Consider the following 41,813-nt stretch of genomic DNA (forward strand, 5'->3'; position numbering starts at 1 on the left):
GCAGGGAGGCCACGCCGGTCACCGTCACGGTGCTCGTGCCCAGGCCCTCGATCCGGGCGCCCATGCCCTGCAGCATCCGGCCGATGTCGACGATCTCCGGCTCCCGCGCCGCGTTGTCGATCACGGTGGTGCCCTCGGCCAGCGTCGCGGCCATCATGAGGTTCTCGGTGGCCCCCACGGACGGGTAGTCCAGCCGGAACGGCGTCCCGCGCAGGGCCTGCGGGACGGAGGCCACCAGGTAGCCGCGCTCGATCTGCAGCACCGCCCCCATCGCCTCCAGCCCCGCCCGGTGCATGTCCAGGCCGCGGGCGCCGATCGCGTCCCCGCCGGGCAGGGCCACCTCGGCCACCCGGCAGCGGGCGACCAGCGGGCCCAGCACGGAGATGGACGCGCGCATGGCCCGGACCAGGTCGTAGTCCGCCTGGTGGTGCAGCACGGCCGGGACGTCGATCCGCACGGCCTTCTCCACCCGGTCGTAGGCCACCGCGCAGCCCAGGCGGCGCAGCAGCTCCGCCATGATGGTCACGTCGTGGATCTCGGGCACGTTGGTGATCGTGGACTCGCCCTCGGCCAGCAGCGCCGCGGCCATCAGCTTCAGGACGCTGTTCTTCGCCCCGGAGACGCGCAGCGTCCCCTCGACCGCGGTCGGTCCGTGCACGACGATCTTCTCTTCCATCCACTCTCCTGGGGCGGTCTCGGCCCGGCGCCCGCCGGGCCCCGGGTAGGGCCGGGGCCTCCGCACCGGTGGTACGGAGGCCGCGACTGTGCGTGCTGGTGGGCGGGGCGGCGGCCCCGCGCCCGGGCGGATCAGGCGGCGCCGAGCTCCACGTTGTCCGCCACGATCGTGACGCGGTCGTTGTCGACGAACACGAACCCGGAGTCGATGGTGCCCTCGACGCGCGCGCCGTCGACCGGGTCGAGCGCGAAGTCACCGGGCCGGAGCAGGCCGGCCACGGCCTCGTGCCCGGGCAGGATGCCGATGTCGCCCTCGGAGGTGCGCACGCGCACCATCCGGGCCGTCCCGGTCCACTCGGAGCGCTCGAGGGAGACGATTTCGACGATCATCTCGGCCATGGCTACTTGCCGCCGGTCCGGGTCTTGATCTCGTCCCACCGCTGCATGACGTCGTCCAGACCGCCGACGTTGTAGAACGCCTGCTCCGGGACGTGGTCGAACTCGCCCTCGGTGATCTTCCCGAACGCCTCGATGGTCTCCGCGAGCGGGACCGTGGAGCCCTCCACGCCGGTGAACTGCTTGGCGGTGTAGGTGTTCTGGGAGAGGAACTGCTCGATCCGGCGGGCGCGGGCGACGACGACCTTCTGCTCCTCGGAGAGCTCCTCGACGCCGAGGATCGCGATGATGTCCTGCAGCTCCTTGTTCTCCTGCAGGATCGACCGGACGCGGATCGCGACGTCGTAGTGCTCCTGGCCCACGATCTGCGGGTCGAGGATGCGGGAGGTCGAGGTCAGCGGGTCGATCGCCGGGTACAGACCGCGGGAGGCGATGTCGCGGGAGAGCTCCGTGGTCGCGTCCAGGTGGGCGAACGTCGTGGCCGGGGCCGGGTCGGTGTAGTCGTCGGCGGGCACGTAGATCGCCTGCATCGAGGTGATCGAGTGGCCGCGGGTGGAGGTGATGCGCTCCTGCAGCACGCCCATCTCGTCCGCCAGCGTCGGCTGGTAGCCCACGGCGGAGGGGATGCGGCCCAGCAGGGTGGACACCTCCGAACCGGCCTGGGTGAAGCGGAAGATGTTGTCCACGAACAGCAGCACGTCCTGGTTCTGCACGTCGCGGAAGTACTCCGCCATCGTGAGCCCGGTCAGGGCCACGCGCAGACGCGTTCCCGGCGGCTCGTCCATCTGGCCGAACACGAGCGCGGTGTCCTTGAGGACGCCCGCCTCCTCCATCTCGACCCAGAGGTCGTTGCCCTCACGGGTGCGCTCGCCCACGCCGGCGAAGACCGAGGTGCCGCCGAAGTTGCGGGCCACACGGGTGATCATCTCCTGGATGAGCACGGTCTTGCCCACGCCGGCGCCGCCGAACAGGCCGATCTTCCCGCCCTTGATGTAGGGGGTGAGGAGGTCGATGGACTTGATGCCGGTCTCCATCATCTCCGTGGAGCCCTCGAGCTCCGCGAAGGACGGGGCCTTGCGGTGGATCGGCCAGCGCTCGGTGATCTCCAGGGAGGAGGTCTCGACGTCGAGGGCGTCGCCCAGCACGTTGAAGATGTGGCCCTTGACCACGTCGCCCACGGGCACGGAGATCGGCCCGCCGGAGTCCCGGACCTGGGTGCCGCGCACCAGGCCGTCGGTCTGCTGCAGGGAGATCGCCCGGACCATGTTCTCACCCAGGTGCTGGGCGGTCTCGAACGTGATCGTGCGCGTCTCGCCGTTGAGCTCGTACTGGGCGGTCAGCGCGTTGTAGATCTCCGGAACGGCGTGCTCCGGGAACTCGACGTCGACGACCGGCCCGATGACCCGGGCGATGCGGCCCGTGGCGCCGCCCGAGACCGGCTGCCCGGCCTGTTCGCTGATGGTGGCAGTCATTTCTCTCACTTCACTTGTTCGTGGTGGTCAGTTGCTGGATCGCCGGTCGGCCCGTCACAGGGCTTCGGCGCCGCTCACGATCTCGGTGAGCTCGGTGGTGATCTCGGCCTGGCGGGCGTTGTTCATCAGGCGCGTGTACTTCTTGATCAGCTCGTCGGCGTTGTCGCCGGCGGCCTTCATGGCCTTCTGCCGGGCCGCGAGCTCGCTCGTGGCCGCGTGCGAGAGGCTCGCGTACAGGCGGGCGTCGATGTAGCGCGGCAGCACCGCGTCGAGGAACTCCTCCGGGTTCGGCTCGAACTCGAAGGTGCTGTCCGGCTCCTCCAGCTCGTCGAACTCCCGGGCGACCTCGTCGGTCAGGGCGTTGGCGTCCACGACCTCCAGCGGCAGCAGGCGCAGCACCCGGGGCTCCTGGGTGACCATCGACTGGAACGACGTGTAGACCAGGTGGATCTCGTCCACCCCGCCGTCCTCGTACGCGGTCTGCAGGTCCTCGACGAGCACCTCGCGCAGCTCCCGGGCCCGCTCCGGGCGGGCGTTGTCGGTGTCGCCCGTCCAGTTGCGCTCGTACGGGCGGCTGCGGAAGTCGAAGTAGGCCTGGGCCTTGCGGCCGATCAGGTAGACCTTGGTCTCCGTGCCCTCCCCGTGCAGCAGCTCGAGCAGGCCCTCGGCCTCCTTGAGCACGTTGGACGAGTAGGACCCGGCCAGGCCGCGGTCCGAGGTCATGATCACCACGGCGGCCCGGCGCACCTCGTCCGGCCGCGTGGTGAGGACATGGGAGACGTTGTGCTGGGTGGCGACCTGTGAGACCGCCCGGGTCAGCGCGTTCGCGTACGGACGCGCCGCGAGCAGACCCTGTCGGGACTTGTTGATGCGCGAGGTCGCGATCATCTCCATGGCCTTGAAGATCTTCTTCATGGACTTGGTCGACGCGATCTTGTTCCGGTAGACCCGAATCTGCGCTCCCATGTGACTTCCTTTCGTCACCGTGTCCGGTGCGCGGCCGCGGCGGCGCACCGGACCGACCGGTTACTTCCTGACGATCCGTTCCTGGTCGACCTTGGAGGCGTCGATGGCCTGGTGCTCCTCGTGGCCCGGCTCGATGCCGTGCTTGGTGCCCCGGAAGTCCCGCTTGACCTCGGCCACGGCGGTCTCGAGGGCGGCGACCGCGTCGTCCTCGAGCTTGCCGGTCCCCACGATGGAGTCCATGACGTTGGTGGTGCGGCGGACGTGGTCCAGCAGCGCCTGCTCGAAGTCCAGCACGTCGGCGACCTCGACCTCGTCGAGGTGGCCGTTGGTGCCGGCCCAGATCGACACGACCTGGTCCTCGACCGGGTACGGGGTGTACTGCTTCTGCTTCAGCAGCTCCATCAGGCGGGCGCCGCGGGTCAGCTGCTGGCGCGAGGCCGGGTCGAGGTCGGACGCGAACATCGCGAAGGCCTGCATCGACCGGTAGGAGGCCAGCTCCAGCTTCAGCGTGCCGGAGACCTTCTTCATCGCCTTCACCTGCGCGGCGCCGCCGACGCGGGACACCGAGATGCCCACGTCCACGGCCGGGCGCTGGTTGGCGTTGAACAGGTCCGACTGCAGGAAGATCTGGCCGTCGGTGATGGAGATGACGTTGGTCGGGATGAAGGCCGAGACGTCGTTGGCCTTCGTCTCGATCATCGGCAGACCGGTCATCGAGCCGGCGCCCAGCTCGTCGGAGAGCTTGGCGCAGCGCTCGAGCAGGCGGGAGTGCAGGTAGAACACGTCGCCGGGGTAGGCCTCGCGTCCCGGCGGGCGGCGCAGCAGCAGCGACACCGCACGGTAGGCCTCGGCCTGCTTGGACAGGTCGTCGAAGACGATGAGGACGTGCTTGCCGCCGTACATCCAGTGCTGGCCGATGGCCGAGCCGGAGTAGGGGGCGAGGTACTTGATGCCCGCCGCCTCGGAGGCCGGGGCGGCGACGATCGTGGTGTACTCCAGGGCCCCGTTGTCCTCCAGGGTCTGGCGCACGCCGGCGATGGTCGAGGCCTTCTGCCCGACCGCCACGTAGATGCAGCGCACCTGCCGGTTGACGTCCCCGGACTCCCAGTTGGCGCGCTGGTTGAGGATGGCGTCCACGGCGATCGCGGTCTTGCCGGTCTGGCGGTCGCCGATGAGCAGCTGGCGCTGGCCGCGCCCGATCGGGATCATGGCGTCGATGGCCTTGATGCCGGTCTGCAGCGGCTCGTGCACCGACTTGCGCATGGTCACGCCGGGGGCCTGCAGCTCCAGGGCGCGGCGGCCCTCGGCCTCGATGGGGCCGAGGTCGTCGATGGGCATGCCCAGCGGGTCGACCACGCGGCCGAGGTAGGCGTCACCCACGGGCACGGAGAGGACCTCCCCGGTGCGCTGGACCTCCTGGCCCTCCTCGATGCCGCGGAAGTCGCCGAGGATCACGACGCCGATGTCGCGGGTGTCGAGGTTCTGCGCGAGGCCGAGCACGCCGTTCTCGAAGCGCAGCAGCTCGTTGGCCATGACCGAGGGCAGGCCCTCGACGCGGGCGATGCCGTCGGAGGCGCTGCTGACGCGGCCGACCTCGGTTCGTTCTGCGGTGCCGGGCTCGTAGGACGCGGCGAATTCGCTCAGCGCGCTACGGACGTCGTCGGCATTGATGGTGACTTCGGACATGTCCTGTCCCTGCTCTCCTAGTTCGTGATCACTGCGTCGGCGGTGACCGTGAGTCCATTGTCGTGGCGGAAGACTGCGCCGGTCCACCGGCCGGTGCCGTCCGGCCGGCGGGGCGGTGCCCCCGCCACGGCGGCGCGCGAGCCTCGGCTCAGGCGCCGATCCGCTGGCGCAGCGCGTCGAGGCGGGCCGCGACGGAACCGTCGATGACCTCCTCGCCCACCTGCACCTTGAGCCCGCCGATCAGCGCCGGATCGACGTCGACCGTGAGCTTGAGGTCCTTGCCGTACAGCGTGTTGAGCTGGTGCTGCAGGCGGGCCCGCTGCTCGTCCGTCAGCGGGCGGGAGGAGCTCACGTGGGCGATCCAGCGCTGGCGGCGCGCCGCGACCTCTTCCGCGAAGCGCTCGACGAGCCGGCCCACCAGGGCGCCGCGCGGCGAGAGCACGGCCTGCTCCAGGAGCAGCAGCGCCTCCTCGGAGGCGCCCGGGCTGAGCCGGCGGGTGAGCTGGGTCTTCGACGCCACGTCCGCGCGCGGGTCGCTGAGCGCCCGCTGCAGCTCGTGGGAGCCGTCGAGCACGGTCTTGAAGGCGATGAGCTGGTCCACGACCTGCTCGATGCCCTCCAGCCCGCCGCGGTTCTCCGCGGACGCCGCGGTGAGGACCACCCCGGCGTGCTCCAGGCCGTCGGCGAACTCGCGGTCGTCGCCCCAGCGCCTGCCGGTCATCGTGGCGACGATCTCCACGGCGTCCGGGGAGACCTTGCCGGTGAACAGCCGGCGGACCACATGGGCGCGCTGCTCCCCCGAGTACGAGGGGTCGACCAGGGCCCGGCGGACCGGGCCGTTCTCGTCGAGAACGGCCAGCAGGGCGAACAGCTCGCGCGCGAGCGCGGGGCTGGCGGAGCCGGCCCAGCGCTCGGCGTCGTCGGTGGCCTGCTGGCGGTACTCGTTGGCTGCGTCCGTCATGACCGCGCCGCACCCGCGTTCCGCTGCTGCTCCGACTCGAGGTCGGCGAGGAAGCGGTCGACGACCCGGCCGGCGCGGGCGTCGTCGTCGAGGGTCTCGCCCACGATCTTCGACGCCAGCGTGGTGGCCAGCGCGCCCACCTCGTTGCGCAGCGAGACCACGGCGGCCGAGCGCTCCGCCTCAATGGTCCGGTGCGCGTTCTCGGTGATGCGCGCGGACTCGGCGTTGGCCCGGTCCTTGAAGTCGGCCAGGATCTTCTCGCCCTCCAGGCGGGCCTCCTCGCGGATCTTCTGCGCCTCCAGGCGCGCGCTCTCGAGCTGCTGGTTGTACTCGTCACGCGCGGCGGCGGCCTCGGCCTGCGCCGCCTTCGCCTTCGCGAGACCACCCTCGATGGCCTCGGTGCGCTCCTGGTAGACGCGCTCGAAGGCCGGCACGACGAACTTGATCACGAGGGCGAGCAGGATCAGGAACCCGATCAGGGTGATCGCCATCTCCCAGACATTGGGGAAGAGGGGGTTCGCCCCTTCCTCGGCTGCCAGCAACAGTGTCATGTTCGCGATTCCTGTTCTCTAGGGACTTGTACTTGGTCAGGCACTCAGCTGATGAACGCGAGCACGAAGCCCAGAATCGCGAGCGCCTCGACCACGGCGAAGCCGAAGAACAGCATCGGCTGCAGCACGCGCTGCGACTCCGGCTGGCGGGCGACGGACTGCATGTACGCGGCGAAGATCAGACCCACGCCGATGCCGCCGCCGATGGCAGCCAGACCGTAACCAATAGCGCTGAGCGAACCAGTCATGAGGGGTGTTTCCTTTCTAGGTGCCCGGGGGCCGGGCGTCGTAGCCGTGTTCGGCTCTGAACAGTTGAGGGTGGACCTGGGGCGTCCGGCCGGGACCGGACGGTTGCTCCGCCGGGATCAGTGGCCCTCTTGGAGGGCGCCCTGGACGTAGACGGCGAAGAGGAGGGTGAAGATGTAGGCCTGGAGGACCTGGATGAGGATCTCCAGGAAGTAGATGAAGATGCCCAGCACGGTGGAGCCCACGGAGACGATGCCCAGCAGCCCGCCCTGGGTGAGCAGGTACGCGGTCATCGAGGCGGCGACCATGAGCGCCAGGTGGCCGGCGAACATCGTGGCGAACACACGCAGGGCGTGGGTGACCGGGCGGATGATCAGGTTCGAGAGGAACTCGATCGGGATGAGGAAGACGTACAGGGCCTTCGGGACGTCCGGCGGCATGGTCATCTTGCCCATGAACCCGCCGAGGCCGTGGCGCTTGATCCCCATGAACACCCAGGTGACGTAGGCGATGCCGGCCAGCACGTAGGCGGAGCCCGCGTGGGAGAGCGTCGGCAGCTGGAGCACCGGGATGGAGCCGAAGAGGTTGTTCACGAGGATGAAGAAGAAGAACGTGAACAGCAGCGGGACGTAGGGGCGGAACTCCTTCTCGCCGATGATGTCCCGGCCGAGGTGGTTGCGCACGAAGCCGTAGCCGCTCTCCCCGAGGTACTGGGCCTTCGAGGGGACGAGCGCGCGGCGGCGGATGGCCCACATGAAGAATCCGGCGATCAGGACGACCGACAGGAGGACCAGCAGCATCTGCTTGCCGAACTCGAAGGTGCCCAGCTCGAAGAACGGAGGCAGGTGCATCTCATCGACGGTCGGGGCGGTGAATCCTCCGGTGGCGGGAAGCCTGAGGGCGGCGTTCAATGCGGGTCCTTTCTGCAGTGCTCTGGCCGGTGGTCACGGTCGGGGCGCCGAGTCCGGGCCGGACTGGTGCGGGTTGGGCGGATCAGCTCCGTCGGAGGCCTGGCTGCGACGCAGCCCCTCCTGCATGTGGAGGTATACGACGTAGATCCCGGAGGCGGCGCCGATGCACGCTCCCAGGACCACGATCCACCGGGTTCCCAGCACGCGATCCGCACCCCACCCTACCAAACTCCAGAACCCCATCCCGATCACCACGTAGAGGAGTGTCGTCAGGCCTCCGGACAGCCCGCCGCCCTCCACGAGCTCCCCCGCGGTGCGCAGTCCGCGGCCGCGGGCCGGCTTCTCCCGGCCGGTCCCCGCCCCGCCCGCGGGGCCGTCTTCCGGGACCGGGCCGGGCGGGTCCTCGGGGCCGCCCGCCGTGCCGTCGCGGTCATCCGTGCTCATGGCGCCCGGGTCTCCTGTCGTCGTGGGCCGGGGCCCCCGCGGGCCCCGGCGGGTCGTCGTGCCGGTCCCCGTGCGGGTCCGGCTCCCGGTCCGCGCTGGGGGCCTCCGGCCGGGCGTCCTCCTGGGCGTCCTCCCGGGCCTGCTCGCGGGCCCGCAGCACCGGCCCGAGGGCCGCACGCGTCCGCCGGGCGCTCGTGCGCCCCGCCAGGACCAGGGAGACGGCCAGCGCCCCCAGCAGGCCCCCGGCGAGCCAGCCCGGGGACAGCCAGGGCGGGGCGGGCACGGTGAGCAGCACCCAGCCGAGCACGAACACCTTCACCACGTAGCTCAGGGCGAGGGCGGGGGCCGCGACGGGCCCGGAGGCCCCCGCGGTCGCCCGGGCCACGAGCAGGGTGACCAGGTGGCTCGCGGCGATCAGCCCGGCCCCGGTCAGGGCGCTGAGCACGGCCCCGCTCACCGCGGGGCCCCGGACCGGCGGCGCGCCCTGCGGCGGGCGAGCAGCTCCGGCAGCACGAGGTAGAGGCCCAGCACCGCCAGGACGAACGCGCCCGCGAGCACCGTGGCCGTGGGCCCGGTGCGCAGGCCCAGGACGGAGACCACGCTCACGAGGACGGTGACGCCCGTGACCACGAGCGCGGAGCCCACGTGGGAGAGCCCGGCGTCGGTGAGCCGCTGGTAGACGTGCGAGCGGTGCGGCCGGTACCAGTCCTCCCCCGCCCGGACGCGGCGGAGCAGGGTCACGCCGGTGTCCGCGACGTAGACGGCCAGCGGCGGCAGGAGGTACTCCACGTAGACGCCGGAGAGGAAGGCGGCCACCGCGATGCCGGCCAGCGACCCGCCCAGCAGGTAGGAGCCGACGTCGCCGAGGAAGACCGTGCCGCGGCCCAGGTTCCACGGCAGGAAGCCGGCGAAGCCGCCGGCCACGGCCAGGCCCGCGGCGATCATCCAGGTCAGGTCGTTGGAGGCGCCGGCCCAGGCGTAGAGCAGCCCGGCGGCCAGCCCGTGCAGCCCGGAGATGCCGTTGATCCCGTCCATGAAGTTGGCCATGTTGACGTAGGCGGCGATCGCGAGGGTGCCCACGGGCAGCCACCACACGGAGGTGCCGAGCACGGCCACGAGCACACCGGTGGCGGCCAGCCCGATGCCCAGCTGCGCGGCCAGGCGCCCCCGCACGGAGACCCCCCGGTAGTCCTCGGCCCACCCGAGGGCGGCGCACAGCGCGGCCACCGCGAGCACGACCAGCGCCACGGAGCGGTCGACCTCCACCGTCCCGGCCAGCAGCGCGCCCCCGTAGGCCAGGAGCACCGCCCCGGCCACCGCCAGGCCCATGCCGCGCACCACCGTGCGCTGGTGGGAGGAGCGCTCGTTGGGCACGTCCAGCACGCCCCAGCGCGCGAGCAGCGGCTTGACCGCCAGGGGCAGCAGCAGGCCGAGCACGAGGGCGGGGACGCCGACCGTCAGGGCGAGCTCGCCCAGCCGGCGCAGCTCCTCCGGGTCCGGGGCGGCGCCCGGATCGGTGAGGTCCAGCCCGGCCGGGCGCAGCACGGGCGGCGGCGCGGCGCTCACGACGCCCGCCCCGAGGGGCTGCGCGGGCGCTGCACGGAGGTGGGCGGCGGCTGGGTGGCGGGCCGCACCACGGGGATCGTGCCGGTGTAGACCATCCCGCCGCGCACCTTCCAGGTGTGCCGGTCCAGCTGGGCCGGGTCGAGGCGGTCGGCGCGGGCGTGGGAGATCTTGGGGTGGAACGGCCGCTCGTCCGTCTCGCCCAGGCCGATGAGGTCCTCGTGCAGCTTCTCCCCCGGGCGCAGACCGGTGATCTCGATCTCGACGTCCTCCCGCCCGCTCATCACGCGCAGCCGCTCGGCGATGTCCATGATCCGCACGGGTTCGCCCATGTCCAGGATCAGCACCTCCCCGCCCCGGGCGATCGCCCCGGCCTGGATGACGAGCTGGCAGGCCTCCGGGATGGTCATGAAGTACCGGGTGGCCGCCGGGTCGGTCACCGTGATGGGGCCGCCCTGCCGGATCTGCTCGGTGAACAGGGGCAGCATCGACCCGCGGGAGCCGAAGACGTTGCCGAAGCGCACGGACGCGTACCGGCGCCCGGTCCGGTCCGCCATCCAGGCGGTGAGCTTCTCGGCCACGCGCTTGGAGTGGCCCAGTGCCGTGGTGGGGTTGGCGGCCTTGTCCGTGGAGATGTTCACGAACACCTCGACCTCCACCTCCTCCGCGGCCTGCAGCACGTTGAGGGTGCCCAGGACGTTGGTCTTCCACGCCTCGTCCGGGTACTGCTCCAGGAGCGACACGTGCTTGAGGGCCGCCGCGTGGAAGACCACCTCGGGGCGCCGGTCGCGGAAGATCGCCCCGACGGACTCGGGGTCGCGGATGTCGGCCAGGACGGTGTCGCGCCCGTCCAGCAGGCCGCGGCCGGTGATGGAGATCTGCGTGCCCTGCAGCGCCGACTCGTCGCGGTCCACCATGATCAGCTCCGCGGGCTCGAAGCCCACCAGCTGGCGGCACAGCTCCGAGCCGATGGAGCCGCCCGCGCCCGTGACGAGCACGCGCCGGCCCGTGACGTAGCCGGCGATCTCCTCGAGGTCGATGTCCACCGGGCGGCGGCCGATGAGGTCCTCCATGCTGATGTCGCGGAAGTCCACGGCCTTGTGCTTGGCGGTGAGCACCTCCCCCAGCGGCGGCATGGTCATGACCCGGATCCCGGTGCCGGCCACGGCGTCGGCGACCCGGTGCATGAGCCGGGGCTCGGGGCTGGACATCGCCACGATGAGCACGGAGGCCCGCGTGCGGGCCATGACCTCCCGGACGTCGTGCAGGGTGCCGAGCACCGGCACCGAGGAGATCCGCAGGTGCTTCTTGGCCGGGTCGTCGTCGAGCAGGGCCACGGGCAGGAAGTCGGAGTTCGGGTCCTGCATCATCCGGTGCACCAGGAACGTCCCGAGGTAGCCGCCCCCGTAGATCACCACGCGCTGGGCGGCGGCGCCCGGCCGGGCCGAGGCCTCCTGGTACATCCGCTTCAGGTACCGGAACGCGGCCATGAACAGGCAGGCGAACGGGAAGGCGATCAGCGCGGTGGAGCGGGGGATGCCGATGCTCGTGCCCACCACCAGCAGGAGCACCTGGAGCACCGCCGTGACGATGAGCGTGACGACCACGAGCAGCTTGGCCTCGTCGAAGCTGCCGAAGGAGTAGCGCCCCTTGTACAGGGCGAAGGAGAAGCCCACGACCAGCTGGGCGGCCACCGCCACCGCGGACACCACCAGCAGCCCCGGCACGGAGATGAACTGCAGGGCCATCTCGTAGCGCAGCACCAGGGCCAGCACGAGCGCCACGATCCAGGCGGCGGAGTCCAGGAGCATCTGGATCCACAGCCACGCCACCGGCTTCTCCGGGGTCCCCGGCGGGGCGGGGAGCACGGACGCCCCGGCGCGGGGGGTGCGCTCGGGCTCACCACTCATCGAGTCGTTCCTTTCGTGGTCGGGGCCGCTCGCGGCCGGCGCGCGCGGGCGGGGCGCAGGGCCCGCGGTCACCGGCGGCCGGTCCCGGCCATGGCCCGGTAGGCGAGCTCCCGGAGCCGGGTGGGGACGAAGCGGTAGCCCGCGCGCATCCCGACGTTCACGGCCCATTGTAGGAAGCCGACGTGCCCGGCCCGCAGCAGGCGGGCCTGCAGGGCCAGGTCGGCCCGGAACATCCGCACCCCGCCGCGGCGCTCGTAGGCCCCCGCGGAGACGCGGTAGCCCACCAGCGGCTCGGCCACGTTGCGCACGTCGGCCCCGGCGCGCAGCATCCGGACCCACAGCCAGTAGTCCTCCGCCAGCGGCACGTCCTCGTAGCCGCCCACCGCCGTCACGGCGCCGCGGCGGAACACCACGGTCGGGTGGCTGAGCGGGTTGCGCCGCCGGGAGACCGCCAGGATCTGCCGCTCCCCCACCGGGGCGCGGCGCAGGGCGAGCGGGCGGGTCTCGTCGTCGCCGATCTCGTGCATCGAGGAGCCGACCACGTCGGCGCCCCCCTCGATCTCCGGCAGCTGCACGGCGAAGCGGCGGGCATAGGAGACGTCGTCCGCGTCCATCCGCGCCACGACGTCGTAGCGGCACCGGGCCAGGCCCGCGCGCAGGGCGGCGGTGAGCCCCTCGTTGCGCTCGAGGTCGACCCGCACCACGGGCACGGGCAGCTCCCGGGCGAGCCGGCCCAGCTCCGCCTCCAGGGGCGCGGGGACCGGCCCGTCGCGCACGACGACGAGCTCCGCCGGCCGGCGCTGCTGCTCCACCGTGGTGGACTCCGCGGCCCGGCGCAGCCGCTGGGGGGTGTCGCCGCGGTAGACGGGCATCAGGACCGAGAACCCCGGCACCGCCGCGGGGGCCGCCGTCACCGCGGTCCGCCGAAGCCGCGGCCGCGCATCCCGCCGACGTAGCGCCCGGCCCAGGACGCCAGGCCGCGCGCGTCCCGCCGGCCCAGGTAGTACAGGGGGTAGCCGACGAGGTCGGCCGCGAGCTGCACCGGCCGCTTGTAGCGCCAGGTGGTCCAGCCGCGGTTGCGGAAGAAGTGCGCCCGCTTGAACTCGGTCTCCGGCACCACGACCTTGAGCCGGCCCGGGATCACCACGTGCTCCTCGGCCCAGCCCGGCGGGTGCGCCACGGCGGCGCGGGTGGTGGTGCCGAACGGCAGGCCGGAGCGGCGCAGCCGCACCAGGAAGTCGACCTCGTCCCCGCGCAGGAACAGCTTCAGGTCCGGCAGCCCCACCCGGAAGAACACGTCCTCGGCCACGAGGGCGCCGTTGAAGAACGTGGCGTAGCCGGGCAGGAAGCCCAGCGGCTCGAGGTCGGCCCGGGCGTGGGTGAGCCGCCCGTCCAGCCGGTAGGAGAACGCCAGGGCGGCGTGGTCCTGCGGGGCGACGATGAGCGGGGAGACCACGGCGAGCTCCCGCCGCGCGGCCTCCTCCAGCAGGATCTCGAGGCAGTCGGGCTGCTCCGGGTGGGCGTCGTCGTCCATGAGCCACACCCGGTCCGCGCCGGTGGCCAGCGCGGTGAGGATCGCGAGGGAGAACCCGCCGGCGCCGCCCAGGTTGGCCAGGGACCGCACGTGGTGCAGCTCGAACCGGCCGCCGACCGCCGCCTCGAGCGCGTCCCGGGGCACCGCCTCGCGGCCGGCGTCGACGAGGCACAGCGACGCGACCGGCACCGTCTGCGCCCGCAGCGCGGCCACCAGGGTCAGCACGTCCTCGTGCCGGTCCTGGGTCACGCAGGCCACCGCCACCGTGGGCGTGGGGTCGGACGGCATGCGGATCCTCCAGGTGCGGTAGCGGGCTCCGGCGCGGCGGGGTGCCGGGGTGGGCGCCGGATCGTGCCGAGTCTAGCAAGCGGGCGCGGCCGGGACCGGTCTGTACGATGAGCCCAGGGGCTCCGGCCCGGACGACGGCGACCGGCGCAGACCGGAGGGAAGGAAGCACCGTGACATCGACGACGTGGGCAGTCCTGGGAGCGACGGGGTTCGTGGGCTCCGCGACCGTGGCCCGGCTGCAGGCGGACGGCCAGACGGTGGTCCCGGTCTCCGCACCCCGCCTGGCGTCCGGCGCGCACACCGTCCACCACCTGCTGGAGCAGGCCGGGCGGCTCGAGTCGGTGATCGACTACCTCGCCGAGTCCTTCGCGGGGGCCCACGTGGTGGTCAACGCCGCCGGGCTCGCCGCACCGGACCAGACCCACGAGGAGTCGCTGCTCGGCGCCAACGCGCTGCTGCCGGTGCTGGTGGCCCTCGCCGCCCGCCGCACGAGCGTGCGCCGGGTCGTGCACCTCAGCAGCGCCGCCGTCCAGGGCGACATCGACGTCCTCGACGAGACGCCCGCGGTGCGGCCCTTCTCCCCCTACTCGTTCTCCAAGGCGCTCGGGGAGAGCGCCCTGCTGAAGCTGCGCCGGGACTGGGCCGCCGAGCCGGGGGGCCCGGAGCTCACGGCGCTGCGCGCCACCTCGGTGCAGGGGTCGGGCCGGCGCACCACCGCGCGGCTGGCCCGCTTCGCGTCCTCGCGGCTGAGCTCCGTGGCCGGCGACGGCTCCGCGCCCACGCCGGTCACCTCCGTGCACGCCCTGGCGGAGTTCGTCTCCCGCGCCGGGCGCCACCCCGCGCAGCTGCCCCCGGTCCTGCTGCAGCCGTGGGAGGGGGCCACCACCGGCTCCATCCTGCGCGACGCCGGCCGCCGGGAGCCGCTGCACCTCCCGGCGCTGCTGTGCCGGGCCGCGGTGGACACCGGCTTCGGCCTGTCGGGTCTCGCCGGCAACCGCTGGCACGGGCTCGTGCGCCGGCTGGAGGTCACCTGGTTCGGGCAGCCCCAGGTGCGCGGCTGGGCCGAGGAGCACGGCGAGCTGCCGGAGCCGCGGATCACCGAGGTGCTGCGCCAGGCCCACCTGGCGGTCGGCCGCGGCTGAGCCCGCCCGGGGCCCGGCCGGGCCCCCTGCGTGCCGCCGCGCGGTGCGCCGCTGCCGGATGCGCCGCTGCTGGGTGCGCCGGGGGCCGGCCTCAGGCGCCGTCGAGGCCCCGGGCCACGAGCCGGGCGGCCTCGTCCACGGGCAGGGGCCGCGGCCGCCCGGGCGTGGCCGGGCGCTGCGCGCGGGTGCGGTCCTGGTCCACCGCCGGGCGCGCCGCCGGTCCGGGGACGGAGCGGGCCACGAGCGAGGCGGCGAGGCCCTGCGCGGCGGCCGCCTGCGCCGGGGCGGGCGGGGCCGGGGCGTCCTCGGGGGCGGGAGCCGGCTCCGGCAGCGGCGCCGCCTCCGGGTCGATCTCGCTCACCGCGTGGGAGCCGGTGCCCTCCGGCCGGTCCGCGGGCTCGCCGGGGGCCGCCGCGGGCCCGTCCGCGAGTTCCTCGTCCCCGTCCGCCGGGGTCACCGCGGGCACCACGGCACGCAGCCGGGCCAGGCTCACGGCGCCGTGGCGCACGAGCACGGGGGTCTCCCCGGTGCAGTCGACGATCGTGGACGACACCGGGTCGCCCTCCGGGGCGCCGGGCCGCCCGACGGGCCGCGGGCCGTCGTCGAGGTAGACCTCCACGGCGTCGCCGAGCATCCCGACCGCGGCCTCGGCGCCCAGGGCGGCGGGGTGGCCGGTGCGGTTCGCCGAGGAGACGGCCAGCGGACCGCTCTCGATGAGCAGCGCCTGCGCCAGCTCGTCGTCGGGCACCCGCAGGGCCACGGTGCCGTGGGTCTCGCCGAGGTCCCAGCCCAGGGACGGGTGGGCGTGCAGGATCAGGGTCAGCCCGCCCGGCCAGAACGCCGCGGCGAACGCGCGGGCGTCGTCGGACACCTCGTCCGCGAGCCCGTCCAGCACCCCGGCGTGGGCGATGAGCACGGGCGGGGGCATCGCCCGCGAGCGGCCCTTGGCCGCGAGCAGCGTCGCGACACCGCGCGCGGAGAAGGCGTCGGCGCCGATGCCGTAGACGGTGTCGGTGGGCAGCACCACGCAGGCGTCCGCGGCCAGGGCGCGGGCGGCGTGCTTGAGCCCAGCGGTGCGCTGGGCGATGCTGCGGCAGTCGTAGACGGTGTGGCTCACGGTGTCATTCTCCCATCTCGTCCCGGGCCGGTGCGGCGGCGTCCGGGATCCGCCCGGCCGTGGCGCGGTCCCGTCCCGTGAGGTCCTGGTGCCCCACGACCTCCACCAGGCCGGCCGCCCGGAAGGCGCGGGCGACGGGCTCCGCCTGGACCTCGGCGTGCTCCATGACGAAGAACCCGCCGGGGCGCAGCAGCCGCACGGCCGAGGCCAGGGCGGCCCGGGGCAGCTCGAGCCCGTCCTCGCCGCCGCCGTACAGGGCGAGCTCCGGGTCGTGCTCGCGGGCCTCGGGGTCGCGCGGGAGCGCCCCGGGCGGGATGTACGGGGGGTTGGAGACCACCACGTCGCAGCGGCCCTCGAGCTCGGGGAAGGCGGTGCGCAGGTCTCCCCGGACGAGTTCGGCGCCGGTGCCGCGCAGGTTGCGCGCGGCCCAGGCGTGGGCGGCCTCGGACAGCTCCACGGCGTGCACCCGGGCCTGGGGCACCTCGTGGGCGACCGAGGCGGCGATCGCCCCGGAGCCCGTGCCCAGGTCGACCACCCGGGGCCGGTGCACCCCCGCGGCCAGCTGCCCGCGCAGCTCGTCCACGACGGTCTGCACCACGGTCTCCGTCTCGGGCCGGGGCACGAACACCCCGGGCCCCACGGACAGCGTCAGGTAGCGGAAGTGTGCGACACCGGTGAGGTGCTGCAGCGGGACGCGGCGGGCCCGCTCGGCGACCAGGTCCGCGTAGCCCGCCGGCTCGTCCCCGCCGATGATGGCGCGCGCCTCGACCTCCCCGCGGGACAGGCCCAGCAGGTGGCCCGCCAGCAGCAGCGCGTCCGTGCGGGCGGAGTCGATCCCCGCCGAGGCGAGGACCTGCTCCGCCCAGCGCACCGCCTGGCCCAGCGACCTGTGCATGACCGCTCCCCCGCCCTCAGCCGTCCTGCCGGCCGATGGCCTCGAGCCGGGCCTTCTCGTCCATCTCGATCGCGGACTGCACGACCGGTTCGAGGTCGCCGGCCATCACGTGGTCGAGGTTGTAGGCCTTGTACCCGGTGCGGTGGTCGTTGATCCGGTTCTCCGGGAAGTTGTAGGTGCGGATCCGCTCGGAGCGGTCCATGGTGCGCACCTGGGAGCGGCGCTGCGCGGCGTTCTCCGCGTCGACCTGCTCCTGCTGGTGGGCGAGGATGCGGGCGCGCAGCACCCGCATCGCGGCCTCGCGGTTCTGCAGCTGCGACTTCTCGTTCTGCATGGCCACCACGATGCCCGTGGGCAGGTGGGTGATGCGCACCGCGGAGTCCGTGGTGTTCACGGACTGCCCGCCGGGGCCCGAGGACCGGTAGACGTCGATCTTCAGGTCGTTCTGGCTGATCTCCACCTCCTCCGGCTCGTCGACCTCCGGGAAGACCAGCACCCCGGCCGCCGAGGTGTGGATCCGCCCCTGGGACTCGGTGACGGGCACCCGCTGGACGCGGTGCACCCCGCCCTCGTACTTCAGGCGGGCCCACACGCCCTCGGCGGGGTCCGTGGCGGAGGACTTGACGGCCACCTGGACGTCCTTGTACCCGCCGAGGTCGGACTCGTTGGCGGAGATGAACTCGGTCTTCCAGCCGCGGGTCTCCGCGTACTTGAGGTACATCCGCAGCAGGTCCCCGGCGAAGAGCGCGGACTCGTCCCCGCCCTCCCCCGCCTTGACCTCCAGGATGACGTTGCGCCCGTCGTCCGGGTCGCGCGGGATGAGCAGCCGGCGCAGCTTCTCGCGGGCCTCGTCCAGCTGGCCCTCCAGGGAGGGGATCTCCTCGGCGAACTCCGGCTCCTCGTCGGCGAGCTCCCGGGCCGCCCCGAGGTCCTCCTCGAGACGCCGCACCCGGTGGTGGGCCTCGGCGATCCCGTTGAGCTCGGCGTAGCGGCGTCCCAGCTTCCGGGCCCGGCCCGGCTCGGCGTGCACCGCGGGGTCGGCGAGCTGGCGCTGCAGCTCGGCGTGCTCGTCGAGCAGGGACTGGATCGGGTCCGGCATGGGACGCTCCTTCTTTCGGGCGGCGGGGACGGCGGGCGGGGACGACGGGCGCGGGCCCCGGACACGACGACGCCGCCGCGACCCGACCGGGTGTCCGGTGCGGGCCGCGGCGGCAGCGGGTGCGCTAGCGGTCGCTCTCGGAGCGGGCCGACAGCGTGGTCTTCTGCACCTGGAGCAGGAACTCGGTGTTGGACTGGGTGTCCCGCAGCTTGTTCGTGAGCAGCTCGAGCGCCTGCTGCTGGTCCAGGCCGGAGAGCACCCGGCGCAGCTTCCACATGATCTTGATCTCGTCGGGCGAGAGCAGGTTCTCCTCGCGGCGGGTGCCCGAGGAGTTGACGTCCACGGCCGGGTAGATCCGCTTGTCCGCGAGCGAGCGGGACAGGCGCAGCTCCATGTTGCCGGTGCCCTTGAACTCCTCGAAGATGACCTCGTCCATCTTGGACCCGGTCTCCACCAGGGCGGTCGCCAGGATGGTCAGCGAGCCGCCGTTCTCGATGTTGCGGGCCGCGCCGAAGAACTTCTTCGGCGGGTACAGCGCCGCGGAGTCCACGCCGCCGGACAGGATGCGCCCGGAGGCGGGGGCCGAGAGGTTGTAGGCACGGCCCAGGCGGGTCATGGAGTCCAGCAGGACCACCACGTCCATGCCCATCTCCACCAGGCGCTTGGCCCGCTCGATCGCCAGCTCGGCGACCGTGGTGTGGTCGTCGGCCGGGCGGTCGAACGTCGAGGCGATGACCTCGCCCTTCACGGTGCGCTGCATGTCCGTGACCTCCTCGGGGCGCTCGTCGACGAGCACCATCATGAGGTGGACCTCGGGGTTGTTGGTGGTGATCGCGTTGGCGATCGCCTGCAGCATCAGCGTCTTGCCGGCCTTGGGCGGGGAGACGATCAGACCGCGCTGGCCCTTGCCGATGGGCGCGACGAGGTCGACGACGCGGGGCCCGATCTTCTTGGGCTCCGTCTCCAGGCGCAGCCGCTCCTGCGGGTAGAGCGGGATCAGCTTGCCGAAGTCGACGCGGTCCTTGTTGTCCTCGGCCTTCTTGCCGTTGACCGTGGTCAGCTGGACGAGGGCGTTGAACTTCTGCCGGGTGTTGTTCTGCTGCTCGCCGTCGCGCGGGGCCCGGATCGCGCCGACCACCGCGTCGCCCTTGCGCAGGTTGTGCTTCTTGACCTGGGCGAGGCTGACGTACACGTCGTTGGGGCCCGGCAGGTAGCCGGACGTGCGCACGAACGCATAGTTGTCCAGCACGTCCAGGATGCCCGCGACGGGCAGCAGCACGTCGTCCTCGGTGAACTCCGTGTCGTCCACCTCGGGGCCGGTGCTGCGCCCGCGCCGGTTGCGGCGCTCGTTGCGCTCGGCGCGGTCGGCGCGGTCGTTGCGCTCGGCGCGGTCGTTGCGCTCGTTGCGGTTGCGGTTGCGGCGGCTGCGGCGGCTGCCGCCCTCCCCGTCCTGGCCGCGGTTGTCCTGACGGCTGTCCTGGCCGCGGCTGTCCTGGCCCTTCGACTCCTGGGGCTTGCCGCCCTTGCCGCGCCCGTCGTTCTTGTCCTGGCCGTTCCGGTCCTGGCCGCTCTTCTCCTGGCCCCGGTTGTCCTGGCCGTTGCGGTCCTGGCGGTTGTCCTGGCCGTTCCTGCCCTGACCCCGGTCCTGGGTGCGGTTGCGGTCCTGCTTCGGCTGGTCCTCGTCGCGGCCGTCGGCCGAGGGGCGGGTCTCCTCGGCGCGCAGCGGGCTCTCCTGGCCGCTGCCGCCGTTCTCCTCCCGGCCGCGGTTGCGCCGGTTGCGGTTGCGGCCGCGGCCGCCCTCGCCCTCCGGCCCGGAGGCGTCCTCGCCGGAGGTCGCCGGCGCGGACTGCTCGGGGACGGTCCGGTCGGCGGCGGCCCGGTCGGCGGCGGACGGGGTCCCCGCCTCGCCGGCCTCGGCCGGACGCGCGGAGCCGTCCTGCTCCGCGGGGGCGACCACACCGGTGCTGGTGGCCCGGCGGGAGCGGGTGCGCCGCTGCGGCGCGGCCTCCTGGCCGCCCTGCTCGGCGGCGGGCTGAGCCGCCGCGGCGGGCCGGCCCGCGTCCTCCGCGGGGCGCTCGGCGGCGGCCTGCTGGTCGGCGGTCTTCTCCACCGTCTGGGCGATCTTCTGCTCGACGGCGCGGTCGCGGTCGGCCACGGCGCCGCCGCGCTGGTGGGCGGCGATCGCGTCGACCAGCAGGCTCTTGCGCATCCGGCGGGCGCCGGTGATGCCGAGCTGGGAGGCGAGCGCCTGGAGCTGGGCCAGCTTGAGCGCGGACAGGCCCGCGTTCCTGGTGTCGGTGGTGGTCTCTTCCGTACCCGTGGAAAGGTCGGTGGTCTCGGTCACGAAGTGTCCTTCTCCCTCGGTGGGGGGTCCGTGGATCTCAGAGTCCAGGACCGTGATGGGTTCCCGGCGGGCCGCGCACGCGGGCCTCCGGCGGCGGGGCGCACTTGAGGGCGCGGCAGCCTGGGCGAACAGGGTGTCACCCGTCAGATGGTGGTGCGCCCCGGTCCGCAGACTGCGGGCCGGTGCGCCGTCGGCATCGTGGAAGCCGGTGCCGGCGGGGGATCACCGGAGGATCGGAAGCGGTGGAGGCGAGAGTTCGAGGGCATCCGCCCGGGGCCACGCCCCTCATGATGCCCGCTGTCCTCACCGCGCCGGGCGCGGTCTCCTACCCCTGGATCTTCTGCGGGTGCTTCTTCAGCTTAGCACCCTGCCCGTCGACCCGCAGACGGAGGACACGCCAGGAGACCTCGGAGGCGCCGGCGGGCACGAGCTCCGCGAGCGCGCGCTCGGTCGCCTCCGCCTGCGCCGGGCCCGCGGCCAGCACCAGGACGGTCGGTCCGGCGCCCGAGATCATGGCGGGCAGGCCCCGGTCCCGCAACGCCGCCATGAGCCGGGCGCTCGGGGGCATCGCCGAGGCCCGGTACGGCTGGTGCAGCCGGTCCTCGGTGGCCGGCAGCAGCAGCTCGGGGCGGCGCGTCATGGCCTCCACGAGCAGCGCCGTCCGCCCGGCGTTGACCGCGGCGTCGTGGTGCGGGACGGTCGCGGGCAGCAGGGACCGCGCGAGCCGGGTGGGCACCTCGTAGTCGGGGATCGCGACCACCGGCACCACGTCCTCGTGGACGGTGACGGGGACGCTGCGGTAGCCGTCGGACCCGCTCCAGGAGATGACGAGGCCCCCGTAGAGGGACGGGGCCACGTTGTCCGGGTGGCCCTCCATCGCGGCGGCGACCTGCAGCAGCTGCCGGTCGTCGAGGGCGCGCCCGGCGGGCAGCAGCGCGTTCGCGGCCAGCACGCCCGCCACCACGGCGGAGGCGCTCGAGCCCATGCCCCGGCCGTGCGGGATGCGGTTGGTCGCCTCGAGCCGCAGCCCGGGCGGCTGCTCGACGCCCGCGGCGCGGAAGGCGGCGCGCATGGCGCGCACCACCAGGTGCTCCGCGGTGCGGGGCACGGCCTGCGAGCCCTCCCCGTGCAGCTCGAAGTCCAGCCCGGCCCTGGTCACCGTCACGGCGAGGTCGTCGTAGTGGCCGAGCGCCAGGCCCAGGCTGTCGTACCCGGGGCCCACGTTGCCCGTGGACCCGGGCACGCTGAGCTCGACCCGCTGCCCGATCTCAAACATCCGGGCCTACTCCAGGCCCAGCGCCGCGGCCACGGCCACGACGTCGAAGGGCACCCGCTTCGGCTCGGTCAGCGAGGGGTCCTCCAACTCGGCGGCCTTCACGGCCCACTGCGGGTCCTTCAGCCCGTGGCCGGTCACGGTGATCACGATCGTGGCCCCGGTGGGCGCCTCGCCGGCGGCGTGCTTCTGGAGCAGCCCGGCCACGCCCGCGGCGGAGCCGGGCTCCACGAACACGCCCTCCCGCGCGGAGAGCCAGCGGTGGGCGGCGAGGATCTCGTCGTCGGAGACGGAGCCGATCAGCCCGCCGGACTCGTCCCGGGCGGCGATCGCGGTGTCCCACGAGGCCGGGTTGCCGATCCGGATGGCGGTGGCGATGGTCTCGGGCTCGGTGACCGGGTGGCCGAGCACCAGCGGGGCGGCGCCCTCGGCCTGGAAGCCCCACATCACGGGCAGCTTCGTCGACGCGGCCGGCAGCTGCCCGGCGGTCGCGGAGTCGTAGGGCCGGGCGTACTCCTGGTACCCCTTCCAGTACGCGGTGATGTTGCCCGCGTTGCCCACCGGCAGCAGGTGGTAGTCCGGGGCGTCGCCGAGGGTGTCGACCACCTCGAACGCACCGGTCTTCTGCCCCTCGATCCGGTAGGGGTTCACGGAGTTCACCAGGAACACGGGGTAGGACTCGGAGAGCTTGCGCGCGACCTCGAGGCAGTTGTCGAAGTTGCCGTCCACCTGCAGGATGTCCGCCCCGTGCGCCACCGCCTGGGAGAGCTTGCCCATGGCGATCCGCCCCTCGGGCACGAGCACCGCGCAGGTGAGCCCGGCCTGCTGGGCGTAGGCCGCCGCGGACGCCGAGGTGTTGCCGGTCGAGGCGCACACGACGGCCTCGGCGCCCTCCTCCTTGGCCTTGGTGATCGCCATGGTCATGCCCCGGTCCTTGAACGAGCCGGTGGGGTTCATCCCCTCGAACTTCAGCCAGACCGTGTTGCCGGTGAGCTCCGACAGGGCGCGGGCCCGGATGAGCGGCGTGCCGCCCTCCCCCATGGTGATGACCTCGGTGGAGTCGGTGACCGGCAGCCGGTCCCGGTACTCGTTGATGACGCCCTGCCAGACGTGTGCCATGTGCTGGATCTCTTCCTGTGGACTGCGAACGGTGCGGTGGGGGGCTGGTGCCCGGGGGCGGGGCGGCGCCGCGCGAGAGGACGCCGCCGAGGGGTCAGTCGGCGTGCTCCACGCGGATCACGCCGGTGACGTCCTCGACGAAGGGCAGCTCGCGCAGGGCCTCCACGGTGGCCACGAGGTCCTTGTTGGTGCCGCGGTGGGTCACCAGGCGGATCTCGGAGCGCTGCACGGACCCGTGCGGGTCGTCCTTCTGCTGCATCGTGTAGATGGACACGCCGTGGTCGGCGAAGACCTGGGCGATCCGCGCCAGGACGCCGAGCCGGTCCTGCACGGTGAGGGTGATGGAGAAGCTGGTGCGCACGTCGTCCATGGCCACCGCGGGCAGCTGGGCGTGCGGCTCCGCGCCCTGGGCCGGGGCCCCGAGCACCAGGCGCCGGGCCGCCGAGACGAAGTCGCCCAGCACGGCCGAGGCGGTGGGGGTGCCCCCGGCGCCGGCGCCGTAGAACATCAGGGACCCGGCGTTGGCGGCCTCGACGAACACGGCGTTGTAGGCGCCGTGCACGCCGGCCAGTGGGTGCTCGCGCGGGATCATGGTGGGGGTGACCCGCAGGTTCACCCCGTCCGCGCAGCGCTCGCACACGGCGAGGAGCTTGATGACGTAGCCGGCCTCCGCGGCGGCGGCGACGTCCGCGGCGGTGACGCCGGTGATGCCCCGGCAGTAGACGTCGTCGATGGTGAAGGTGGAGTGGAAGGCCAGGGACGCCAGGATCGCGGCCTTGGCCGCGGCGTCGTGGCCCTCGACGTCGGCGGTCGGGTCCGCCTCGGCGTAGCCCAGCCGCTGGGCCTCGGCGAGCGCGTCGTCGAACTGCGCGCCGGTGGTGTCCATCTGGTCGAGGATGTAGTTGGTGGTGCCGTTCATGATGCCCAGCACGCGGTCCACCCGGTCCCCCGCCAGCGAGTCGGCCATGGGCCGCACGATCGGGATCGCCCCGGCCACGGCGGCCTCGTAGGACAGGGGCACCCCGGCGGCGTCCGCCGCGTCCTGCAGCTGGCGGCCGTGCCGGGCGATGAGGGCCTTGTTGCCGGAGATCACCGGCTTGCCCGCGTGCAGGGCCCGCAGGATGCGGCTGCGGGCGGGCTCGATGCCCCCGGTGAGCTCGATGACCACATCCGCGGCGTCGATGAGGGCCTCGGCGTCGGTGGTGAGCAGCTCCTCGGGCAGCTCCACGGTGCGCCGCGCGGCGAGGTCCCGGACGGCGATGCCGGACAGCTCGATGGGGGCGCCCACGCGGGCGGCCATCTCGGCGCCGTGGTCCAGCAGGATGCGGGCCACCTCGGCGCCGACGTTTCCTGCCCCGAGCAGGGCGACCTTCACGGTCGTGGTCGGGCGGGGGGTCGCAGGGGTCGAGTCGCTCAATCAGGCTCCCAGGTCGCGGGCGAACAGGTCTTCTTCGGTCTCGCCCCGCACGATGAGCCGGGCCTCGGGCCCGTCCGCGGCGGTGCGCACGGCGACGACCGGCGGGCGGGCGATCCAGTTGTAGTTGCTGGCCAGGGCCCAGCAGTAGGCGCCTGTGGCCGGCACCGCCAGGACGTCGCCGGGGGCGAGGTCCTCCGGCAGGTAGACGTCCCGGACCACGACGTCCCCGGACTCGCAGTGCTTGCCGACCACGCGGGAGAGCACGGGGGCGCCCTCGGCGCGGCGGTTGGCGAGCACGGCGGTGTAGTCCGCACCGTAGAGCACGGGACGGGCGTTGTCGCTCATCCCGCCGTCCACCGACACGTAGCGCCGCCGGGCACCGTCCTCGACGGTCACGGTCTTGAGCGTGCCCACGGTGTAGAGGGTGCACGCGGAGGGGCCCGAGATCGCCCGGCCGGGCTCGATCGACAGGTGCGGGACGGCCATGTGCAGGGACCGGGCCGTGGCCGCCACCTGGTCCGCGAGGGACTCGGCGATCTCGCGCGCCGGGCGCGGGGTGTCCGCCTCGGTGTAGGCGATGCCGTAGCCGCCGCCGAGGTCCAGCTCCGGCAGGGTCAGCCCGAAGCGCTCGTCGGCCCGCGCCATGAAGGTCAGCACCCGCTCGGCCGCCTTCCCGAAGCCGTCGGCGTCGAAGATCTGGGAGCCGATGTGGCAGTGCAGGCCGCGCAGGTCGAGGTCGGGGTCCACCACGCAGGCGGCGACGGCCTGCATGGCGGGGCTGTCCCCGCCGTCCTCGGGCGCCGCCAGGGACAGGCCGAACTTCTGGTCCTCGTGGGCGGTGGCGATGAACTCGTGCGTGGAGGCGTGCACCCCCGGGGTCACCCGGATCATCACCGGCGCCACGACGCCCAGGGTGCGCGCCAGGTGCGCGACGAGCTCGATCTCGGCCAGGGAGTCCACCACGATCCGCCCGAGCCCGTTGTCGAGGGCCCGGGTGATCTCGGCGGCGGACTTGTTGTTGCCGTGCAGCGCGATCCGGGCCGGCTCCATGCCGCCGCGCAGGGCCACGGCCAGCTCCCCGCCGGAGGAGGTGTCGACGTTGAGCCCCTCCTCCCGGATCCAGCGCACCACCTCGGTGGTCAGGAAGGACTTCCCGGCGTAGTAGACGGAGACCTCCGCCCCGATCCGCGCGAACGCCTCGGTGAAGGCGGTGCGGAACTCGCGGGCGCGGGCCCGGAAGGTGTCCTCGGAGTAGACGTAGGAGGGGGTGCCGTAGCGCTCGGCGAGCTCCGTGGCGGGGATCCCCGCCACGGTCAGCACTCCCTCGGCGTCGCGCCGGAACGCCTCGGGCCAGATGGCCGGGTCGAGCGCGTCGAGGTCCTCGGGCACGCTGAGCCACGCGGGGGCCAGCGGTGAGCCCCCGGTGCGGGTCGTGGGGTCGGCGGTCATGCGATCACATCCTCTCGGGGGCCGACACGCCGAGCAGGTCCAGGCCGTTGGCCAGGACCTGGCGTGCGGCGTCGTTGAGCCACAGCCGGGTGCGGTGCAGGTCGGTGACGTCGTCGTCGCCCTGCGGGGCCACGCGGCAGACGTCGTACCAGCGGTGGTAGGTGCCGGCGAGGACCTCCAGGTGGCGCGCCACCCGGTGCGGCTCCCGGAACTCGGCGGCCTGCGCGAGCACCGAGGGGTACTGGCCCAGGGCCGCGAGCAGCTCCCCCTCCATCGGGTGGTCGAGCAGGGCGGCGTCGAACACGGCCCCGCCGTCCGCCCCGGTGCGGGAGACCCCGGCGGCCTCGGCGTTGCGGCCCACGGCGCAGGTGCGGGCGTGGGCGTACTGCACGTAGAAGACCGGGTTCTCGTTGGACCGGCGGGTCAGCAGGTCCAGGTCGATGTCGATGTTGGAGTCCACGGAGAAGCGGGTCAGCGAGTAGCGGGCGGCGTCCACGCCGACGGCCTCGACGAGGTCCTCCATGGTCACCACCGTGCCGTTGCGCTTGGACATCCGCACGGGCACCCCGTCCTTGACCAGGTTGACCATCTGGCCGATGAGGACCTCGACCCGCTCCGGGGCGTCGCCCAGGGCGGCCGCGGCGGCCTTGAGCCGGGCCACGTACCCGTGGTGGTCGGCGCCGAGCATGTAGATGCACAGGTCCGCGCCGCGGTCCCGCTTGTTCTTGAAGTAGGCGATGTCCCCGGCGATGTAGGCGGCCTGGCCGTCGGACTTGATCACCACCCGGTCCTTGTCGTCGCCGTAGGCGCTGGAGCGCAGCCACCACGCCCCGTCCGCGAAGTAGAGGGCGCCGGAGGTCTTGAGCTGCTCGAGCAGCCCCTCCACCGCGCCGTTGCCGAACAGGGACTGCTCGTGGAAGTACACGTCGAAGTCCACGCCGAACTCGTGCAGCGAGGACTTGATCTCCGCGAACATCAGCTCCACGCCGGCGGCCCGGAAGCCCTCCTGGGGATCCCCGGACTCGAGCACGCCGGGGTTCTCGGCCACGATCCGCTCGGCGATCTCGGTGATGTACTCCCCGCCGTAGCCGTCCTCCGGGGCGGGCTCGCCCTGGGCGCGGGCCAGCAGCGAGCGGGCGAAGCGGTCGATCTGAGCGCCGGCGTCGTTGAAGTAGTACTCCCGGACCACGTCGGCGCCCTGCGCCTCGAGCACCCGCGCGAGGGAGTCGCCGACGGCCGCCCAGCGCGTGCCGCCCAGGTGCACCGGTCCGGTGGGGTTCGCCGAGACGAACTCCAGGTTGATGGACGTCCCGGCCAGCGCGTCCCCCCGGCCGAAGGCCCGCCCCTGCTCCACCACGGTGCGGGCGATCCCGCCGGCGGCGGCGGCGTCGAGGGTGATGTTGAGGAAGCCCGGCCCGGCCACGTCGACGGCGGCCACGCCCGGGGCGGCCCGCAGCCGGTCCTGCACCACGGCGGCGACGTCGCGGGGGGCGCGGCCGACCTTCTTGGCCAGCTGCATGGCGACGTTGGTCGCCCAGTCCCCGTGCTCCCGGTTCTTCGGTCGCTCGATGCGCACCTCCGGCAGCGCGGCGCCGTCGGCGAGGGCGAGATCACCCTGGGCCACGGCGTCCTGCAGGCATGCGGATACGGCGAGAGAAAGTTGTTCTGGAGTCACCGAACCAGTGTAACCGGGCGCCCCGGAGGCCCCGCGCCGGACGGGGAACGACAGCCGCGCAAAACCTGCTAGTATCGTCGAGGTTCATCGCTGAGGCGGTGAAAGGCCCGCGTAGCTCAGGGGATAGAGCGTCTGCCTCCGGAGCAGAAGGCCGTAGGTTCGAATCCTACCGCGGGCACCCCACACCACACAGGGCCCCGGACCGATCGGTCCGGGGCCCTGTGTCGTACCCGCCGCCGCACCGGCCGCCCTCGCCCCGTGTTCCTGGCGCGCGGGGGCGCATAGAGTGCCCCCATGACTCAACAGCACACTGCCGGTCCCGGCCTGAAGCGGGACATCACGGGACCGCTCCTGTTCCTGTTCATCCTGGGCGACGTCCTCGGCGCCGGCGTCTACGCCCTGGTGGGCGCCATCGCGGGCCGGGTCGGGGGCGTCACCTGGGCGCCCATGGTGCTGGCCCTGGTGCTGGCGCTGCTGACCGCGGCCTCCTACGCCGAGCTGGTCACCAAGTACCCGCGCGCCGGGGGCGCGGCGGTGTTCGCCGAGCGGGCGTTCCGCCTGCCCATCGTGTCCTACCTCGTCGGCTTCTGCATGCTCGCCGCCGGCGTGGTCAGCGCCGCCGCCCTGGCCCTGGCCTTCAGCGGCGACTACCTCTCGGTCTTCCTCGACGTCCCCCCGGTGGCCGGCGCCGCGGTGTTCCTGGTCCTGGTGGCCCTGCTCAACGCGCGCGGGATCAAAGAGTCCCTGCGGGCCAACGTCGTGATGACCGCGGTGGAGCTGACCGGCCTGCTGATCGTCGTCGTGGCCGCGGCCGTCCTGCTCGGCCGGGGCGAGGGCGACCCCGGCCGGGCGCTGAGCTTCGGGGAGGGCGTGGACCCGCTGCCCGCGGTCCTCGGCGGGGCGCTGCTCGCCTACTACTCCTTCGTGGGCTTCGAGACCTCCGCGAACGTCGTGGAGGAGCTCCGGGAGCCCTCCCGCACCTATCCCCGGGCGCTGTTCGGCGCGCTCGCCGCGGCCGGCGTGATGTACGTGCTGGTCGGCACGGCGGCGTCCGTGGTGCTGCCGGCGGAGGAGCTCGCGGCCTCGAGCGCCCCGCTGCTCGACGTCGTCGGCGCCTCCGGCATCGCCGTCCCGGGCTGGCTGTTCAGCCTCATCGCGCTCGTCGCGGTGGCCAACGGCGCGCTGCTGACCATGATCATGGCCAGCCGGCTGGCCTACGGGATGGGGGTGCAGGGGCTGCTGCCCGGCGTCTTCACCCGGGTGCTGCCGCGCCGCGGCACCCCCTGGGCGGCGATCGCCGCCACCACCGCCGTGGCCGTGGTGCTGACCACCACCGGCGGGGTCGTGGTCCTCGCCGAGACCCTGGTGCTGCTGCTGCTGTTCGTCTTCCTCAGCTCCAACATCGCCGTGCTCGTGCTGCGGCGCGAGCGGGTGGCGCACGAGCACTTCCGCGCCTGGACGCCGCTGCCCGTGCTGGCCGTCCTGTCCTGCCTCGTCCTGCTGTCCCAGCAGAGCGCCGAGGTGTGGTGGCGCGGCGGGATCCTCATCGGGGCCGGAGCGGTCCTCTACGCCGTCGCCCGGCTGACCGGCCGGCGCCGCGGGGCCCCGGGCCGCGGGGACGCCGCCGCGGTGGAGGCCGCCCCGGCGGCCGCGGAGGACGGCCCGGGCCGGACGGGGTCGCGCGGCTGAGGCCGGGGCTCAGGCCCGGTCGTCCCGCCGCCCGTCCTCGGGGGCGGGGCGCCCCGGCCGGCGCAGCTGGTCGGGGTCGTACGGGCGCACGGGCGCGTCGCCGTACTGCTCGTCGAGCAGCAGGTCCTCCGGGTGGGGGCCCTCCCCCACCGACCGGCGCCAGTTGAAGCCGAGGACCGCCAGGGCCCCGCCGCCGAGCAGGGTCACCGCACCCACGACGGTGACCACCACCCCCCGCGTCGTCAGCCCGGCCTCCTGCCCGGCCGAGACGCGGGCCAGGTCGTGGAGCGCCTCGGGCACCGTGAACGTGGAGGCGAACAGCGCCACCACCCCCACGGCCAGCATCCACCCCCCGGCGCGTCGGCGGCGGGCGCGCTGCTGCTCGGTGGGCTCGGGCACGGTGGGGGCCTCCTGGGCTGGTGGGGTCCGGCGGGGGACGGCGGACGGGGCGGGCCGTTCCCGGCCCGCCCCGTCCGCCCCGCCGGTCACGGACGTGCGGTCAGTGGCCGTCCTCGGTCTTGACGCTCTCGAACAGCGTAGCGTCGTCGAAGGCGCCCTGCTCCGCCCCCGGCTGGAGCCGGCGGAACTGCTCGAGCAGCCCCGGCACGGTCATGGTCTGCTTCTGGGCGGCGTCGAGCTCGAAGAGCACCCGCCCCTCGTGCATCATGATCAGCCGGTTGCCCAGGCGCAGCGCCTGCTCCATGTTGTGCGTGACCATCACCGTGGTCAGGTGCTGCTCGGCCACGATGTCCGCCGTGAGCCGGGAGACGAGGTCCGCCCGCTGCGGGTCCAGCGCCGCGGTGTGCTCGTCGAGGAGCAGGATGCGCGGCTCGGAGAACGTGGCCATGAGCAGGGACAGGGCCTGGCGCTGCCCGCCCGAGAGCAGCCCCACCTTTGCGCCCAGCCGGTTCTCCAGCCCGAGCTCGAGGGTGGCGAGCTTGTCCCGGAACAGCTGCCGGCGCGCGCCGGTGAGCCCCGGGACGAGGCCGCGCTTCTTCCCCCGCTGGAGGGCGATGGCCATGTTCTGCTCCACCGTCATGGTCGGCGAGGAGCCCTTCATGGGGTCCTGGAAGACCCGGGAGAGGTACCGGGCGCGCCGGTGCTCGGGCAGCCGGGTGACGTCGGTGTCGTCGACGCGCACGGTGCCGGTGTCCGGGATCAGGGTCCCGGAGATCGTGTTGAGGATCGTGGACTTCCCGGCGCCGTTGGAGCCGATGACGGTGAGGAAGTCGCCCTCCTGGAGGGTCAGCGAGACGCCGGCGAGGGCCCGGCGCTCGTTGACGGTCCCGGCGAAGAACGTCTTGTGGACGTTGTCGATGGTGAGCACGGCTCAGGCACCTGCCTTCGTGGTCGCGGGCGTGTCGGTCAGGTCGTCCACGAGCTGCGCCGCCTGGCTCGCCAGGTGCCGCTCCCGGCGCCGCCGGAAGAACTGCATCTGCGGGACCACCAGGGCGAGGACCACGAGGACCGCGGAGATCAGCTTCATGTCGGAGGGGTTGAGCCCGGCCTGCAGGGCGACGGTGATCACCAGGCGGTAGACGATCGAGCCGAGGATCACGGCGAGGGTGGCCACGACCACGGTGCGCGAGCCGAACAGGCCCTGGCCCAGGATCACGGAGGCGAGCCCGACGACGATCAGGCCGATGCCCATGCCGATGTCGGCGAAGCCCTGGTACTGGGCCACGAGGGACCCGGCCAGGCCCACGAGCCCGTTGGACAGGCACAGCCCCAGCATCTTCTGGTGGTCCGTGTTCACCCCGAAGGAGCGGATCATGTCCGGGTTGTCGCCGGTGGCCTGCATGGCCAGGCCGGCGTCCGTGTAGAGGAACCAGTCGAGGAGCACCTTCACCACGGCCACGCCCAGCAGGAACAGGGCGATGCCGATCCACGTCCCCTGCACGCCCAGCTCGGCGAGCGGGGTGAAGATCGTGTCCTCGCGCAGCAGGGACAGGTTCGCCCGCCCGTCCATCACGCGCAAGTTGATGGAGTACAGGGCGGTCATGGTGAGGATGCCCGCGAGCAGCCCGTTGATGTGGGCCTTGGTGTGGAGCAGGCCCGTGATCAGCCCGGCGAGCGCGCCGGTCACGAAACCGGCGGCGGTGGCGAGCCAGGGGCTGCCGCCGCCGAGGATGATCATCGCCGTGGTGGCGGCGCCCGTGGTGAAGGACTGGTCGACCGTCAGGTCGGGGAAGTCGAGCACCCGGAACGTGAGGTAGACGCCCAGCGCCATGACCGCGTACAGCAGTCCGAGTTCGATACCGGCTATCACTTTCGGTGGATCCGTTCTGGTTGGTGGGGCCCGGGGCGCCGCCGCCGATCGGGCGGGGCGCCCCGGGTGTGGTGGGGTGGGCCCGGGTGGACCGGCGCCGGGGGTCGCCCGGCGCCGGGGGTCGCCCGGTGCCGGGGCGCGGCCCGGGCGCTGCCTACTCGATGACCTGCGCGGCGGAGTCCTGCAGCTCCTGGGGGACCTCCACGCCCATCCGCTCGGCGGCCTGCAGGTTGATGACCAGCTCGGTCTCCTCCTGGGACTCCACCGGCATGGTGGCCGGGTCGGCCCCCTCGGCGAGGATGCGCACGGCCATCTCCCCGGTCTGGCGGCCGAGCTGCTCGTAGTCGATGCCCTTGGTGATGAGGGCGCCGCGCTCCACGGAGTCGCCCTCGCCCGCGATCAGCGGGATCTGCTTGGCCTCGGCGGCGGAGATGACGGCCTCCAGGCCGGAGACCACCTTGTTGTCGGTGGGCACGTAGATCGCGTCCGTGTCGAAGGACTCGGCGGCCTGGGCCACCTCGGAGGTGTTGGTCACGGACTTCTCGACGACCTCCAGGCCCTCCTCGGCGGCGGCCTCCTTGGCCATGTCCACCTGGACCTGCGAGTTGGTCTCGCCCGAGCTGTAGATGATGCCCACGGACGTCGCCTCGGGGTCGAGCTGCTTGATCAGCGCGATCTGCTCGGCGACGGGGTTCATGTCGGTGGTGCCCGTGACGTTGCCCCCGGGGTTCTCCAGGGACTCCACGAGCCCCGCCTCGACCGGGTCGGTCACGGCGGTGAAGAGCACGGGCCGGTCGGTGACGGCCTGGGCCACGCCCTGGGCCGAGGGGGTCGCGATGGCCAGGACGAGGTCGGCGTCGGAGCCGGCGAAGTTGGAGGCGATGCTGGTGGAGGTGCCCTGGTCACCGGAGGCGTTCTGGAGGTCGAGGGTGAGGTTCTCCCCCTCCGTGTAGCCGCCCTCCTCCAGCGCGGCGACGAAGCCCTCGCGCGCGGCTTCGAGGGAGGGGTGCTCCACGAACTGGCTGATCCCGACGGTGGCCTCCTCGACGGCCGCGCCCGACTCCCCGGAGCCGGCGGCGCCCGAGCTGTCGGAGCCGCCGCAGCCCGTGAGGAGGAGGGCGGAGGAGGCGAGGGCCGCCGTCAACGGGAACAGTCGCTGCATGGTGTGTCCTTTCTGGAACGGGTGATGTCAGGAATATTACCTGCCGTTCGGTCGAGAAATGAGAGGCAGCTCACAAATGATGACAGAACGGCGTCGCCGGCGGACCGAGGAGCCCGGATCGTCCACCGCGGCCGGGCTCTGCCGGGGGCCCGTCGCCGGTAGGATCGGGGGGTCATGCCAGCATCGCTCAGCCGCCCCCGCACCGTCGTCTACCCCGAGAACCTCCCGGTCTCCGCGCGCCGGGAGGACATCATGCGCGCGATCTCCGAGCACCAGGTGGTCGTGATCGCCGGCGAGACCGGCTCCGGCAAGACCACGCAGATCCCGAAGATGTGCCTCGAGCTCGGCCTGGGCGAGCAGGGGCTGATCGGGCACACCCAGCCGCGGCGGATCGCCGCGCGCTCCGTGGCCGAGCGGATCGCCTCGGAGCTGGGCGAGAAGATCGGCGGGACCGTCGGCTACCAGGTGCGCTTCACCTCCGAGGTGGGCACGGACTCCCGGATCAAGCTGATGACCGACGGCATCCTGCTCGCCGAGATCCAGCACGACCGGCTGCTGCGCCGGTACTCCACGATCATCATCGACGAGGCGCACGAGCGCTCCCTGAACATCGACTTCCTGCTGGGCTACCTGCGGCGGATCCTGCCCCGGCGCCCGGACCTCAAGGTCATCATCACCTCGGCCACGATCGACCCGGAGCGCTTCGCCCGGCACTTCGCCCCGGAGCCCGACGGCGCGGCCGGGCCGGACGCCGGCGGGGAGCCCGAGCCGGCGCCGGTCATCGAGGTCTCCGGGCGCACCTACCCCGTGGAGATCCGCTGGCGCCCGCTGTCCGAGCCGCGGTCCGGGGACGGCGGGCCGGACGGCGAGGACGCCGGCGACGGCCTGGAGGACGAGGACCGCGACCCGATCGACGCGGTCTGCGACGCGGTCGAGGAGCTCTCCCACGAGCCGCCCGGGGACATCCTGATCTTCTTCGCCGGCGAGCGCGAGATCCGCGACGCCCAGGAGGCGCTGGAGGCCGCGCTCAAGCGGATCCGCGGGATGGCCGACGCCGAGGTCCTCCCCCTGTTCGGCCGGCTCTCCATGGCGGAGCAGCACCGGGTGTTCGCCCCGTCCGGGCGGCGGCGGATCGTGCTGGCCACCAACGTGGCCGAGACGTCCCTGACCGTCCCGGGCATCAAGTACGTCATCGACCCCGGCACCGCCCGCATCTCCCGGTACTCGGCGCGCACCAAGGTGCAGCGGCTGCCCATCGAGCGCATCTCCCAGGCCTCCGCGAACCAGCGGGCGGGCCGGTGCGGGCGCGTCTCGGACGGCATCTGCATCCGGCTCTACGCGGAGGAGGACTACCTCTCCCGCCCGGAGTTCACCGACCCCGAGATCCTGCGCACCAGCCTCGCGTCCGTGATCCTGCAGATGACCTCCGTGGGCGTCGTCAAGGAGCCCGGGGACATCGAGCGCTTCCCCTTCGTGGAGCCGCCGGAGTCGCGGGCCGTCAAGGACGGCGTGGCGCTGCTGCGGGAGCTCGGCGCGCTCAAGGAGCCGCGGGGCGGCACCCCGGGCGCCGCCCCGCGGGAGCGCCGGGACGAGGACGGCGGCGGCCCGCTGACCGCGGTGGGGCGCCAGCTGGCGCAGCTGCCGGTGGACCCCCGGCTGGGCCGGATGATCGTGGAGGCCGACCGGCGGGGCTGCGCCCGGGAGGTCATGGTGCTCGCCGCGGCGCTGACCGTGCAGGACCCCCGGGAGCGGCCCCTGGAGAAGCGGCAGCAGGCCGACGAGCTGCACAAGCGCTTCTTCGACGAGACCTCCGACTTCACCAGCTGGCTGCTGCTGTGGCGCTACGTCCAGGAGCAGCAGGAGGAGCTCTCCTCGACCCGGTTCCGCAAGCTGTGCCAGCGGGAGTTCCTGAACTTCCTGCGGATCCGCGAGTGGCAGGACCTCTACGCCCAGCTGCGCCAGATGGGCCAGCAGGTCGGCATCCGGGTCGGCAAGGGCCGGGAGGTGGACCCCTCCGGCAAGGAGCGGGAGATCCACGTGTCCCTGCTCGCCGGCCTGCTCAGCCACATCGGGCTCAAGGACGAGCGCAAGCGCGAGTACCAGGGCGCGCGGGGCTCCCGGTTCGCGGTCTTCCCCGGCTCCAACCTGTTCAAGAAGTCCCCGGACTGGATCATGTCCGCGGAGCTGGTGGAGACCTCCCGGCTGTGGGCGCGCGTCAACGCCGCGATCGATCCCCTGTGGGCCGAGGAGCTGGCCCCGCACCTGGTCAAGCGCAGCGTGTCGGAGCCGCACTGGTCCCGCGCCCAGGGCTCCGTGATGGCCTACGAGAAGGTCACGCTCTACGGCGTGCCCGTGGTGGCCCAGCGCCGGATCAACTTCTGGCGGGTGGACCCGGCGCTGGCGCGGGAGCTGTTCATCCGCCACGCGCTCGTCGAGGGCGACTGGCAGACCCGGCACCGGTTCTGGGCCCGCAACCGCAAGCGCCTGGCCGAGGTCGAGGAGCTCGAGAACCGGCTGCGCCGCAAGGACCTGCGCGTCGAGGACGAGGCCCTGTTCGCGTTCTACGACGCCCGGATCCCGGCCTCGGTGGTCTCGTCCCGGCACTTCGACGCCTGGTGGAAGAAGGCCCGGCACCAGGACGAGCACCTGCTCGACCTCGACCCCGAAGACCTGATCGCCGAGGACGCCCGCGACTACGACGAGTCCCTGTACCCGCGGCAGTGGGTGCGCCGGACCCCCGACGGGGAGCTCGTGCTGGACCTCGTCTACGAGTTCGCCCCCGGCGCGGACCAGGCCGACGGCGTGACCGTGCGGGTGCCCGTGCTCTTCCTCAACCAGCTCGACCCCGCGCCGTTCGAGTGGCAGATCCCCGGTCTGCGCACGGAGCTGGTGACCGCGCTCATCCGGTCCCTGCCCAAGGCCGTGCGGCGCAACTTCGTGCCCGCCCCGGACGTCGCCCGCCAGGCCGTGCGGATGCTGCAGGAGGACTTCGACCCCGCCGTCGACGCCCTCGAGCCGTCCCTGGAGCTCGTGCTGCGCCGGCTCAGGGGCCACGTGGTGCCCCCCGGGTCGTGGAACTGGGACGCGGTCCCGGCGCACCTGCGGATGCGCTTCGAGGTGCGGGACCGCCGCAACCGGGTGCTCGGGGAGGGCCAGGACCTGGAGCAGCTCAAGGCGGAGCTGCACGGCGAGATCCGGGCGGCCCTGGCCGAGTCCCTGGGCGCGGTGCCCGCGGCCGGCCCCGGCCGGTCGGGGCCCGGGCGGTCCGGGTCCCCCGACGGGGCGGGCCGGCCCTCCCCCGCCCCGCCCCGGGCGGACGCCCCGGCGGCGCCGGCCCTCGAGCGCACGGGCCTGACCGCGTGGCCGGAGCCGGACCTGCCGCGCAGCGTGGAGACGACCGTGGCGGGCCAGCGGATCACCGGCTGGCCGGCGCTCGTGCCCGAGCGACCCCGGGAGGGCGCGGCCCGTCCGCCGGGCCGGCGGGCCCCGGGCCGGGACACCACCGTGGCGGTGCGCATCCTGTCCTCGGCGGCGGAGCAGCGGGCCGCCCAGCGCCGCGGGGTCGTCGCCCTGCTGCTGCTGCGCGTCCCCTCCCCCGAGCGGTACGTGCTCGAGCACCTCAACAACAAGGAGAAGCTCGTCTTCACGCAGAACCCGCACGGGTCCGTGACCGAGCTCATCGCCGACTGCACGATCGCGGCGATCGACAAGCTCACCCCGCCCGAGCCGCCGTTCACGCGCGCGGAGTACGACGCCCTGCACGAGCACGTGCGGGCCGAGCTCATCGACACGGTCTTCCAGGTCACCGCGCTGGTGGAGCAGGTGCTCTCCGGGGCCGCCCGGATCCGCAAGCAGCTGAAGCGGGCGCCCTCCCTCGCCGCGGTGAACTCCCTCAACGACGTCAAGGCCCAGCTGGAGCACCTGGTGCACCCCGGCTTCGTGGCCGCCACCGGCTACGACCAGCTCCAGCACCTGCCCCGCTACGTGCGGGCCATGGAGGTGCGCCTGGAGAAGCTCGCGGGGCACCTGCAGCGGGACACGGTGCACCTGCTCGCGGTGCAGAAGCTCGAGGACGACTACGACGCCGCGCTGGACGCCCTGCCGCCCTCGGCGCCGGTGCCCGAGGAGCTGCGCCGGGTCGCCTGGATGATCGAGGAGCTGCGGGTCTCCCTCTTCGCCCAGGAGCTGGGCACCGCCCACTCGGTGTCGGAGAAGCGGATCCGCAAGGCCCTCAAGGACGCCCTGGAGGCCGCCCGGGCCTGACCCGTGCCCGCCCGCCGGGCCGCGGCGGGGCGGGCAGGGCCCGGTCGGGCCGCGGTCAGGGCTGCGGGACCGAGCTGCCGTGCCCGGCGTCGACCAGCGCCGCCCGGATCCGCGCGGCGGCCTCGTCCATCGCGGCCGGATCGGGGTGCCGGTCCGCGTTGGCGAACTGGAACTGCTCGACGGAGTTCGCGGGCCACACGTGCACGTGGGTGTGCGGGACCTCGAAGCCCTGGATCATCTGGCCCACCCGCGCGGGCCGCCACACGGCGTCGAGCGCGCGGCCGATCCTCCGGGAGACCACCATCAGGTGGGCGGCCAGGTCCTCGGGCAGGTCGATCCAGTGGTCGTACTCCTCCCGCGGGACCACCAGGGTGTGTCCCGGCCCGAGCGGCTCGATGGACAGGAACGCCACGCAGCGCTCGTCCTGCCACACGAAGCGGCCGGGGATCTCCCCCTCGATGATCTTGGTGAAGACGGTGCTCACAGGTGCTCCTTCGCTCCTCGTGCGGACGGTGTCCGCGGTCAGGTCCGTGTTAGGTGCCGGCCGCGGCGGCGGCCCCGGGGCGGCTACAGGCGCACGCGCTGCCCGGCGTCCAGGTGACGGTACTCGGCGCCGTACTTCGCGGCGAACGCCGTCAGCTGGCTCTCGATGATGCGGAAGCCGTGGGCCGAGAGCAGCCCGTCGTGGATCGGGAAGACCCGCCGCGGGCGCACGGCCACGACGAAGTCGACGACCTCCGAGAGCTTGTTCCAGGGCGCGTGGATCGGGGCCAGCAGCACCGGGACCTCCAGCCCGTGCGGGACCACGAAGGAGTCGCCGGGGTGGTAGACGGTGTCGTTGACCAGGTAGCCCACGTTGTCGACGGTGTGGATCAGCGGGTGGATCAGGGCGTGCTGACCGCCGAAGGTGCGCACCGTGAAGCCGTCCAGCTCCAGCACGGTCTCCGGCGCGGCGTCGTGCACGGAGGCCCCCTCCCCGAGCGCCTCCCGCAGCCCGGCGGCCACGGCCGCCGGGGCGTGCACCTGGATCTCCGGGTGCGCCCGCAGGTGCTCCTGCACGGGCTCGGCGTCCAGGTGGTCCGGGTGCACGTGCGTCACGAGCAGCACGTGCGCCCCGTCGAGGGCCCGGGCCAGCTCCTCCGGCCCGGCGAGGTTGCCCGGGTCGATGACCAGGACCCGGCCCTCGTGCTCGAGCCGCACGCACGAGTGGGTGTACTTGATGAGCTCCATGGGCCCAGCCTAGCCCGGCCCCGATGGCGGCCCCGGGAGCGTGCCGGCACCCGCCTTGTTAAGCTGGTGGCTCGCCCGGGCGCGTCCGGGCGCCGGCGGCCGGACCCGGCCGCCGGCGGAGCAGACCGACGAGAGGACGAGGCGTGAGCGTGCGAACCGGCGGGGGCGGTGAGGTCCGCAACACCCGGCAGCGCCGTGCCGTCGGCCAGGCCCTGGCCTCCCTGGAGGACTTCATCTCCACGCAGGACCTGCACGCCCTGCTGCGGGCGCGCGGCGAGTCCGTGTCCCTGGCCACGACCTACCGGATCCTGCAGTCGATGTCCGAGCTCGGGGAGGTGGACGTCCTGCGCGGCGGCGACGGCGAGGCGATCTACCGCCGCTGCGCGGCCGAGCACCACCACCACCATCTGGTCTGCCGCCGCTGCGGCGCCGCCGTGGAGCTCGAGGCCCCCGCGGTCGAGGAGTGGGCCGGGCGCACCGCCGCCGCCCACGGCTTCACCGAGGTGGACCACACGGTCGAGATCACCGGCCTGTGCGCCGCCTGCAGCGCGGGCCGCACCGATGGCTGAGCCGGCGTCCCCCCGCCGCGGCACCTTCCTCCTCGCCGTCAACCCCCGGGCCGGCCGCGGCCGGGCCCTGGCGGAGGCCCACCGGGCCGCGGACCTGCTGCGCACCGGCGGCGACGACGCCGTGGTGCTCTCCGCCGGGGACCTCGACACCCTGGTGACGCTGGTCCGCGACCGGCTCCGCGCCGCCGCGCGCTCCGTCCGCGCCCTGGTGGTCGTGGGCGGGGACGGCATGGTCCAGGCCGGCCTGGACGTGCTCGTGGAGCTCGCCGAGCAGGGCGTCGACATCCCGCTGGGCGTGGTGCCCTGCGGCACCGGCAACGACCTGGCCCGTCATCTCGCCGTCCCCCTGCGGGACCCTGTGGGCGCGGCGGGACGGATCCTGCGCCGGCTCGACGACCCGGCCCCGCGCCGGCTCGACGTCGGGCGCGTCCGCTTCCCGGACGGGCGCACCCGATGCTTCGGGACCGCCCTGTGCGCGGGCTTCGACGCCGTGGTCAACGAGCGGGCCAACCGCTGGCCGCGGCTGACCGGGCCCCGCAGCTACCTGCTGGCCGTCCTGGTGGAGATCGTGCGCCTGCGCACCGTCGCCTACCGGCTGGAGGTCGAGGACGCCGCGGGACGGTGCCGCACGGAGGACCGGGCGGGGGTGCTCCTGAACGTGGCCAACACCTCCTCGGTCGGCGGCGGGCTGCCCATCGTGCCCGGCGCCCGTGAGGACGACGGGCTGCTGGAGCTGTTCACCGTGGCGCCCCTGGGGCGGGCGCGGTTCCTGGTGCTGTTCCCGCGGCTGTTCTCGGGCCGCCACGTCGCCCTGCCCAGCGTGCGGGTCGAGCGGGTGCGCTCGGTGCGCGTGGCGGCCCCGGGCGTCACCGCCTACGCCGACGGGGAGCGCCTCGGCCCGCTGCCCGTGCGGGTGGACGTGCTCCCCGCGGCGGTGCGGGTCCTGGCCTGAGCCCCCGGCGCGCGGCGGGCCGGCGCAGCGGCTCAGTCCGCCGGTTCAGCCCGCCGGCTCAGCGCGGCGGCTCCGAGGTGTCGACCCGGTCCCCGCGGCGCTGGCGCCGGTCCTGCGTGGTGTCGCGGATCTCGCCCACGAGCTCCTCGAGGACGTCCTCGAGGAAGAGCACGCCCAGCGTCCGCCCGCCCGCGTCGACCACCCGGGCCAGGTGCGAGCCGGTGCGCTGCATCGCCGCGAGGGCGTCGTCGATCTCGATCTCGGGCCGCAGGTTGGCCAGGGACCGGACCCGGGTCACCGGCACGGGCTCGGTGTACCGGCTGCCCGGGATGGAGAGCACGTCCTTGATGTGCAGGTAGCCGTTGAGCACGCCGTCGTCCTCGGTCAGGGCGAAGCGCGAGAACCCGGTGCGGGCCACCGCCTTCTCCACCTCCGCCGGGGACACGTCCTCCGGCAGGGTGACGAGCTCGTGCAGGGGCACCATGACGTCGGCGGTGCGCTTGGCGGAGAACTCCAGGGCCCCGGAGAGCAGGCCGGTCTGGTCGGCCACGGTGCCCTCCTTCGTGGACTCCGCGACGATGGACTGCAGCTCGTCGAGGGTGAAGGTCGAGGACACCTCGTCCTTCGGCTCGATGCCCAGCAGCTTCAGCACGTGGTTGGCCGACCAGTTCAGCGTTGCGATGACGGGCTTGACCACCCGCGAGACGAACACCAGCGGCGGGGCCAGCAGCAGCACCGCGCGGTCGGCGGCCGAGACGGACATGTTCTTGGGCACCATCTCCCCGAAGACCACGTGCAGGAAGGTCACCACGACCAGCGCGGTGAGGAACCCGCTGACGTCGGCCACCTCGGCGGGCACGCCCAGGTGCTCCAGCGGCCCCGAGACGATGTGGTGCAGGGCGGGCTCGGAGATGTTGAGGATCAGCAGCGAGCACACCGTGATGCCCAGCTGGCAGCAGGCCAGCATGAGGGAGACCCGCTCCATCGCGTACAGAGCGGTGCGCGCACGCTTGTTCCCGGCCTCGGCGAGCGGCTCGATCTGGCTGCGCCGCGCGGACATGACGGCGAACTCGCCGCCCACGAAGAAGGCGTTGCCGGCCAGGAGGACCACCAGCCACGCCAGGCCTGCCCCGTCGCTCATCGTGCCTCCTCCCCGGCCGCGGCCGCTCCGGCGTCCTGCCCCTGGTCGGCGGCCGGGACGAAGCGGATGCGGTCCACGCGGCGGCCGTCCATCCGGGCGACCTCCAGCGTGCCGCCCTGGACGGGCACCGCGTCCCCGGGCCTCGGGATCTGCCCGAGCCGGTCCATCATGAACCCGCCCATGGTCTCGTAGGCGGGGCCGTCCTCGATGTCGAGCTCGGTGATCTGCTCGGAGACCTCGTCGGGGCGCATCAGGCCGGGGAAGTACCATTCGCCGGTGGCCGACTGCAGGGCCCCGAGGGTGAGCCGGTCGTGCTCGTCGGAGACCTCCCCGACCACCTCCTCCACGAGGTCCTCGAGGGTGACGACGCCGGCGGTGCCGCCCCACTCGTCGACGACCACGGCCATCTGCAGCCCGCCGGAGCGCAGCTGCACGAGCAGGGAGTCCAGGTGCACCGTCTCGGGCACGCGCAGGACCTCCTCCATGATCGCCCCGCACTCCAGGGCGGACCGGCGCTCCGACGGCACGGCCACGGCCTTCTTCACGTGCACCACGCCGCGGACGTCGTCCGGGGAGTCGTCCATGACGGGGAAGCGGGAGTGCCCGGTGCGGGAGGCCAGGGCCACGACGTCGGCCACGGACTCGTGGGAGTCGAGCATCTGCACGCGGATGCGCGGGGTCATCACGTCCGCGGCGGTGCGCTCGGCGAAGGTCAGCGTCTTGGCCACGAAGGTGGCGGTGCCGACGTCGAGGGTGCCCATCTTCGCGGAGCGGCGCACCATCGAGGACAGCTCCTCGGGCGAGCGCGCCCCGGAGAGCTCCTCCTTGGCCTCCATCCCGAACAGGTGCAGGACCCGGTTGGCGACGCCGTTGAGCGCGAGCACGAAGGGCTTGAACACGGCGGTGAACAGCAGCTGCGGGCGGGCGACGACCCGCCCCACCCGGAAGGCCTCCGCGATGGCCCAGTTCTTCGGGACCAGCTCCCCCAGCAGCATCGACAGCAGCGTGGAGATGAGCATGGACAGGGCCAGGGTGGCCCCGCCGGCGGCGGTCACGGACAGCCCGGTCAGCTCGGCGATCGGCTCGCGCAGGAAGGACTGCAGCGCCAGGTCCAGGGTGTAGCCGGTGAGCAGGGTGGTGAGGGTGATGCCCAGCTGGCAGCTGGAGAGCTGCGTGGAGAGGGACTTCAGGCACTTCAGCAGGGGCTCGGCCGCCCGGTCGCCCTCGGCGATCGCGCGGCGGACCGTGGTCTGGTCCAGGGCCACGAGGGAGAACTCCACGGCCACGAAGAAGCCCGTGCCCAGGATCAGGAGCAGGCCCGCGGCCAGCAGCAACCACTCCATCAGGCGCCGCCTCCCCGGGGGGACCGCCGGGCCGGGCGGTCGGGGGCTGGTGGGGGTTCGGG

The 41,813-nt window shown here is 73.4% G+C and carries 37 protein-coding genes and 1 tRNA gene (1 of these 38 only partly in view); 6 read left to right on the forward strand and 32 right to left on the reverse strand.

Translation table 11 applies throughout. From position 1 onward, the window contains the following. The 15 genes from murA to ACWCOM_RS05265 all read right to left on the reverse strand — a co-directional run. Positions 1-676, reverse strand: the 5' portion of a protein-coding gene (gene murA / locus ACWCOM_RS05195) for a UDP-N-acetylglucosamine 1-carboxyvinyltransferase (protein WP_454547669.1). The gene continues 602 nt to the left of window position 1, outside the view; the window shows 676 of its 1,278 coding nt (coding positions 1-676); it begins with the start codon at positions 674-676; the stop codon falls past the left edge of the window. A gap of 131 nt (positions 677-807) precedes the next feature. Beyond that, positions 808-1,074 (reverse strand): F0F1 ATP synthase subunit epsilon, encoded by a 267-nt coding sequence (locus tag ACWCOM_RS05200; protein WP_454547670.1) that lies wholly within the window; start codon positions 1,072-1,074, stop codon positions 808-810. 2 nt (positions 1,075-1,076) lie between these two features. After that, positions 1,077-2,543, reverse strand: a complete 1,467-nt coding sequence (atpD, locus tag ACWCOM_RS05205; protein ID WP_454547671.1) for a F0F1 ATP synthase subunit beta — start codon at positions 2,541-2,543, stop codon at positions 1,077-1,079. A gap of 54 nt (positions 2,544-2,597) precedes the next feature. After that, entirely contained in the window at positions 2,598-3,509 is a 912-nt protein-coding gene (locus ACWCOM_RS05210; RefSeq protein WP_454547672.1) for a F0F1 ATP synthase subunit gamma, read from the reverse strand. 60 nt (positions 3,510-3,569) lie between these two features. Continuing rightward, the gene (gene atpA, locus ACWCOM_RS05215) at positions 3,570-5,195 is read right to left on the reverse strand and encodes a F0F1 ATP synthase subunit alpha (protein WP_454547673.1); all 1,626 of its coding nucleotides are present in this window, start codon (positions 5,193-5,195) and stop codon (positions 3,570-3,572) included. Positions 5,196-5,343: 148 nt separating this feature from the next. Further along, entirely contained in the window at positions 5,344-6,156 is an 813-nt protein-coding gene (locus ACWCOM_RS05220) for a F0F1 ATP synthase subunit delta (RefSeq protein ID WP_454547674.1), read from the reverse strand. Next, positions 6,153-6,707: a F0F1 ATP synthase subunit B gene (locus ACWCOM_RS05225; protein WP_454547675.1), complete on the reverse strand. Its 555-nt coding sequence runs from the start codon at positions 6,705-6,707 to the stop codon at positions 6,153-6,155. Before ACWCOM_RS05225 ends, ACWCOM_RS05220 begins: the two co-directional genes overlap by 4 nt. Before the next feature lie 44 nt (positions 6,708-6,751). Next, on the reverse strand, positions 6,752-6,955 hold the full coding sequence (gene atpE / locus ACWCOM_RS05230; protein WP_062734762.1) for an ATP synthase F0 subunit C: 204 nt from the start codon (positions 6,953-6,955) through the stop codon (positions 6,752-6,754). A 117-nt stretch (positions 6,956-7,072) separates the two neighbouring features. Then, positions 7,073-7,864, reverse strand: coding sequence for a F0F1 ATP synthase subunit A (atpB, locus tag ACWCOM_RS05235; protein WP_454547676.1), 792 nt, complete (start codon positions 7,862-7,864; stop codon positions 7,073-7,075). A gap of 33 nt (positions 7,865-7,897) precedes the next feature. Then, positions 7,898-8,308, reverse strand: a complete 411-nt coding sequence (locus ACWCOM_RS05240) for an AtpZ/AtpI family protein (protein WP_454547677.1) — start codon at positions 8,306-8,308, stop codon at positions 7,898-7,900. Further along, positions 8,295-8,753, reverse strand: a complete 459-nt coding sequence (locus tag ACWCOM_RS05245; RefSeq protein ID WP_454547678.1) for a hypothetical protein — start codon at positions 8,751-8,753, stop codon at positions 8,295-8,297. The genes ACWCOM_RS05240 and ACWCOM_RS05245 overlap by 14 nt, the downstream gene beginning before the upstream one ends. Before the next feature lie 8 nt (positions 8,754-8,761). Further along, complete coding sequence (locus tag ACWCOM_RS05250) at positions 8,762-9,874, reverse strand: MraY family glycosyltransferase (RefSeq protein ID WP_454547679.1); 1,113 nt, start codon at positions 9,872-9,874, stop codon at positions 8,762-8,764. Continuing rightward, entirely contained in the window at positions 9,871-11,781 is a 1,911-nt protein-coding gene (locus tag ACWCOM_RS05255; RefSeq protein WP_454547680.1) for a polysaccharide biosynthesis protein, read from the reverse strand. Before ACWCOM_RS05255 ends, ACWCOM_RS05250 begins: the two co-directional genes overlap by 4 nt. A gap of 68 nt (positions 11,782-11,849) precedes the next feature. Continuing rightward, entirely contained in the window at positions 11,850-12,695 is an 846-nt protein-coding gene (locus tag ACWCOM_RS05260) for a glycosyltransferase (RefSeq protein WP_454547681.1), read from the reverse strand. Further along, positions 12,692-13,603 carry a glycosyl transferase gene (locus ACWCOM_RS05265; RefSeq protein WP_454547682.1) on the reverse strand — a complete coding sequence of 304 codons (912 nt, stop codon included), beginning with the start codon at positions 13,601-13,603 and terminating at the stop codon, positions 12,692-12,694. Before ACWCOM_RS05265 ends, ACWCOM_RS05260 begins: the two co-directional genes overlap by 4 nt. Positions 13,604-13,773: 170 nt before the next feature. Between ACWCOM_RS05265 and ACWCOM_RS05270 the strand changes: the two genes are divergently transcribed. Continuing rightward, complete coding sequence (locus tag ACWCOM_RS05270) at positions 13,774-14,745, forward strand: NAD-dependent epimerase/dehydratase family protein (protein ID WP_454547683.1); 972 nt, start codon at positions 13,774-13,776, stop codon at positions 14,743-14,745. Positions 14,746-14,836: 91 nt separating this feature from the next. Here the strand turns inward: ACWCOM_RS05270 and ACWCOM_RS05275 are convergent, their stop codons facing one another. The 9 genes from ACWCOM_RS05275 to argS all read right to left on the reverse strand — a co-directional run bounded on the left by ACWCOM_RS05275 (position 14,837) and on the right by argS (position 27,133). Then, positions 14,837-15,862, reverse strand: a complete 1,026-nt coding sequence (locus ACWCOM_RS05275) for an L-threonylcarbamoyladenylate synthase (protein ID WP_454547684.1) — start codon at positions 15,860-15,862, stop codon at positions 14,837-14,839. A 4-nt stretch (positions 15,863-15,866) separates the two neighbouring features. Further along, positions 15,867-16,757, reverse strand: coding sequence for a peptide chain release factor N(5)-glutamine methyltransferase (prmC, locus tag ACWCOM_RS05280; protein ID WP_454547685.1), 891 nt, complete (start codon positions 16,755-16,757; stop codon positions 15,867-15,869). A 16-nt stretch (positions 16,758-16,773) separates the two neighbouring features. Beyond that, the gene (gene prfA / locus ACWCOM_RS05285; RefSeq protein ID WP_454547686.1) at positions 16,774-17,856 is read right to left on the reverse strand and encodes a peptide chain release factor 1; all 1,083 of its coding nucleotides are present in this window, start codon (positions 17,854-17,856) and stop codon (positions 16,774-16,776) included. A gap of 124 nt (positions 17,857-17,980) precedes the next feature. Continuing rightward, positions 17,981-20,200 carry a transcription termination factor Rho gene (rho, locus tag ACWCOM_RS05290; RefSeq protein WP_454547687.1) on the reverse strand — a complete coding sequence of 740 codons (2,220 nt, stop codon included), beginning with the start codon at positions 20,198-20,200 and terminating at the stop codon, positions 17,981-17,983. Between the two features lie 325 nt (positions 20,201-20,525). Beyond that, complete coding sequence (gene thrB / locus ACWCOM_RS05295; protein ID WP_454547689.1) at positions 20,526-21,476, reverse strand: homoserine kinase; 951 nt, start codon at positions 21,474-21,476, stop codon at positions 20,526-20,528. Between the two features lie 6 nt (positions 21,477-21,482). After that, positions 21,483-22,592: a threonine synthase gene (gene thrC / locus ACWCOM_RS05300; protein WP_454547690.1), complete on the reverse strand. Its 1,110-nt coding sequence runs from the start codon at positions 22,590-22,592 to the stop codon at positions 21,483-21,485. A gap of 94 nt (positions 22,593-22,686) precedes the next feature. Further along, entirely contained in the window at positions 22,687-24,009 is a 1,323-nt protein-coding gene (locus tag ACWCOM_RS05305; RefSeq protein WP_454547691.1) for a homoserine dehydrogenase, read from the reverse strand. Next, positions 24,010-25,458 (reverse strand): diaminopimelate decarboxylase, encoded by a 1,449-nt coding sequence (gene lysA / locus ACWCOM_RS05310; RefSeq protein WP_454547692.1) that lies wholly within the window; start codon positions 25,456-25,458, stop codon positions 24,010-24,012. Between the two features lie 4 nt (positions 25,459-25,462). Continuing rightward, on the reverse strand, positions 25,463-27,133 hold the full coding sequence (gene argS / locus ACWCOM_RS05315; protein WP_454547693.1) for an arginine--tRNA ligase: 1,671 nt from the start codon (positions 27,131-27,133) through the stop codon (positions 25,463-25,465). Between the two features lie 105 nt (positions 27,134-27,238). Between argS and ACWCOM_RS05320 the strand changes: the two genes are divergently transcribed. Both ACWCOM_RS05320 and ACWCOM_RS05325 read left to right on the forward strand, forming a co-directional pair. After that, positions 27,239-27,311: transfer RNA gene (locus ACWCOM_RS05320), tRNA-Arg, on the forward strand. 116 nt (positions 27,312-27,427) lie between these two features. Next, complete coding sequence (locus tag ACWCOM_RS05325) at positions 27,428-28,822, forward strand: APC family permease (RefSeq protein ID WP_454547694.1); 1,395 nt, start codon at positions 27,428-27,430, stop codon at positions 28,820-28,822. 9 nt (positions 28,823-28,831) lie between these two features. Here the strand turns inward: ACWCOM_RS05325 and ACWCOM_RS05330 are convergent, their stop codons facing one another. The 4 genes from ACWCOM_RS05330 to ACWCOM_RS05345 all read right to left on the reverse strand — a co-directional run bounded on the left by ACWCOM_RS05330 (position 28,832) and on the right by ACWCOM_RS05345 (position 32,253). Then, positions 28,832-29,221, reverse strand: coding sequence for a hypothetical protein (locus tag ACWCOM_RS05330; protein ID WP_454547695.1), 390 nt, complete (start codon positions 29,219-29,221; stop codon positions 28,832-28,834). A gap of 100 nt (positions 29,222-29,321) precedes the next feature. After that, a complete protein-coding gene (locus ACWCOM_RS05335; protein ID WP_454547696.1) occupies positions 29,322-30,149 on the reverse strand; it encodes an ABC transporter ATP-binding protein in 828 nt (275 codons plus the stop codon). 3 nt (positions 30,150-30,152) lie between these two features. Continuing rightward, positions 30,153-31,091: an ABC transporter permease gene (locus ACWCOM_RS05340; RefSeq protein ID WP_454547697.1), complete on the reverse strand. Its 939-nt coding sequence runs from the start codon at positions 31,089-31,091 to the stop codon at positions 30,153-30,155. A 154-nt stretch (positions 31,092-31,245) separates the two neighbouring features. After that, entirely contained in the window at positions 31,246-32,253 is a 1,008-nt protein-coding gene (locus tag ACWCOM_RS05345) for an ABC transporter substrate-binding protein (RefSeq protein WP_454547698.1), read from the reverse strand. A gap of 174 nt (positions 32,254-32,427) precedes the next feature. On the opposite strand from ACWCOM_RS05345, the gene hrpA reads away from it, so the two are divergent. Further along, a complete protein-coding gene (hrpA, locus tag ACWCOM_RS05350) occupies positions 32,428-36,516 on the forward strand; it encodes an ATP-dependent RNA helicase HrpA (RefSeq protein ID WP_454547699.1) in 4,089 nt (1,362 codons plus the stop codon). A gap of 55 nt (positions 36,517-36,571) precedes the next feature. On the opposite strand, the gene ACWCOM_RS05355 is transcribed toward hrpA, so the two are convergent. Together ACWCOM_RS05355 and ACWCOM_RS05360 are read right to left on the reverse strand one after the other, a co-directional pair. Beyond that, positions 36,572-37,000, reverse strand: coding sequence for an HIT family protein (locus ACWCOM_RS05355; RefSeq protein WP_454547700.1), 429 nt, complete (start codon positions 36,998-37,000; stop codon positions 36,572-36,574). Positions 37,001-37,083: 83 nt separating this feature from the next. Beyond that, positions 37,084-37,746, reverse strand: a complete 663-nt coding sequence (locus tag ACWCOM_RS05360; protein WP_454547701.1) for an MBL fold metallo-hydrolase — start codon at positions 37,744-37,746, stop codon at positions 37,084-37,086. A 143-nt stretch (positions 37,747-37,889) separates the two neighbouring features. On the opposite strand from ACWCOM_RS05360, the gene ACWCOM_RS05365 reads away from it, so the two are divergent. Both ACWCOM_RS05365 and ACWCOM_RS05370 read left to right on the forward strand, forming a co-directional pair. Next, on the forward strand, positions 37,890-38,315 hold the full coding sequence (locus ACWCOM_RS05365) for a Fur family transcriptional regulator (protein ID WP_454547703.1): 426 nt from the start codon (positions 37,890-37,892) through the stop codon (positions 38,313-38,315). Continuing rightward, entirely contained in the window at positions 38,308-39,267 is a 960-nt protein-coding gene (locus tag ACWCOM_RS05370) for a diacylglycerol kinase family protein (RefSeq protein WP_454547704.1), read from the forward strand. The genes ACWCOM_RS05365 and ACWCOM_RS05370 overlap by 8 nt, the downstream gene beginning before the upstream one ends. A 58-nt stretch (positions 39,268-39,325) precedes the next feature. Here ACWCOM_RS05370 and ACWCOM_RS05375 read toward each other — a convergent pair whose 3' ends face one another. Both ACWCOM_RS05375 and ACWCOM_RS05380 read right to left on the reverse strand, forming a co-directional pair. After that, on the reverse strand, positions 39,326-40,408 hold the full coding sequence (locus ACWCOM_RS05375; protein ID WP_454547705.1) for a hemolysin family protein: 1,083 nt from the start codon (positions 40,406-40,408) through the stop codon (positions 39,326-39,328). Then, entirely contained in the window at positions 40,405-41,751 is a 1,347-nt protein-coding gene (locus ACWCOM_RS05380; protein ID WP_454547706.1) for a hemolysin family protein, read from the reverse strand. Before ACWCOM_RS05380 ends, ACWCOM_RS05375 begins: the two co-directional genes overlap by 4 nt. Positions 41,752-41,813 lie beyond the last annotated feature (62 nt).

This window comes from Kocuria sp. KH4 (assembly GCF_053711175.1).

Bases quoted from the DNA above. Each gene is read 5' to 3' on its own strand.
- ACWCOM_RS05255 (WP_454547680.1), bottom strand. From the start codon at position 11,781: ATGAGTGGTGAGCCCGAGCGCACCCCCCGCGCCGGGGCGTCCGTGCTC.
- ACWCOM_RS05380 (WP_454547706.1), bottom strand. From the start codon at position 41,751: ATGGAGTGGTTGCTGCTGGCCGCGGGCCTGCTCCTGATCCTGGGCACG.
- thrB (WP_454547689.1), bottom strand. From the start codon at position 21,476: ATGTTTGAGATCGGGCAGCGGGTCGAGCTCAGCGTGCCCGGGTCCACG.
- prmC (WP_454547685.1), bottom strand. From the start codon at position 16,757: ATGCACAGGTCGCTGGGCCAGGCGGTGCGCTGGGCGGAGCAGGTCCTC.
- ACWCOM_RS05240 (WP_454547677.1), bottom strand. From the start codon at position 8,308: ATGAGCACGGATGACCGCGACGGCACGGCGGGCGGCCCCGAGGACCCG.
- ACWCOM_RS05265 (WP_454547682.1), bottom strand. From the start codon at position 13,603: ATGCCGTCCGACCCCACGCCCACGGTGGCGGTGGCCTGCGTGACCCAG.
- lysA (WP_454547692.1), bottom strand. From the start codon at position 25,458: ATGACCGCCGACCCCACGACCCGCACCGGGGGCTCACCGCTGGCCCCC.
- ACWCOM_RS05325 (WP_454547694.1), top strand. From the start codon at position 27,428: ATGACTCAACAGCACACTGCCGGTCCCGGCCTGAAGCGGGACATCACG.
- ACWCOM_RS05220 (WP_454547674.1), bottom strand. From the start codon at position 6,156: ATGACGGACGCAGCCAACGAGTACCGCCAGCAGGCCACCGACGACGCC.
- atpD (WP_454547671.1), bottom strand. From the start codon at position 2,543: ATGACTGCCACCATCAGCGAACAGGCCGGGCAGCCGGTCTCGGGCGGC.
- ACWCOM_RS05200 (WP_454547670.1), bottom strand. From the start codon at position 1,074: ATGGCCGAGATGATCGTCGAAATCGTCTCCCTCGAGCGCTCCGAGTGG.
- ACWCOM_RS05225 (WP_454547675.1), bottom strand. From the start codon at position 6,707: ATGACACTGTTGCTGGCAGCCGAGGAAGGGGCGAACCCCCTCTTCCCC.
- ACWCOM_RS05210 (WP_454547672.1), bottom strand. From the start codon at position 3,509: ATGGGAGCGCAGATTCGGGTCTACCGGAACAAGATCGCGTCGACCAAG.
- ACWCOM_RS05375 (WP_454547705.1), bottom strand. From the start codon at position 40,408: ATGAGCGACGGGGCAGGCCTGGCGTGGCTGGTGGTCCTCCTGGCCGGC.
- thrC (WP_454547690.1), bottom strand. From the start codon at position 22,592: ATGGCACACGTCTGGCAGGGCGTCATCAACGAGTACCGGGACCGGCTG.
- atpE (WP_062734762.1), bottom strand. From the start codon at position 6,955: ATGACTGGTTCGCTCAGCGCTATTGGTTACGGTCTGGCTGCCATCGGC.
- atpA (WP_454547673.1), bottom strand. From the start codon at position 5,195: ATGTCCGAAGTCACCATCAATGCCGACGACGTCCGTAGCGCGCTGAGC.
- ACWCOM_RS05360 (WP_454547701.1), bottom strand. From the start codon at position 37,746: ATGGAGCTCATCAAGTACACCCACTCGTGCGTGCGGCTCGAGCACGAG.
- prfA (WP_454547686.1), bottom strand. From the start codon at position 17,856: ATGCCGGACCCGATCCAGTCCCTGCTCGACGAGCACGCCGAGCTGCAG.
- ACWCOM_RS05345 (WP_454547698.1), bottom strand. From the start codon at position 32,253: ATGCAGCGACTGTTCCCGTTGACGGCGGCCCTCGCCTCCTCCGCCCTC.
- hrpA (WP_454547699.1), top strand. From the start codon at position 32,428: ATGCCAGCATCGCTCAGCCGCCCCCGCACCGTCGTCTACCCCGAGAAC.
- ACWCOM_RS05370 (WP_454547704.1), top strand. From the start codon at position 38,308: ATGGCTGAGCCGGCGTCCCCCCGCCGCGGCACCTTCCTCCTCGCCGTC.